This is a genomic window from Kitasatospora kazusensis (genome assembly GCF_039529945.1).
Classification (GTDB): domain Bacteria; phylum Actinomycetota; class Actinomycetes; order Streptomycetales; family Streptomycetaceae; genus Kitasatospora; species Kitasatospora kazusensis.
This window is the reverse complement of sequence record NZ_BAAANT010000037.1, coordinates 1-57,671: the sequence shown is the minus strand read 5'-3', so window position 1 is coordinate 57,671 and position 57,671 is coordinate 1. Positions and strand designations below refer to the sequence as shown.

General features: G+C 74.1%; 42 protein-coding genes and 1 pseudogene (1 of these 43 running past the window's edge). 24 read left to right on the top strand and 19 right to left on the bottom strand.

Annotation, left to right across the window (positions count from 1 at the left end; translation table 11 throughout):
• The 5 genes from ABD330_RS25300 to ABD330_RS25280 form a co-directional block, all read left to right on the top strand.
• Positions 1–275, top strand: partial view of an ABC transporter permease gene (locus tag ABD330_RS25300; RefSeq protein WP_344468290.1) — the final stretch only. Its footprint begins 670 nt before the window's first position; the window shows 275 of its 945 coding nt (coding positions 671–945); its start codon lies off the left edge, out of view; the stop codon is at positions 273–275.
• Between the two features lie 4 nt (positions 276–279).
• Entirely contained in the window at positions 280–1,107 is an 828-nt protein-coding gene (locus ABD330_RS25295) for an ABC transporter permease (protein ID WP_344468289.1), read from the top strand.
• Positions 1,104–2,681, top strand: a complete 1,578-nt coding sequence (locus ABD330_RS25290; protein WP_344468288.1) for an ABC transporter ATP-binding protein — start codon at positions 1,104–1,106, stop codon at positions 2,679–2,681. The genes ABD330_RS25295 and ABD330_RS25290 overlap by 4 nt, the downstream gene beginning before the upstream one ends.
• The gene (locus ABD330_RS25285) at positions 2,678–4,996 is read left to right on the top strand and encodes an arylsulfatase (protein WP_344468287.1); all 2,319 of its coding nucleotides are present in this window, start codon (positions 2,678–2,680) and stop codon (positions 4,994–4,996) included. Before ABD330_RS25290 ends, ABD330_RS25285 begins: the two co-directional genes overlap by 4 nt.
• Positions 4,997–5,257: 261 nt before the next feature.
• A complete protein-coding gene (locus ABD330_RS25280) occupies positions 5,258–6,277 on the top strand; it encodes an LLM class flavin-dependent oxidoreductase (protein WP_344468286.1) in 1,020 nt (339 codons plus the stop codon).
• A 199-nt stretch (positions 6,278–6,476) separates the two neighbouring features.
• Here the strand turns inward: ABD330_RS25280 and ABD330_RS25275 are convergent, their stop codons facing one another.
• Both ABD330_RS25275 and ABD330_RS32545 read right to left on the bottom strand, forming a co-directional pair.
• A complete protein-coding gene (locus ABD330_RS25275; RefSeq protein WP_344468285.1) occupies positions 6,477–7,016 on the bottom strand; it encodes a hypothetical protein in 540 nt (179 codons plus the stop codon).
• 168 nt (positions 7,017–7,184) lie between these two features.
• Positions 7,185–7,618, bottom strand: a pseudogene (locus ABD330_RS32545) (DUF4232 domain-containing protein).
• A gap of 821 nt (positions 7,619–8,439) precedes the next feature.
• On the opposite strand from ABD330_RS32545, the gene ABD330_RS25265 reads away from it, so the two are divergent.
• Complete coding sequence (locus ABD330_RS25265) at positions 8,440–9,189, top strand: SpcZ (protein WP_344468283.1); 750 nt, start codon at positions 8,440–8,442, stop codon at positions 9,187–9,189.
• Between the two features lie 39 nt (positions 9,190–9,228).
• Here ABD330_RS25265 and ABD330_RS25260 read toward each other — a convergent pair whose 3' ends face one another.
• From ABD330_RS25260 to ABD330_RS25230, 7 genes are all read right to left on the bottom strand, one after another.
• Positions 9,229–10,101 (bottom strand): TauD/TfdA dioxygenase family protein, encoded by an 873-nt coding sequence (locus tag ABD330_RS25260; RefSeq protein ID WP_344468282.1) that lies wholly within the window; start codon positions 10,099–10,101, stop codon positions 9,229–9,231.
• A gap of 48 nt (positions 10,102–10,149) precedes the next feature.
• On the bottom strand, positions 10,150–10,842 hold the full coding sequence (locus ABD330_RS25255; protein WP_344468281.1) for a hypothetical protein: 693 nt from the start codon (positions 10,840–10,842) through the stop codon (positions 10,150–10,152).
• Entirely contained in the window at positions 10,805–11,854 is a 1,050-nt protein-coding gene (locus ABD330_RS25250; protein WP_344468280.1) for a GSCFA domain-containing protein, read from the bottom strand. Before ABD330_RS25250 ends, ABD330_RS25255 begins: the two co-directional genes overlap by 38 nt.
• Before the next feature lie 73 nt (positions 11,855–11,927).
• Positions 11,928–21,131: an amino acid adenylation domain-containing protein gene (locus ABD330_RS25245; RefSeq protein ID WP_344468279.1), complete on the bottom strand. Its 9,204-nt coding sequence runs from the start codon at positions 21,129–21,131 to the stop codon at positions 11,928–11,930.
• Complete coding sequence (locus tag ABD330_RS25240) at positions 21,131–25,138, bottom strand: non-ribosomal peptide synthetase (protein WP_344468278.1); 4,008 nt, start codon at positions 25,136–25,138, stop codon at positions 21,131–21,133. The genes ABD330_RS25245 and ABD330_RS25240 overlap by 1 nt, the downstream gene beginning before the upstream one ends.
• An 869-nt stretch (positions 25,139–26,007) precedes the next feature.
• Positions 26,008–26,781, bottom strand: a complete 774-nt coding sequence (locus ABD330_RS25235; protein ID WP_344468277.1) for a hypothetical protein — start codon at positions 26,779–26,781, stop codon at positions 26,008–26,010.
• Positions 26,778–27,668, bottom strand: a complete 891-nt coding sequence (locus tag ABD330_RS25230) for a hypothetical protein (RefSeq protein ID WP_344468276.1) — start codon at positions 27,666–27,668, stop codon at positions 26,778–26,780. The genes ABD330_RS25235 and ABD330_RS25230 overlap by 4 nt, the downstream gene beginning before the upstream one ends.
• A 170-nt stretch (positions 27,669–27,838) precedes the next feature.
• On the opposite strand from ABD330_RS25230, the gene ABD330_RS25225 reads away from it, so the two are divergent.
• From ABD330_RS25225 to ABD330_RS25195, 7 genes are all read left to right on the top strand, one after another.
• Positions 27,839–28,270, top strand: coding sequence for a GNAT family N-acetyltransferase (locus tag ABD330_RS25225; RefSeq protein WP_344468275.1), 432 nt, complete (start codon positions 27,839–27,841; stop codon positions 28,268–28,270).
• Between the two features lie 134 nt (positions 28,271–28,404).
• A complete protein-coding gene (locus ABD330_RS25220; RefSeq protein ID WP_344468274.1) occupies positions 28,405–29,640 on the top strand; it encodes an MFS transporter in 1,236 nt (411 codons plus the stop codon).
• Between the two features lie 76 nt (positions 29,641–29,716).
• Positions 29,717–30,109, top strand: coding sequence for a hypothetical protein (locus ABD330_RS25215; protein ID WP_344468273.1), 393 nt, complete (start codon positions 29,717–29,719; stop codon positions 30,107–30,109).
• 2 nt (positions 30,110–30,111) lie between these two features.
• A complete protein-coding gene (locus ABD330_RS25210; protein WP_344468272.1) occupies positions 30,112–32,574 on the top strand; it encodes a DUF4132 domain-containing protein in 2,463 nt (820 codons plus the stop codon).
• 123 nt (positions 32,575–32,697) lie between these two features.
• Entirely contained in the window at positions 32,698–33,231 is a 534-nt protein-coding gene (locus ABD330_RS25205) for a hypothetical protein (protein WP_344468271.1), read from the top strand.
• A gap of 176 nt (positions 33,232–33,407) precedes the next feature.
• Complete coding sequence (locus ABD330_RS25200; protein WP_344468270.1) at positions 33,408–33,971, top strand: GNAT family N-acetyltransferase; 564 nt, start codon at positions 33,408–33,410, stop codon at positions 33,969–33,971.
• Positions 33,972–34,373: 402 nt separating this feature from the next.
• Complete coding sequence (locus ABD330_RS25195; RefSeq protein WP_344468269.1) at positions 34,374–34,601, top strand: hypothetical protein; 228 nt, start codon at positions 34,374–34,376, stop codon at positions 34,599–34,601.
• 100 nt (positions 34,602–34,701) lie between these two features.
• On the opposite strand, the gene ABD330_RS25190 is transcribed toward ABD330_RS25195, so the two are convergent.
• A complete protein-coding gene (locus ABD330_RS25190; RefSeq protein ID WP_344468268.1) occupies positions 34,702–35,016 on the bottom strand; it encodes a hypothetical protein in 315 nt (104 codons plus the stop codon).
• A 57-nt stretch (positions 35,017–35,073) separates the two neighbouring features.
• A complete protein-coding gene (locus ABD330_RS25185; RefSeq protein WP_344468267.1) occupies positions 35,074–35,439 on the bottom strand; it encodes a hypothetical protein in 366 nt (121 codons plus the stop codon).
• 202 nt (positions 35,440–35,641) lie between these two features.
• Between ABD330_RS25185 and ABD330_RS25180 the strand changes: the two genes are divergently transcribed.
• Positions 35,642–36,565 (top strand): LLM class F420-dependent oxidoreductase, encoded by a 924-nt coding sequence (locus ABD330_RS25180; RefSeq protein ID WP_344468266.1) that lies wholly within the window; start codon positions 35,642–35,644, stop codon positions 36,563–36,565.
• A gap of 87 nt (positions 36,566–36,652) precedes the next feature.
• Here ABD330_RS25180 and ABD330_RS25175 read toward each other — a convergent pair whose 3' ends face one another.
• The 5 genes from ABD330_RS25175 to ABD330_RS25155 all read right to left on the bottom strand — a co-directional run bounded on the left by ABD330_RS25175 (position 36,653) and on the right by ABD330_RS25155 (position 41,801).
• Positions 36,653–37,285, bottom strand: a complete 633-nt coding sequence (locus ABD330_RS25175; protein ID WP_344468265.1) for a DUF6629 family protein — start codon at positions 37,283–37,285, stop codon at positions 36,653–36,655.
• A gap of 106 nt (positions 37,286–37,391) precedes the next feature.
• Entirely contained in the window at positions 37,392–37,949 is a 558-nt protein-coding gene (locus ABD330_RS25170) for a hypothetical protein (RefSeq protein WP_344468264.1), read from the bottom strand.
• The gene (locus tag ABD330_RS25165; protein ID WP_344468263.1) at positions 37,946–39,307 is read right to left on the bottom strand and encodes a DUF58 domain-containing protein; all 1,362 of its coding nucleotides are present in this window, start codon (positions 39,305–39,307) and stop codon (positions 37,946–37,948) included. The genes ABD330_RS25170 and ABD330_RS25165 overlap by 4 nt, the downstream gene beginning before the upstream one ends.
• The gene (locus tag ABD330_RS32540) at positions 39,304–40,293 is read right to left on the bottom strand and encodes an AAA family ATPase (protein WP_425555632.1); all 990 of its coding nucleotides are present in this window, start codon (positions 40,291–40,293) and stop codon (positions 39,304–39,306) included. The genes ABD330_RS25165 and ABD330_RS32540 overlap by 4 nt, the downstream gene beginning before the upstream one ends.
• 575 nt (positions 40,294–40,868) lie before the next feature.
• On the bottom strand, positions 40,869–41,801 hold the full coding sequence (locus ABD330_RS25155; protein ID WP_344468261.1) for a DUF4129 domain-containing protein: 933 nt from the start codon (positions 41,799–41,801) through the stop codon (positions 40,869–40,871).
• Between the two features lie 245 nt (positions 41,802–42,046).
• Between ABD330_RS25155 and ABD330_RS25150 the strand changes: the two genes are divergently transcribed.
• The 6 genes from ABD330_RS25150 (at position 42,047) to ABD330_RS25125 (ending at position 48,938) form a co-directional block, all read left to right on the top strand.
• Entirely contained in the window at positions 42,047–43,267 is a 1,221-nt protein-coding gene (locus ABD330_RS25150; protein WP_344468260.1) for a beta-ketoacyl-[acyl-carrier-protein] synthase family protein, read from the top strand.
• A gap of 227 nt (positions 43,268–43,494) precedes the next feature.
• Positions 43,495–44,772 carry an NAD(P)/FAD-dependent oxidoreductase gene (locus ABD330_RS25145; protein ID WP_344468298.1) on the top strand — a complete coding sequence of 426 codons (1,278 nt, stop codon included), beginning with the start codon at positions 43,495–43,497 and terminating at the stop codon, positions 44,770–44,772.
• The gene (locus ABD330_RS25140) at positions 44,769–45,512 is read left to right on the top strand and encodes a DUF1365 domain-containing protein (protein WP_344468259.1); all 744 of its coding nucleotides are present in this window, start codon (positions 44,769–44,771) and stop codon (positions 45,510–45,512) included. Before ABD330_RS25145 ends, ABD330_RS25140 begins: the two co-directional genes overlap by 4 nt.
• Positions 45,509–46,822 carry a class I SAM-dependent methyltransferase gene (locus ABD330_RS25135; protein ID WP_344468258.1) on the top strand — a complete coding sequence of 438 codons (1,314 nt, stop codon included), beginning with the start codon at positions 45,509–45,511 and terminating at the stop codon, positions 46,820–46,822. The genes ABD330_RS25140 and ABD330_RS25135 overlap by 4 nt, the downstream gene beginning before the upstream one ends.
• Complete coding sequence (locus ABD330_RS25130) at positions 46,822–48,138, top strand: class I SAM-dependent methyltransferase (RefSeq protein WP_344468257.1); 1,317 nt, start codon at positions 46,822–46,824, stop codon at positions 48,136–48,138. The genes ABD330_RS25135 and ABD330_RS25130 overlap by 1 nt, the downstream gene beginning before the upstream one ends.
• Positions 48,135–48,938: a DUF1295 domain-containing protein gene (locus tag ABD330_RS25125; protein ID WP_344468256.1), complete on the top strand. Its 804-nt coding sequence runs from the start codon at positions 48,135–48,137 to the stop codon at positions 48,936–48,938. The genes ABD330_RS25130 and ABD330_RS25125 overlap by 4 nt, the downstream gene beginning before the upstream one ends.
• A gap of 101 nt (positions 48,939–49,039) precedes the next feature.
• Here the strand turns inward: ABD330_RS25125 and ABD330_RS25120 are convergent, their stop codons facing one another.
• The 3 genes from ABD330_RS25120 to ABD330_RS25110 form a co-directional block, all read right to left on the bottom strand.
• Positions 49,040–49,786, bottom strand: coding sequence for an anti-sigma factor (locus ABD330_RS25120; protein ID WP_344468255.1), 747 nt, complete (start codon positions 49,784–49,786; stop codon positions 49,040–49,042).
• Positions 49,786–50,370, bottom strand: a complete 585-nt coding sequence (locus ABD330_RS25115) for a sigma-70 family RNA polymerase sigma factor (RefSeq protein ID WP_344468254.1) — start codon at positions 50,368–50,370, stop codon at positions 49,786–49,788. Before ABD330_RS25115 ends, ABD330_RS25120 begins: the two co-directional genes overlap by 1 nt.
• A gap of 191 nt (positions 50,371–50,561) precedes the next feature.
• On the bottom strand, positions 50,562–51,332 hold the full coding sequence (locus tag ABD330_RS25110) for an alpha/beta hydrolase (RefSeq protein ID WP_344468253.1): 771 nt from the start codon (positions 51,330–51,332) through the stop codon (positions 50,562–50,564).
• A 150-nt stretch (positions 51,333–51,482) separates the two neighbouring features.
• On the opposite strand from ABD330_RS25110, the gene ABD330_RS25105 reads away from it, so the two are divergent.
• The 4 genes from ABD330_RS25105 to ABD330_RS25090 all read left to right on the top strand — a co-directional run.
• Positions 51,483–51,857 (top strand): DoxX family protein, encoded by a 375-nt coding sequence (locus ABD330_RS25105; RefSeq protein ID WP_344468252.1) that lies wholly within the window; start codon positions 51,483–51,485, stop codon positions 51,855–51,857.
• Between the two features lie 410 nt (positions 51,858–52,267).
• Positions 52,268–53,134, top strand: a complete 867-nt coding sequence (locus ABD330_RS25100) for an S-methyl-5'-thioadenosine phosphorylase (protein WP_344468251.1) — start codon at positions 52,268–52,270, stop codon at positions 53,132–53,134.
• Between the two features lie 89 nt (positions 53,135–53,223).
• Positions 53,224–55,443: an NADP-dependent isocitrate dehydrogenase gene (locus tag ABD330_RS25095; protein WP_344468250.1), complete on the top strand. Its 2,220-nt coding sequence runs from the start codon at positions 53,224–53,226 to the stop codon at positions 55,441–55,443.
• Between the two features lie 892 nt (positions 55,444–56,335).
• A partial coding sequence (locus ABD330_RS25090) for a S53 family peptidase (protein ID WP_344468297.1) occupies positions 56,336–57,671 on the top strand: 1,336 nt, incomplete at its 3' end.

The window sequence follows — 57,671 nt, the reverse complement described above, 5'->3', positions numbered from 1 at the left end:
GCCGGATCGTCTGGCTGCACGCCCTCCCCAACGCACTGCCCTCCGCCATCACCGTACTCGGCCTACAGATCGGCCAACTCCTCGGCGGGGCGGTCCTGGTGGAGGCCATCTTCGCCTGGCCCGGCCTCGGCCAGCTCGCCGAACAGGGCGTGCTGCGCCGCGACTACCCGGTGGTGCAGGACCTGCTCCTGCTGCTCGTCGCCGTGTACGTCGCCGTCCAACTGCTCACCGACCTGGCATACGCCTGGTCGGACCCCCGGATCAGGTGGGAGTGACCCGTTGACCACCCTTGCCGTTCGCCTCCCGCTGCCAGCCGGCCTGCGCACTGTGCGCGGCGCCACCGGAATCACGCTGGTGGGTGCCGTGGTCCTGGCCGGGCTGCTCGCCCCCGTCCTGACCGGCACCGACCCCACCGCACAGAGCTCACTCGCGCTCGCCGGCCCGAGCGGGAACCACCTGTTCGGCACCGACGACCTCGGGCGCGACCTGTTCAGCCGGGTCCTGTACGGGATCCGCACCGACCTGCTGATCGGTCTCACCGCGGTGCCGGCCGGCGCGCTGTCCGGCTGCGCGCTGGCCCTGCTGTCCGGCCTCTCCAGGTGGGCCGACCTCGCCGTGCAGCGGGTCTTCGACCTGCTGCTGGCCTTCCCCGGGCTGATCCTGGCGCTCGCCGTCACGGCGGTGCTCGGCCCCGGCCGGTGGCCGGTGATCATCGTGATCGCGCTGGCCGAGATCCCCGGCTTCGGGCGCCAACTGCGCGCCGGGATCCTGGTGCAGCGCGAGCGCGAGTACGCCCTCGCCGCCCGGGTCGGCGGTGCGTCCCGGCTGCGCGTGCTGCTGCGGCACGTGCTGCCGAACGCCGTCGACCCGCTGATCGTGCAGAGCGCCGTCGCGCTCTCGCTGGCCGTCTTCATCGAGGGCGCCATGAGCTTCCTCGGGGTCGGGGTGCGGCCCCCGGAGCCCTCGCTCGGCGGGATCCTCAGCCAGTCGACGGCCTATCTCGCCACCCACCCCGCCTTCGCGGCCGCCCCGCTGATCGCGGTCACCGCCCTGGTCCTCGGCCTCACCCTGATCGCCGAAGCCCTGAACGAGGGGATCCGCCGATGAGTGCCGTACTCGAAGTCCGCGACCTGCACGTCGAGTTCGCCGGCGCCGAGGCCGTCGCCGGGGTCGGCTTCGAACTCGCCGCGGGGGAGACCCTGGGCATCGTCGGCGAGTCCGGATCCGGCAAGTCCACCACCGCGCTCGCGCTGCTGCGCATGCTGCCCGCCGGCGGCCGGATCTCCGTCGGCTCGGTGCTGCTCGACGGGCAGGACCTCGCCACCCTGCCCGAGCCCGCGCTGCGTGCGGTGCGCGGCCGACGGATCGCGATGATCTTCCAGGACCCGATGTCCTCGCTCAACCCGGTCCTCACCGTCGGCCGCCAACTCGACGAAGCGCTGCGCGCCCACGGCTCCGACGGCCGGGCGAAGCGGGCCGCCCGGGCGGTGGAACTGCTCGACCTGGTCGGCATCCCCGACGCCGCGCGGCGCCTGCGCGACCACCCGCACCAGTTCTCCGGCGGCCAGCGCCAACGCGTCATGATCGCGCTCGCCCTGGCAGGCGACCCGGACGTGCTGGTCGCCGACGAGCCCACCACCGCACTCGACCCGACGGTCCAGCAGCAGATCCTCCGCCTGCTGGAGCGGATCAACCGCGAACGCGGCACCGCACTGGTCCTGATCAGCCACGACCTCGGCGTCATCGCGCAGACCTGCCGGCGCGTCCTGGTGATGCACCAGGGCCGGGTGGTCGAGCACGGCCCCACCGAGGAGGTCCTCACCCGCCCCCGGCACACCTACACCGCAAGGCTGCTGGCCGCCGTCCCGCGCCTGGACGAGCCCTCCTCCGCCGCCGCCCACGCCACCCCCGCCGGCGATCCGCTGCTCACCGTCAGCGGCCTGCGGGGGACCTACGGACCGCGCCGCCGGCCGGTCACCGCACTGGACGGCGTGGACCTCGTGCTGCGCCCGGGGGAGACCCTCGGCCTGGTCGGCGAGTCCGGCTCCGGCAAGTCCACCCTGGCCCGCGCCCTGGTCCGGGCACACCCGCCGACGGCGGGCGACATCCGCTACCGGGGCGAGGACCTGGCCGTCTCCCGCGCCGCCCGGCGCGAGATCCAGATGGTCTTCCAGGACCCGTACTCCTCGCTCAACCCCCGGATGACCGTCGGTCAGATCCTCGCCGAACCGCTGATCGCCCACGGTCTCGGCGACCGGGCGGAGCGGTCCCCCCGGGTCGCCGAACTGCTCCGGCAGGTCGGCCTGGACCCGGCGAGCGCCGACCGCCACCCGCGCGCCTTCTCCGGCGGCCAGCGCCAGCGCATCGGCATCGCCCGGGCGCTCGCACCCCGGCCCAGCGTCCTGATCTGCGACGAACCCGTCTCCGCCCTCGACGTCTCGGTGCAGGCCCAGATGCTCGACCTGCTGGCCGGACTGCAGCGCGACCTCGGCCTGGCGATCCTGTTCATCGCCCACGACCTCGCCGTGGTCCGGCAGGTCAGCCACCGGATCGCCGTCATGCACCAGGGCCGGATCGTCGAGACCGGCCCCGCCGACCAGATCGTCACCGACCCTGGGCACCCGTACACGGCCGCCCTGCTGGCCGCCGTACCCCACCTGACCACCCGGAGCACCGTATGAGCACCCGCCGCGACCCCTACGACGACTTCCCCGGCACCGTCGGCCGCACCTTCCGCGAGTCCGTCCCCGCCTGGCCCGCCCGCACCAGCGCCCGCCAGGGCGCGCCCAACATCGTCGTCGTGCTGATCGACGACATGGGCTACAGCGACATCGGACCGTTCGGCTCGGAGATCCCCACCCCGACCCTGGACCGCCTCGCCGCGAACGGCGTCCGGCTCGCCAACTACCACACCATGCCGCTCTGCTCCCCGGCCCGCGCCGCGCTGCTCACCGGCCTCAACCCGCACCGCGTCGGCTACTCCTTCGTCGCCAACGCCGACCCCGGCTTCCCCGGCTACGGCATGGAGGTGGCCCGCGACATCCCGACCCTCGCCGAGACGCTGCACGACTTTGGCTACGCCACCTACGCCGTCGGCAAGTGGCACCTGACCCGTGACTCCGCCTCCAACGCGGCGAACGACCGCTCCAACTGGCCCCTGCAGAAGGGATTCGACCAGTACTACGGGGTCCTGGAGGGTCTGACCAGTCTCTTCCACCCGCACCAACTCGTTCGTGACAACAGCCCGCTGGACATCGACGAGTTCCCCGACGGCTACTACTACACCGACGACATCACCGACCAGGCCGTCGCCATGGTCAAGTCGCTGCGTGCCCACGACGCCGACAAGCCGTTCTTCCTCTACCTCGCGCACAACGCCGTCCACGGCCCCCTCCAGGCCAAGCCGGCGGACCTCGCCCGGCACCAGGGCCGCTACGACGGCGGCTGGGACGAACTGCGCGCCGCCCGCTTCGCCCGCCAGCTCGCCGCCGGCCACTTCCCGGCGGGCACCCGACTGCCCGACCGCAACTCCGAGGCGGGCTACGACGTCGGGCCCTGGGACGAACTCACCGACGTGCAGAAGAAGTTGTACGCCCGCTACATGGAGGTGTACGCGGCGATGGTCGACAATGTCGACCAGAACCTCGGCCGGCTCACCGACACCCTCGCCGCACTCGGCGAACTCGACAACACCGTCATCCTGTTCACCTCCGACAACGGCGGTACCGGTGAAGGCGGCCCCGAGGGCACCCGCAGCTACTTCAGCCGCTTCGTCCACCATCCCGACCTGCCCGCCGACTGGAACCCGGACGTCGAGCGGGAGATCGAGCTGATCGGCGGCCCGCAGAGCCTGGTCCACTACCCGCGCGGCTGGGGCATGGCCTCCAACACCCCCTTCCGCCTCTACAAGGGCCAGACCTACGCGGGCGGGGTGCGCGTCCCGTTCGTCCTCTCCTGGCCCGCCGGCCTGCCGCGCGCCGAAGGCGACACCGGGGTGCGCAGCCAGTACCAGTACGTCACCGACATCCTCCCCACCCTGTTCGAACTGGCCGGCGTGCAGCGGCCGCAGGAGCGCGACGGGCGACCGGTCCAGGAGGTCGACGGCGCGAGCTTCGCCTCCGTCCTGCGCGCGGCGGACGCCGACAGCACCCACGGCGAGCAGTACTGCGAGATGACCGGCAACCGCAGCTACTACCGCGACGGCTGGAAGCTCGTCACCCTGCACCGCCCCGGCACCCCGTACGACGACGGGGAATGGGCCCTGTACGACCTGCGTCACGACCCCACCGAGATCGACGACGTCTCCGCCGAATTCCCTGAGGTGGTCAAGGAGTTGGCCGAGGTCTGGGAGAACGCGGCCTGGCGCAACGGCGTCTTCCCGCTCGCCGACGGCTCCGGCGCGCTCGCCCTGCGCCACCCGGAGGACGCCCGGCTGCGCCGGCCGCTCACCCTGCTCGCCGGCACCCCCGAGCTGGAACGCTACCGCTCCTCCCGGCTGATCTCCTTCCGCTCCTTCGACATCCTCGTCGACCTCGCCGAGCACCGCGCCCACCACCAGGGCGTACTCGTCTCGCACGGCGACCAGGGCGGCGGCTACAGCCTCTACGTCGAGGACGGGCGGCTGCGCTTCGCCTACAACGAGTACGGCGAGCTGTACGAGACGGACGGCGGCGAACTCGCCCCCGGAGCACGCACGGTCACCGTCGTGGCGACGGCGGTGGCGGACCTCAGGTGGGAGTTCCGGCTGCTCGTCGACGGCACGGAGACCGGACACCTGGGCCCGGTGCACCAGCTGATCGGCATGGCGCCCTTCCAGGGGATCAGTGTCGGCGTCGACCGCAAGTCCCCGGTCTCCTGGCCGCTGTACGAGCGCCACCGCAGCTTCCGCTACGGCGGAGACCTCCGCTCGGTGACCTACCTGCCCGGCGAGCCCGCCCCCTACGACCCGGAGACCGTGGCGCAGGCCCTGCGGGAGGCCGCCGCCGCGTTCGAGTGACCGACCGGGACGCCCCCGAGCCGGCCGGCAGGTCCGTCCGCCTGCCGACCGGCGGCGACGCCGGCGCCTCTTCGTGATCCTTGCGCGCTTCCTGCACGGACGTTGCGTGAGTGTTGCCCCTGATTGCATTTCCGATGAGGCACTTGAGCGCCGGGGACCGGTGTGTGACGGTGGGCCGGATGTCCGGTGACCTGAACCCGGGCCGTGGAAGCCGAACCGCGCCGCTCGCTGCCGAGCCGTCGCGGAGGACGGAGGAGAACGGTGCCGTCGCCCTCGCACCCGCTTCGCAAGCTGGGATTTCTGACCATCGGGCTGTTCGACCCAGCCGACCCCGGCCACGGACACGAGTCGACGCTCCGGCTCATCGAACTCGGCGAGCACCTGGGATTCGACAGCGCCTGGGTGCGCCACCGGCACCTGCAGTACGGGATATCCTCTCCCGTCGCCGTGCTGGCGGCGGCCTCGCAGCGCACCAGCCACATCCAGCTGGGTACCGCGGTCATCCCGCTGGGGTGGGAGAACCCGCTGCGGCTGGCCGAGGACCTGGCGACCGTCGATCTGCTGTCCGGCGGCAGGCTCAATCCCGGCATCAGCGTCGGACGCCCCGGACACTACGATCAGGTCGCCCCGGCGCTCCACCCCGACACCGCCGAAGCCGAGGACTTCGGCTACGAGCGGGCGCGGCGGCTGCTGGACTTCGTCCGGGGCGAGCCGGCCACCGACTTCAGCGGGGTCGAGGGCATCGAGGTGTACTCCGACCGGGTCCAGCCTGTCGCGCCCGGCCTGGCAAGCCGCATGTGGTACGGCGGCGGGAGCCTGCGTTCGGCGCGGTGGGCGGGTGAGCAGGGGCTGGGCCTGCTGACCAGCAACGTGGTGCGGGCGGAGGAGTCGCAGGACTTCGCCGAGATCCAACGCTCGCAGATCGCCGCCTTCCGGGCCCACCACCCCGAGGGCGCGCACGGCCGGGTCTCCCAGGGGCTGGTCGTCATCCCCACCGACGGTGCGTCGGCACGGCAGCGTGCCAAGTACCGGGAGTACGTGCTGAACCGGACCCCGCGCACCACGGCCCCGCAGGGGCCGGCGCGGATGATGTTCGCGCCGGACCTGATCGGGACGTCCGCGGAGATCGCCGAACAGCTCTACAGTCATGCCGCGTTCCGGGAGGTCGACGAGGTCGTCTTCGCGCTGCCGTTCACCTTCGACCACGAGGACTACGTGCAGATCCTCACCGACATCGCCACCGGTCTCGCCCCCGCGCTCGGATGGCGGCCGACGCTCTGAGCCTGCGACGCTCCGCGCCGCCGGGGGGCGCCCGCCGGCCCCGGCTCCGGCCGGCTCACGGCCGCACCGTGGGAACCGGCTCCCGCCGAGGCGACGGCCGGGTCGCGCACCACCGTGTTCGAGGAGACGACCGCCCGGGCACTCCCGGGCGGACGGACCGGCATGCCGGCCGGGAGGTCCGTGAGCCCGGGGCGGCGGTTCAGTGTCCCGCGGCCAGCTTGACCAGGACGACGACCGCTCCCACCGCGAGGTCCAGCAGACCCACCACCAGGGCGGCGACCCGGCTGGTGCCCATCCGCAGGCCGGCCGCGCAGCCCCAGCCGAACAGCGCGGCGGCGCCGAGCCAGGCCGCCGTGTACAGCGCGGTGCGCAGGGAGAGTGCCCCCAGTGCGGAGAGCGCGATGAGGAGCAGCGGACCCGCGGCAGCGGTGAGCAGAGGGCTGCTGACGTAGAGCAGCCGGCGCAGTTCCGAGCCGCGCGCGACGCTGCCGAACACGACCATGTGCGCCTGCTGATCGGCGATGACGGTCGCCAGCCACAGCCCGAGTGCCGCGGAGATGACGGTGAGTGCCGCTCCGCCGTGCGAGAGGTGTTCCGCCTGGGCGAGGCCCAGCGCCACCGTCATCAGCGTGAGCGTGGCGTACAACTGCTCCTTCAGGTTCTCCGCGAACACCGCGGGAGGCGGCTCCTGCCCTGGAACCAACCCCGCACCGTCCGCCGACGCTCCGTCATCGCGCATACGCCCACGGTAGGAGCGCGGGCCCTGGTTCACCGTCACTTCCCTGCCGTGGCCAGGGCGTGTCGTTGCGGACACGCCGCGACCGGCAGGGCGGCAGCGCGGACGGCATGGGTGCGGACGGAAGCACTCTCGGGCCCGGCCGCACCCGTGGCCCGCGCGCGGCCGGTGCTATCCGGGTGGCTGTGTGCCGGCGGCGGTTTCGGCGGGGCCCGGTCGGCCCTGGGGCTCGTCCTTCTTCCACGGGCCGACGCCGAGCCGGCCCGTGGTGCCCAGGTCGAGTTCCGGGATCACCATGACGGGGTCGGATCCCGGCTCCGCCCACACCCTCAGGTAGGGGGCGTTCACGGGCGTGCCCGCGGCGGCGTCGACGGTGTTGCGCCAGACCAGTACGGCGTAGGCGCGCTCGCCGGGTTTCAGGGCCAGCGGCTCGGGCGTGCCGTCGGCCCCGTGCCGGTGGCGATGGCCCCGCCGCCCCGCAGGACCTGCACGGTGTCGACGACCTGGTGCCGTTCGTCGAGGAGTTGCAGCCGCGGGTAGCCGTCGAGCCGGCTGGTCTGCGTGCCGCAGTTCTCCAGGTGGAGGCTGACGGCGCGCAGCCCCATGGCGGCGTCACCGGCATCGGTGTACACCCGGATCCCCGACCTCGGGCAGGGCCCGCCGGGGGCGGCTGCCTCCTCGCCGGGGACGCTGCGTACCGTGGCGATGCGTACCTGCGGCCTGCCTCCCGCGTCCGGCAGCCGACCGCTGGTGACGCTGCCGTGCACCGTCCGTCCGGGCGCGACGGAGGCCACCGTCTGCTGTGCGGTCGCCAGCGCCTCGCCGGAGGCCGACCGGAACTCGAAGGTGACCGAGTAGGTGGCGGGCGCGGCCCCGCTGTTGGTGACGTCGAACTCGGCGCAGGCGCCGCTGAGGGCCGTGATCCTGACCCCGTCCTTCTCCAGGTCCGAGGGATCTCCGGCCAGGGCCCGAGCACCCGTGGCCGGCCGGGCAGCGGAGGGCGGAGCTCCGCAGGGCACGTCACCGGGCAGGGCGGCGGTGGTCGGCGCTGGTGCGCCGCTCCGCGGGCCCGCCTGCTGCGGTCCGCACCCGGCGAGCAGCAGGGCGCCGGCCAGGGCGACGGGAAGAGGGAGGAGGAGGCGGCTGCGCATGGACCGAGTCGATCACGACCGGGCCGTCATGGCTGTGATGCGGCTCATCCCGTCGGCAACAGGCCTGTCACAGCGTGGCGGGTGGCACGGACGGACAGCGCCGGTTCGCGTCCGGCCCGTTCGCCGGAAGGCCGTGGACGGGCGGCGGCGGGGGCTCCACAAAACGCGGTGCTGCTCGTAAGGTGATCATCAGTCACCCTCACTCCGCTCCGGACCGGCCAGGGCTCAGCACCCGCCGGGCCGGCCCGCGGATCACCAGCCCAGGAGTCGCGCCCATGACCACACCCGCAGCCGCCGTGGAACCGCTGACGTTCGAGCTCTTCCTCGCCTCCCTCGGCGGCGACGCAGGTGCGGCCGGGCCCGAGTGGCTCAAGGGTGTGGGGGAGGCACTGTTCGAGGTGATGGCGGCGGACGCGGGGCGGGAGTGGGCACGCCGGGTGCACCGTGAGCTGGTCCGGCTGGACGGCGAGGTCCCCTTCACCGTCGTCCACGACTGGCACCACCGCAGCGTGCAGCCCGTCCTGGCTGAGGCGAGCACGCGGCGCGGCGGGGACGCCGCTCGCCACCGGGCCGTGGCAGACCTGCACGAGCGGGCGTCGAACGGCGAGCGGGTCGGCGAGCCCGCCTGGACGGCCGCACTCGGGCCCGCGCTGCGGGAGATGTACGGGTACGCCTACCCCTATGCGGACGCCTACGCCGCGGCCGCCTCGGCGGCGGGCGCGTACGCGTCGGCGAACGGCTACGGCGAGGACGAGGCGGCGGCGTACGGCGCGAGCTACGCCGAGCTGAACACCGAGGCCAACGCGCGGGCGCACGCCGACGCGAACGCCCTCGCGAACGCCCCTGCCGTGGCACGCGCGTTGGCGGCCTCGGACCCGGCGGCCTACGCCGCCACCTACCCGGCCGCCCGGGTCCGGGCCGTCGTCCGGGCCTACGCGGAGCAGGACCGGACGTCGGCCGGGGACGTCGGCGCGCGGCTGGCGGACGGGCTCGCGGACAGCCTGGCCCGGGCCGCGGCGGTCTGACGGCGGCCGCCGGGCGGCGGGCCGGACCCCGGGCCCGTCTCAGGCCTTCAGCGGGCCGCCGTTGATCGCCACGCGCTGGCCGTAGCGGGTGAGCGGGTGGTAGTCGTAGGTGGCGTGGTGCTGAACGCAGCGGTTGTCCCAGAAGACCAGCGTGTTGGGGGTCCAGCGGACCCGGCAGTGCAGCAGCGGGCGCTCGGAGATGACCCTGAAGAGCATGTCGAGCAGCGCCCGGCTCTCCTCGGCCGACAGCTGCGGGATGCGGCCGGTGTAGGCCCGGTTGACGTAGAGGATCCTGCGGTCGGTCTCCGGGTGGCGCACCACCAGCGGGTGCTCGCTCTTGGGGATGACGTAGTCGGCCGGCGGGGTGTAGCCCTGGAGGGCGATGCCGCCGTCGTGCACGGCGGTCAGGCCGTCCAGCAGGCCCCGCATGGTCGGTGACAGCATCTCGTAGGCCAGGTGCATGTTGGCGAACAGGGTGTCGCCGCCGCTGCCGCCCTCCGGGATGCGGGTGATGTGGAGCATCGAGCCGAGGGAGGGTTCGGCGTCGGCCGTGCCGTCGGCGTGCCAGCCGTTGCCGGCCACGTTCTCCGACTCCGGGGCGGTGCTGATCTCCAGGATGTACGGATCGCCGTCGACCGGGGGCGGGTTGACGGGGCGGAGCTCCCCGAAGTGGGCGGCGAGGCGCTTGTGGTCCTCGGGCGTGATGATCTGGTCGCGCAGGACCAGCACGTGGTGGTCGAGGAACGCGGCCTTGAGCTCGGCCAGTTGCTCGTCCGGCAGCTCCCGCGAGAGGTCGATGCCGGTGACCTCGGCGCCGATCACCGGGGTGATCGACTTGACCTCGATGGTCCGGTACTGCCGTGCGGGCCTGGTGGTGAGCTGCTTGACGGCGTCGAGTTCGTACTGCTCCATGAGGTTCTCCTGAGTGGGGCGGGGAAGGTCGGGGCGGGGAAGGGTGAACTACAGTCCGCGTTCCAGCAGTTCGGCCAGGATCAGGCGGCCGAAGGCGAGATTGCCGTGGATCGCGTCGGCTGGTTCGCACAACTGGGGCCGCTGGAAGCCGTGTTCGTCGGTGGTCCGGGCCCGCAGGTCGACGATCTCGACGCCGAGGCCGGTCAGCGCGTCCCGGACGACGTCCTGGGCCGCCATGAAGACCAACGGATCGGCGTGTGCCGGTACGCGCTGCGGCGGCAGCACGGCCAGCACCCGCAGGCCCAGGCTCAGCGCGTGGCCGTAGAAGGCGAGTGCGGCACGGACTGAGGCACGGACGATGTCGGCGAACAGCGCACTGGACAGGAAGCCGGGCGTCAGCCCGCCCGGGCCCCGGTAGAGCTGCCAGTTGTCGGCGGTGGCCACGAAGTGGACACTGAGCCCGAGGGTCGAGACCACCGGGACCCCGGCGGCTCCGAGGCCGGGTGCCTGCAACCCGGACAGGAAGCCGCGGTAGAGCCGCTCCGCCTCGGGCGCGTGGAACACGACGTCCGCGTCGCGCGGTTCGAAGAACTCGTCGGTGAACTCCCGTCCGGCTCCGAGCGGTCCGCCTTCGAAGGGCAGCCCGGCCGCCTGTGCGGCCCGTCCGATCGGGCCGGCGTGCGAGTCGCCGAGCAGCAGGAACCTAGCGGGGGCGGTAGTAGTCGAGGACGGCGTCTTCACAGGGGTCTCCTCCCGGTCCTGCGGTGGGGGTCAGGGACGGCCGCGGCTGGGGGCCGGGCGCGCCGAACGCGCCGAGGAAGTGGCGTAGGACGAAGGCGACGCCTTCGGGGGTGACGGTCCGCAGATTCGGCTCGTACCAGGAGCCCTTGAAGGGGGCGCCGGTGACGAGCTCGTACGACGGGAAGTAGTCCACGTACGCGTGGTCCCGCGCCAACTGCCCGGCGACGGCGCGCAGGACGGACTTGGAGTGGCTGTTGGCACTCAGCACGTGCTCGCCGGTCGCCGTCGCGGTGAGCGGGACGGGCGAGACGGTGAGCAGGATCCGCAGGTCCGGATTGGCCGCGCGGGCGACGGCGAAGGCCGCGAGCAGGTCGCGGTGCACCTCGTCGAAGGAGGCCTGGTGGAAGACGTGCCGCCCGGCGTCGAAGGTGCCGCGTACGGTGCCGGGGCAGACCGGGTACGTGGTGCCGTCGGCGCCGTCCCGCCAGGACTCGGTCAGCCCCAGGGTGAAGACCAGGCAGCTCGCCGTGGTGATGCCACGGCGGATCGCCGCGAGGGTCGACTCCCTGGCCTCCAGCAGCTCTTCCTCGGACGCGTAGCCGTCCGGTTCGACGGCCGGGCGGTAGGGGTCGTGGTACCTGCCCTCCTCCAGCCAGGTGGTGCGGGGCGCGGCGGTGTGGCCGAAGGCCCAGGAGAGCCACTGGTGCAGGACGGCGGGGGTGTAGATGTTGCCGGTGCGGAACGAGAACAGGCCGTAGTGCCGGTCCCTGCGTTGCTCCTTGGTCAGCCCGGGAGGGGCTGGTTCGGTGTCGCACCAGTTCATGCCGCGCTCCAGCAGGGCGCGGCCGATGTGGGCGGCGAAGCAGGAACCGGCGGTCAGGACGGGATCGTCCTGGCCCAGGGTGAACTTCGGGGTCCAGAGGTCTTCGACGGCGAGCGGGTCGGGTTCGGCCACGGCCGGGCGCCAGAAGGCGCGAACCGGCAGCGACTGATAGGGGTTTGCGGGGCTCACGGCAGTTCGTCTCCGAGAGTGGGGCGGCCGGTGACGGCCGGGCGGGGGCGGGGGCGGACGGAGGGCCTTGGTGTCATGCGGGATCGGGTGCCGCGTCCAGGGCCGCGTTGATCGCGTCCGTCACCGCGTGCACGTACGGCGGCCGGACGATGCCGTAGTGGGTGGTGGCGAGCCGGTGCCGGCTCCCCGGAGCCGGGAAGTACGGCTCCCACGACCTCAGTTGCTCGTCCGTCGTGCCCTGGCGGGGCAGGCCCTCCACCGGCTGCTCCGCGAGCCACAACCGGCCCGGCGTGGTGGACGGCCGCGGCAGCTCATGGCCGGCCATGCTCGCCAGGTTGGCCCGGCAGCACTGCGCGAGCCGTTCGGCGTAGGCCTTCGCCTCCTCGGTGAACACCGCGCCGGTGTCGCCGAGTTCATGGGCGAACACGGCTTCGAGCTGTGCTTCGTCGTAGCCCTGGAACAACGCCCCCGAGCCGGGCGCCGGCGGGTCGAGCAGATAGAGCCCCTGCGCCGGCCGGCCGGAGGCCTCCGCCTCGGCAGCCATGCCCATCGCCGTCCAGGCGCCGAACGACCAGCCCGCCAGGTACAGGCGCTGCGTGCCTTCGGCCAGGTGTCCGCGCAGTGCCTCGTAGTAGCGGCGCGCGCGCTCGGCCAGCGGCCACCCGGGCGGGGCGGCCCGGTGCGGGCCGGTCCGGCGCAGGGCGGGGTCGGCTATCAGGCAGACGGTCAGCCGCCGGTCGATCGCGGACACCAGGGACCGGTAGGCCTGGATGTCGCCACCGACCGGGTGCACCAGGCACAGCACGTCGCGCCCGGTGCCCTGCTGCCAGACCTCCACCGTCACCTCGTCCGCCCCGCCCGTGTCGCCCGTGTCGCCTGTCTCGCTCGGGGCGGCCTCGGCGAGCCGGGCCAGGATCTCGTTGACGCAGACCTGGTGGCTCAGCCGGGACAGTTCGAGTTCGACGCCGAAGTGCTGCTTGACCGAGCCGATCAGGTCGAGCATGGTCAGCGAGTCGGCTCCCAGGTCGTACAGGGCCTCGTCCGGATCGATGTGTTCGACGCCCAGCCACTCGCAGAGCCGGTCGGTGAGGAGGGCGGCGGGGGAGAGATCCCGCTCGGAACCGGAACCGGAACCGGAACCGGAACCGGAACCGGAACCGGAACCGGTAGCGGCCGGAGTGGGGAGGGGTGCGGTGTAGAAGACCCGGGACTCCTCGATCTCCGTGGCGGAGACGAGGAGTTGGGGCAGCTGCAGCGCCACGGCCCGGGCGAACACCCGCTTGCCCTCCTCGACCGTCAGGCCGGTCGCCAGATGGGCCTGGTGCCGGGCGTCCGTGGCCGGCACGCGCAGCGCCATACCCGTCTCCCGCCACACGTCCCAGTCGATGCCGATCCGCGCGGTGGCCTGCGGGTCCGTCCCGGCGCCGCCGGGGCGGTGGTGGGCGAAACCGTCGAGCAGGCCGTTGGCGGCGGCGTAGTCGAGCTGGCCGACGCCGCCCAGCAGGGCGGACATGGAGGAGCAGTAGACCGCGAGCGCCGGCGCGTACCGTTCGATCAGCCGCTCGACCAGCAGGGCGCCGCCCAGCTTGGCCGCCTGGCCGGTCGCCGAAGCGTCGCGCCGGGCGATCAGGCCGCCCGATCCGATGCCCGCCGCGTGGACCACGCTGTCGAGCCGCGCCGTCCGGCCGCCCACCCGCCGCAGGATCTCCTCCACTCCGGAGTCCTGGGCGAGGTCCCCCTCGATCAGGTCCACCCGGTCGGCCCAGGGCGCTAGTTGAGCAGGCAGCGCGGGCCGTCTGGCCAGCAGCAGCACCCGGCCCCCGGTCTGCTCCAGCAGCCAGGCCGCGACACTCGCGCCGATGCCGCCGGTGCCGCCCAGTACCAGGTGGACGCCGTCGCCCCGCGGGACCGCCGGGGCAACGGCCTCGTCCACGGCCACCGGTGAGACGACCTGCCGCCACCAGTAGCCCTGCCGCAGGGCCAGCTGTCCGGCGAGTCCGGTGGTCGCGCCGTGCCCCCCGCCGAGCAGGGCGGCCAGTGGTGCCGCCCAGTCGGCCAGGGCGGCGCTGGGCAGATCCACCCAGCGGCCGTCCACGGCGGTCTCCTGCGGAGCGACCTCGGTGATCCCGGCGAGCAGCCCCAACTCCGGTCGTTCCACGGCTCCTTCGACGGACCGCGCCGCGTACGACAGCCACCACACGCGGGGTCGGGTCGCACCGGAGGTCCCGGCCAGTGCCTGGACGAGGGCGGCGGGCGCGTCGACGCACGCCCAGTGGGCCTGCTGCACGGAGCGTCGGCCGACCGGGCCGGCGACCCCCAGGGGCAGTGCGTGCAGCCAGTCGACCTCCTGCCCTGCGGCCTCTGCGGTCACCGTGTCGAGCAGTCGGCGCAGCGCATCGGGGTCGGTCGGGTCGACCTCGAAGACGTCGTCCCCGTGCCGGGCGAAGGCGTCGGCCGCGCTCACCCGCAGGACCCGGGTGTACGCCGCCTCGAACGCCCGGATCGCCGCAGCGGGCGCCGGGCCGTCCGTGACCACCACCAGCACGGCGGATCCGCGGGCGCCGCCCGCGGTGTTCGCGCGGCGCAGCCGCACCCAGTGCGGCTGGCTGAGCCAGTCGCTCTCCGCGAGCCGCTGCGGGCCCTCGGGGGCGGGGCCGTCCGGGGTGGCCGTGGCACGCGCGAAGTCGTACTCCGCCAGTTCGAAGGCCGGCGGGGGGAAGTCCCACGGCGCCTGCGCCGGGCCCTGCGGCCAGTCGACGGCGTACCCGTCCGTCCAGGCCTCGGCCAACTCCGGAGCCGACCGGCCCGCTGCCGCCAGGGGCGTCGCGTCCCGGTCCGTCGGCGCGGCCGGTACGGCCGTGCGCAGCCACGCCACCGCGGCCGACACGTCGGGGCAGACCGCCGCCAGGCGCCACGGCCGGGCCGGGCGGCCGGCCTGCAGGTGCCGCAGCACCTCGCCGTAGGCCTCGGGGCGGGCGGCCAGGTAGTCGGCGATCCGTGCGGCGTCCATCCGCAGGGCGGCCGCACTGCTGCCGGACAGGACGAGGCAGCCGTCCGGGGCTGCCGCCGTCCGGGGGGACACCGGGACGGCCTCCAGCACCACGTGGGCGTTGGTGCCGCCGATGCCGAAACTGCTGACGGCCGCCACCCGGGGCCGGTCGTCGGGCCAGCTGCGGGCGGTTGTCGGGATGTAGAAGGGGGTCGGGTCGGCGGCTATGTGCGGGTTGAGGGCCCGGAAGTCGACGTTGGGCGGAATGAGGCCGTGGTGGACGCTCAGGGCGGCGCGGATCAGGCCGACGACTCCGGCGGCGGCGCCCAGGTGGCCGATCTGGCTCTTGACCGAGGTCAGCGCGCAGCGGCCGGACTCGGCGACGCCGAACGCCTGCCGTAGCGCGTCGACCTCCACCGGGTCGCCCAGGCGGGTGCCGGTGCCGTGGGCCTCGACGTAGCCGAGGTCCGCGCCGGTGTGCCCGCTGCGGCGCAGGGCGGCGCGGATCACCCCGCGTTGGCCGGCGAGCGAGGGTGCGCTGTAACTGAGCTTGTCGGAGCCGTCGTTGTTCAGCGCGGAGCCGGTGACGACCGCGTACACGGTGTCGCCGTCGCGCCGGGCGAGCCGCAGCGGTTTGAGCACCACCACGCCGACGCCGCTGGCGCCGATCGTGCCGCTCGCGTCCTCGCTGAAGGGCCGGCAGTGGCCGTCCACGGAGAAGATGTGCTGGGGCTGGTAGCGGTAGCCACCGGTCAGCGACGGGTCGACGAGCACACCGCCGGCCAGCATCACCTCGGCGTCGCCCTGGCGGAGCAGACTCGCGGCGAGATGGACGGCGACCAGCGAACTCGCGCAGGCCGCCTGGGCGGTGAAGGCCGGACCGGTCAGCCCGAGGTGGTAGGCGGCCTTGGTCGCCAGGAAGTCCTTCTCGTGGTGCAGGGCCATCCGGAAGCCGTCGGGCAGCCACTCGGGGTCCGCCTCACGCAGCATGGCCTGGAAGTACGTGTTCTCGCCCGCCCCGGCGATCAGGCCGACTCGCGGCCCGGACGAAGGATCGCCGATTCCGGCGTGGGCCAGCGCCTGCGTGCAGGCCATCAGCAGATGGCGCTGCTGGGGGTCCATCAGCCGGGCGTCGTAGCGGCTGATGCCGAAGTGACCGGGGTCGAACTCCAGCGGCCCGTCCAGCTGGCTGCGCGCCCCGACCAGGCCGTCCGCCGCGTCGAAGTGTGCGATGCCCCGGCCGCCGGTGGTCACCATCTCCCAGAAGGCGGCCAGGTCCGGGGCGCCGGGCAGGCGCACGGCCATGCCGATCACCGCGATCGGTTCGTCCTGCGCCACGGCCTCGGCCCGGGGGCTCGTGCTGCTGCCGGCCGACCGCCCGGGCCCGTCGAGGAACCGGGCCAGCCTCCGTACGGTGACGTGTTCGAACAGGTCGGCGACGGTGAAGACCAGGCCCAACTCGGTGGTGCAGCGCAGGTGGTAGCGCATCAGCGTGAGGCTGGACGCACCGGCGTCGAAGAACGACCGGTCGGGCGCGATGGCCGCGCCGGTCACCGTCTCGAACGCCTCGGCCAGCCGGGCTTCGAGCTCCGACAGCGCGGGTGCGGCGCCGGAGTGTCCGCGCAGCTCCTCGCCGACGGCGTGCAGTACTCTCGTGCGGTCGAGCTTGCCGCTGGGGGTGCGGGGCAGGGTGTCGAGTCGCCGGAAGCGGTCGATCCGCACGTAGGCGGGCAGCAGCGCGGCCAGGTGAGCGGTGAGTTCCTCGACCGTGGGGGTCCGGTCGCGGGACTGGAAGCAGGCCACCAGCAGCCGGCCGTCGCGGGCCACCACGGCGTTGACGATCTCCGGGTGCCGCAGCAGGGCCACCTCGATCGAGCCCAACTCCAGCCGGTGACCGCTGAGTTTGATCTGCTGGTCGTCGCGGCCCAGGTAGTGCAGCAGGCCCTGCCGGTCGAAGTGGGCCCGGTCGCCGCTGCGGTAGAACAGGCCCAGGCCCGGCAGTTCGACGAAGCGTTCCGCGTTCGGTCCGCCCTCGCCCAGGTAGCAGCGCTCGGCCATCGTGCCACCGATGAGCAGGTCGCCGGGGCAGCCGGCCGGGACGGCCTGGCCGGCCTCGTCCACCACGCGCAGCACGGCGCCGGCCACCGGTCGGCCGATGGCGGGGCGGTCCGGCCAGTGGGCGGGGTCGCCTTCGAGGCACAGGCTGCTCACCACGTGCGTCTCGGTCGGGCCGTAGTGGTTGAACAGCCGGGCTCCCGGAAGACCGGCGAACCAGCGGCGGATGGCCTCGGTGCACACCAACTGCTCGCCTGCGGTGACTACTTCGCGCAACCTGGCGGGGTAGCGGCCGAGGTGGACGGCGTGCTCGGCGAGGAGTTGCAGGGCCACGTAGGGCATGAAGACGCGCTCCACCCCCGCCGACTCCAGCTGCGCCAGCAGGGCCGGCCCGTCCTGCCGCCAGCCGGGCCGCACCAGGTGCAGGCGGCCGCCGCCGCAGAGCGTGCCGAAGATCTCCTGGAAGGAGACGTCGAAGGAGAGCATGGAGAACTGCTGGGTCACGGCAGGTGCGCCGAGGCCTCCCGCCTCCGCCTGCCACTGGAGCAGGTTGCACAGGGTCCGGTCCGACACCTGGACGCCCTTGGGAGTGCCGGTGGAGCCCGAGGTGAAGAGGGTGTAGAGCGGCCGGGTGCCGTCGTGCGGAGGGAGGGCGGGCGCGGGTACGGCGACCGGGGCCAGTGCGACGGGGTGGCGGACCACGCCGCCCGGGTCGACGGCGTCGAACGCGGCTTCCCCGCCCGGCGGTAGCAGGACGCACAGCGGCTCCGCCTGTTCCAGCACCAGCCGCAGCAGGTGCGGCGGGTAGGACGGGTCGAGCGGCACGATCGTCAGGTTGAGCCGGGCCAGTGCCAGCAGCGCCACCACGTGCTCGACACACGGTTCGAAGTACAGCGCGACGCGGCGCGGGCGCTCGTCCCCCGCCTCCACCGGGTACGCCGACCGCAGGTCGGCGGCGAGCGCGGCCGCGTGGGCGTCGAGCTCGGCGTAGCTCAGCGTGCGGAGACCGTCGTCGAGGGCGGTCGCCGCCGGGGTCCGGGCGGCCTGCCGGGCGAAGCCCTCGGCCACGGTCCGGTACGTCAGCTCCGCCGTCGGGCCGTCGCCGTGCCGGGGGAGGGCGGCACGGTAGGGCGCGGCCAACTCGGCCACGGTGACGGACTCGTCGGCGGCGAGCAGATCGAGGCCGCGCCGGAGCAGCCCGGCCATCGCCTCGACCTGTTCGGCCTCGAAGTGGTCGGCGGCGTACTCCCAGACGAGGTCCAGGTCACCGGCGTGCTCGACCACGAACAGGGTCATGGGGCACTTGGCCTCGGCCGGTGCCCACCACAGCGGGCGGGCCGTGCAGGACGGCAGGGCCAGCGCCGCGAAGTCGGTGTTCTCCTGGACGAAGAGGACGTCGAACGGCGGCTGCCCCGCCGCCGGCCCGAGGTCGGCCAGCACGTCGGAGAGCGTGACGTCCTGCCGGTCCAGCACCTCGCGCACCCCGGCGCCCAGGCGCCGCAGTTGGCCGCGCAGTTCCTCGCCGGGCGTGACGGCCAGCGGCAGCAGCACGGTGTTGGCGAACATGCCGACGCCCGCCTCGAACTCCTGCACCGGCCGGTTGGCCACCGGAGTGGCCACCCGCAGGCCGGTCCGGCCGGTCACGGCGTACAGACTCCAGGCGAACACGCCCAGCAGCAACTGGAAGCGGGTCAGCCCGAGTTCGGAGCAGAGCCGGTCGACGTGGGCCCGGCGCACGACGTCCAGGGCGGTGTGCAGCAACCGTCCCTCGGAGTACGGGCGGGCGTGGCCCGGCTGCAGCGGCTCGGCGGTCCGCTCCGATCCGGCGTAGTGGTCGCGCAGTTCGGCGCGCTGGGCGAGGTAGCCCGGGTGGGCGGACCATTCGGCCTGCCAGTGGGCGAAGTCCAGCGGAGTGAGCGCGGGCCGCTCCTGGTGCGGCTGGTGCTGCTGGTACCCGGCGGACAGGTCGCGGAAGAGCACGTTGAGCGACCAGCCGTCGACGGCGATGTGGTGCAGATGGAGCAGCAGGACGCCGCCCCCGTCCTGCGGCAGCCAGCAGGCGCGGAGCATCCGGGGCCGGGACAGGTCGAAGGGGTGGGCGAAGAACTCCTCGGCGAAGGCCCGTTGGCCGCTCTCATCTTCGGGCGTGGCGGTACCGGGGTCGGTCCAGGGGTCGTACGGCTCGCCCACCACCTGGCGCAGCCCCTCGGGCGTCGCCTCGAACCCGGTACGCAGCGCCGGGTGCCGCTCCACGAGCCGGTGCAGTGACCGCCGCAGGAACGCCGGGTCGACCGGGCCGTCGATCCGTACGGCGGTGGTCACGTCGTAGGCGCGGGAGCGCGGTGAGCGCTGCTGGAAGAGCCACAGCCGCTGCTGCTCGCTGGTGGCCGGGGCGGTCCGGGCCCCGGTCGGTCCGGACGGCACGGGGTAGTGCGCGCTTCCGGCGGCGCGGGCGGCGGAGACGGCCTCGGCGAGCGCGGCGAAGTCCCCGCGCAGGACGGCGGACTGCGGCAGGTCGCAGCCCCAGCGGCGCCTGACCTCGAAGCGCAGCCGCAGCGCCTTCAGCGAGTCGCCGCCGACGGTGGTCCAGCTGTCGTCGAGCCTGGGGCCGGGTGTCCCCAGCACCTCGGCCACCAGCTCCAGCACCTCGCGCTGCCAGGCGGTGGCGACGGGGCCGGAGCCGTTCGTCCGTCGCCAGGGCTGTCCGTCGCGGGCCAGCAGGGCGGCCTGGTCGACCTTGCCGTTGGCGTTCAGCGGCAGCGCGTCGAGGAGGTAGAGGTGGTGAGGCCGCATGTAGGCGGGCAGGCCGGCCGCCAGGTGCCGGTCGAACTCCTCGAAGGTCAGCTCGCCGTCGGGCACCAGGTAGGCGAGCAGCTCGTTCGGGCCGTACCCGCCGTCGCGGCGGGTACAGACGTATGCCTGCCGCACGGCCGGGTGCTTGACGATCTGCCGTTCCAGCTCGCCCGGTTCGATCCGGAAGCCGCGCACCTTCACCTGGCGGTCGGCGCGTCCGACGTACTCCACCACGCCGTCGGCGTCGGCGCGCACCAGGTCGCCCGTCCGGTAGTGGAGGTCGCGGCCGTCGTCGTACCAGGGCAGCCGGACGAAGCGCCGTCCGGTCTCCTCGGGCAGGTTGCGGTAGCCGGCCGCCAAGCCGGGCCCGGCCAGGTGGAGTTCGGCGACCTCGCCGGGCGCGGCCTCCCGGGCGGTACCCGGGACGACCAGGACCGCCCGGGTGCCGGGCAGCGGGCGCCCGATCGGGACGACGTCCGCGTCGAAGTCCCGGGGGACGGGGTGGCAGAGCGCGAAGGTGGCGGTCTCGGTCGGGCCGTAGACGTTGTGCAGCCGGGTGCCGCTGTCCGCGTTGTGGCGGTACCAGCGCCGGATCAGCCGGGCGTTGAGCTGCTCGCCGCCCACCAGCACCTGCCCCACACCGGCGAAGCAGTCGGGGACGGCGTCCACCACGGCGTTGAAGAGCGCCACGGTGACGAAGAGGGTGTCGATCCGCATCCGCAGCACCGCCGCCGCCAGCCGCTCCGGGGTCTGGACGTCCGCGTCGGCCAGGATCACGCAGCAGCCGCCGGTCAGCAGCGGCGCCCACATCTCGAAGTTCAGCGCGTCGAAGGCGGGATTGGACATGCAGGAGTAGCGCGCACCCTGCGGCAGCTCGATGTACCCCGGACGGGCCAGCCGCAGCACGCCGCGCTCCGTCACCTCGACTCCCTTGGGGAGACCGGTGGTTCCGGAGGTGTAGAAGAGGAAGGAGACCGGCGACCCGGCGAACGGGGCCTCGGGAGCGGCCCGGTGCGCGAGGAGGCCGGCCACCGGGAGCGCGCGTACGCCGTCGGGCAGGTCCCCGGGCACGGTATCCCCGTGGACCAGCGCCACGGCGGCGGAGTCGGCCAGGATGTGACGGCGGCGCTCCGGCGGGCTCTGCGCGTCGAGCGGCACCACCTTGGCGCCGAGCCGGAGGATGCCGAGCACGGCGCAGACCAGCTGCCAGGAGCGGGACAGGTGGACGGCCACCGCCTGGCCGGGCCGGACTCCGCCGCTGCGCAGCGCTTCGGCCACTGCCGCGCCCGCCGCGTCCAGGGCGGCGTAGTCGAGCCGCTTGTCGCCGTCGGTCAGCGCGAGCGCGTGAGGGGTCCGCACGGCCCAGGCCTGTACGCCCTGGGCGAGGCCGGTGACAGGTGCGGGACCGGATTCGGGGCCGGGGTTGACGTCGGTACGCATCACGCCTCCCGCACGGTGGTGCGGGCGGACGGGCCGGAGAAGCCCGGTGCAGGGTCCGGCACCAGCTCCGCCGCGATCAGCTCCGCGATCCGCGGCACCGCGTCGCTCTCCAGCATGTCCCAGTGGCCGCAGCCCACCGGCTCCACCGACAGGCCGTCGCCGCACCGCCGTTGCCAGAACGCGCGGGCCTCCCGCTCCACGTCCTCGTCCTCCCCGGAGGCCTGGACGAACACCAGCCGGGCCGGTGACGGCGGTACGAGGTAGTCGCGGGCGGACATCCGGTTGTGGTTGTAGATCCGGAAGTACCGGTCGATCTGCTCGTCCTCGATGCCCGGGTACATGCCGTTGAACCTGACCAGCTTCTCGCGGAACTCCGCCGCCTCGACGGGTGTGATCGCGGCCCGCTCCTGCGGGTCGTCGGTGCCTCGGGTGTCGAGCAGGACCACGCTGAACCGTGGGTGCCCGACCTCGGCCAGCAGCCGCCCCATCTCGTGGGCGACCAGCCCGCCGTAGGACAGCCCGCACAGGACCAGCGACTCGTCCTCCAGCGGCTCGACCAGCTTCAGGTACGCGTCCGCCATCGCCTCGACGGTGGGCAGTGGCGTCTCGCCCGGGTCCAGGCCGGGCGACTGGATGCCGTACACGCCGATCTCCTCCGGCAGCGCGGCGGCGAGCGACAGGTAGCAGAAGGCGGTGCCGCCGGCCGGGTGGACGCAGATCACCCGGCTCCGTCCGTCGCCCTTCCTGAACTCGATCAGGCTGCCGCCGCGCTGCCGGGCCGCGCCGGTGCGCAGGCGCTCGGCCAGGGCCTCGATCGTCGGGTGCGCGATGACGTCACGGATGGGCAGGCTGTCGCCGAACTCCTCGCGGACGGCCGCCGCCACCTTGATGGCGGAGATCGAAGTGCCGCCGAGCTCGAAGAAGTTGTCGCTGATGCCGATCGCGGGGTGCAGCAGTACGCGCTGCCAGATCCGGTGGAGGGCCATCTCCACGTGGTCGCGCGGGGTGGCCGTGTTGACCTGCTGCGGAGCGGCCGTCCGGACCTGCCGCAGCACCTCGGCGCGGTCCAGCTTGCCGCTGCGGCTCAGCGGGAGCGCGGGCAGTTCGAGGAAGAGCGCGGGGATCATGTAGTCCGGCAGCCGCCCGGCCAGCGCCGCGCGCCACTCGTGCGGCCGTCGAGGCGTGGCGTCGCCCCGGCCGACGGCGGCCACCAGGCGCAGTTCGCCGGCCTCGTCGCGGTCGGCGAGCACGGCCGCCTCGCGCACACCGGGTACGGCGAGCAGCGCCGCCTCCACCTCACGGGGTTCGATCCGGAAGCCGCGCAGCTTGACCTGGTCGTCCCGGCGGCCGATGAACTCGGCGTTGCCGTCGGGCAGTCGGCGGGCGAGGTCGCCGGTGCGGTAGATCCGCCCGCCCGGGACGAAGGGGTCGGGGAGGAACCGCATCTCCGTCAGGTCTGGCCTGTTCAGGTAGCCCGCGGCGAGTCCGGCGCCGCCGGTCCAGAGCTCGCCGGTGACCCCGGCGGGGACGGGCCGGAGATGTTCGTCGAGCAGGTAGAGGCGGGTGTTGCCGAGAGGCCGGCCGATCGGGCAGGGCCGGTCGAGAGGCTGCGGGTCGGTGTAGAAGGTGCAGTAGAGCGTGCTCTCGGTGGGCCCGTAGCCGTAGCAGATCCGCAGGCCGGGCAGCACCTGCGTCATGCGGTGCAGCGCGGTCTCCGGGAGGGACTCCACGCCGGTCAGCAACTGGCGCAGGGCGAGCCCGGCCAGGCGCTCCTCGGGCGCCTCGTCGATCCACCGGACGTACGCCGGGGGCAGGAACGCCTGCACGATGCGGTGCCGGCGCATCCACTCCATCAGCGCCTCGGGGTCGGCGCGCAGCTCGTCGGGGACGACGTGCAGCACGGCGCCCGTGGTGAGCGGCAGCAGGAGTTCGTGGATCGTCGCGTCGAAGCCGATGCTGGACCAGGCGGAGGTCGCCTCACCGGGGGTCGCGCCGAACCGGTCGAGCCAGGTGTCGAAGAGGTTGAGCACACTGCCGTGCGTCACCGCGACGCCCTTGGGGCGGCCGGTGGAGCCCGAGGTGTAGAGCACGTAGGCCAGGTCGGACGGGCCGGCCGCGACTGCGGGGGCGTCGTCACGCGCGCCCTCCGCCTGGACCGTGCGCAGGTCCTGCCAACCCTCGCCGGCGGGACCGCCGGCGGCGTCGGTGGTGGTCAGTACCAGGGCCGGTACGGCGTCCGCCACCATGGCGGCCAGCCGTTCGACGGGCTGGCCGGGATCGAGCGGGAGGAAGGCGGCACCCGCCTTGAGGATGCCGAGGACACCGACCACCAGGTCCGTGGACCGCCCGGCGTGCAGGCCGACCACCTGGCCGGGGCCGATGCCGCGCGCGATCAGCGCGTGCGCCAACCGGTTGGCGCGGCGCGCCAGTGCGGCGTAGCCGGTCCGCCCGTCGGCGCAGACGAGTGCCGGTCCGTCCGGGCGGGTCCGTACCTGTGCCTCGAAGCGTTCGACCAGGCCGCCGAGTCCCGACGGCGGTACGGCTGCGGCGCCCTGGGTGGCGTCCCAGTCGGTGAGCAGCCGGTGGCGCTCGTCCCGGTCCATCAGCGCGAGCCCGGCCACCTGCGCGTCGGGCTCGGCCACCATCAGGGCCAGCACCCGTCGCAGGTAGCCCGCGTAGCGTTCGGCGGTCCCATGGTCGAACAGGGCGGTGGCGTAGTCGAGATGGCCGACCAGGCGGCCGCCCTCCTCGGCCAGTGACAGCGCGAGGTCGAACTTGGCCGCGGCGAAGGGTATGTCGAGCGGCTCCGCCTCGACGCCGGGCAGGTCCAACAGGCCGCTGCGCGACGGCTGCCAGGCGAACATGGTCTGGAACAGCGGCGGATGGGCGTTGCTGCGCGGCGGGTTGACGAGCTCCACCACCCGCTCGAACGGCAGGTCCTGGTGGTCCAACGCCCCACGGACGGCGGCGCGGGTGCGGCCCAGCGCGGTGGAGACCGTTGGCGCGCCGCTCAGGTCGACGCGCACGGCCAGGGAGTTGACGAAGAAGCCGATCAGCCCGGCGAGATCGCGGCTGCGCCGGTTCGCCGTCGGCACCCCGACCACGATGTCGGTCTCCCCGGCCAGCCGCGACAGCACCAGGGACCAGCCGGTCAGCGCGGCGACGAAGAGGGTGCCGCCGTGCCGCCGGGCGAGTGCCCGCAGGCCGGCCGTCAGCTCCTCGTCCAGGCTGACCACCACCCGGCCGCCGCGGTGGTCCTGCTCGGGCGGGCGCGGCCGGTCGGTCGGCAGTTCGAGCAGGGGCGGGACGCCGGCCAGCTGCTGCTGCCAGTACTCCGCCTGCGTGGTCTGCTCCGCGCCCTCCATCCACCCGCGCTGGCGGCGGGCGTAGTCGGCGTACTGGAGCGGCGGCGGCGGGAGGGGGTCGTCGTCACCACGGAGGAACGCCGAGTAGAGCGCGGTCAGTTCGCGCATCATGACGTCCATGGACGATCCGTCGAAGACGGTGTGGTGCATCGTGAGCAGCAGGGCGTGGTGGTCCGGGGCCAGGGTGACCAGGCGGCCTCGGGCCAGCGGGCCGGTGCCCAGGTCGAAGGGCGCGGTGGCCTCCGCGCGTTGCAGCGCGGCCAGCCGCGCCTCGGGGTCGGGTACGCCGGTCAGATCGTCCGTCAGGAGCGGGTAGCCGATGTCCGGCCGGTCGATCCACTGGTGCACCTCGCCGCCGGTGGCGACCAGCCTGGTCCGCAGCACCTCGTGCCGGGCGACGATCGCATCGAGCGCCCGGGCCAGCACCCCGCCGTCCAGCGGCCCGCGCAGCCGGTGGACGACCGACTCGTTGTAGGCATCGCCGGCACCGGTCAACTGCGCCAGTGTCCACAGCCGTTGCTGCGCGAAGGAGAGCGGCTGCGGTTCGTCCCGGCGGGCCGGGGCCGACTCGTCGGCGGCCTGGCCCGGCCCGTCGCGGTGGCTGCTGGTCGTCGTTGCGGGAGAGGTGCGTATGGTCGGCAAAGCCAGCTCTTTCCTCTGATCGGAGGACAGTTGGGGAGGCGTGGGGAAACGACTCGCCGGCCCGGCGGCGGGCGCGAGGGATGACGACGGCTCGACGGGTGCGCCGCTCGGACGGCGGGCACCGGGTGTGTCTCGGCGGTGCTCCCGCAAGGGGGGCACCGGGGCTGTTCCCCGTTCAGGCGGACTCGGCGTCCGGCGGTGAGCGATGACCGCGTACGGCCGACGCGGGCACTACGGCCGCCCTCTTCCGTGCGCCCCCTTGTGGAGCGGACTTCCGGCAGGGCCTGTCTTCACCATCTCACCCACCGCGTGCTCGTTTCCCGGCAGGCCGGGCAGTCGTCGGTCGACCGCCCGAACAGGGAGAAGACTTGACTGCCGTTCCGATCCAGCGTCTGGCTTGATGATTGATCATGTCGCCGGAGGTGTCAATGCCCGATCTCCTCCGTATGAGGAACACGGGTTTCAGGGCCTGGAGCAGGCAAGCAGTCCGGAGACCGGCCGTTCGTGGGCCGTCGCACCGACCGCGGGGAGGCGTCGCGGCGGGGGTCCGGCCGAGGACGAGCCATCGGGGCCGAGGGGCGGATCGGGCCCTGCCACGGGCACACGACCGGTGCCGTCGGGGTGGGACACGTGGATCACGGCCGACGGGCGGTTCCGGGCGGGGAGAAGTCCCGTGCCGACGGTGAGGAGGTGCTACCGGGCGGAGTTCAGGGCGGTCGCGGACACCTGGGCGGTCGAACTCCGGGGTTCGCTGCCGGGGCCGACGGTCAAGCCGGTCGCCGACGACCCGGGCATCGGCCCGGCACCCGGAACCGGCCCGAAGGCGCCCCGGCCCGGAGCACCTCGTCCCCGGGCGGTGAGCCGTCCGGTCACCGAGGGTCTTCGCCCCGGGCCGCCGGCGGCCGGCCGAGGAGTGCGGCGACGGTGTCGCGCGGGCTTCTGGCGCGTCCGGGCCTCGCCACGAGGCGGGTGGGGTCGGCCGGGTCGCGGACGAAGGCGTGCAGTCTGCCGTTCCGGTCGGCGAGTACGAGATCGGTGCTCTCACCGGCGATCTCCGCCGAGCCGACCGCCGTGTAGTGGATGGCGGTCAGCAGCGCGGAGCGTTCCGCCGCGGCGAGTACCGCGTCGACGTCGACCGCCGGGTCGGGCGGGGCCCAGGGCCCGTCCGGCAGCCATTCGGTGACGATCCGCAGGGTCTCGTCGAGGGTGCGCAGCGACAGCTCGTGCACCCCGAGCGCGTCGATGCGCACCAGCAGGCAGATCTGCTCCGGTTGGGGCAGGACGAGGGTCCGCCAGGGCTCACCGGACTGCGCGCCGGTGATCCGGGCGTCCAGCACCATCCGGGCCCGCCGCTGGAAGGCCACGGCGATGCCGAGGTCGCCCCGGACCTGGATCCGGTCCTCGCCGGCGCCGGGTACCAGGAGTTGCCGCGCGGCGAGCGAGCGCACCGCCTCGGCCAGCACCTCCTCCGGGGGGCTGGCCTCCAGGAAGTCCACCACCGCGTCCACGACGGTCAGTTCGGCGGTCGTGTAGGCGCCGAGCGGTACCGCTCCGGTCTGGACCAGGCCCACCACCGCGGCCACCAGTCCGTCCGGGACGGAGACGGATCCCGCCTCCGGGCGCTGGTCGTCGGCTTCGCTCACCGGTCCTCCTCGATCCAGCGGGTCCCCGGCGGCGGCTGCTCGCCCGGGGCGGACAGGACCTTGGCGGCGGGAGGCAGCGGCGCCTCGCTGATCCAGACCTGTGAGTTGCCGAAGAGCCCGCGCCCGGCCCGGCCGGACAGGGTCCCGCCCAGTTCGTCCGACGGGTCGGCCCGTTCGGGCGGGGGGAACCGCGCGGCCAGGTCCGCGGAGGCCGAAGTGGTGTCGTCGTCGGTCTCGATCCGCCGGAGTGCCGCGACCAGGGACCGGGACACCGGCGACGTCAGCGCGGTGGGGACGGTGATCGCGGGCGAGAGGTACATCGGACGCCGTTCGGTGACCCGGGACAGACCCCACGGGCCGACGTTGCTGCGGGTGATCCGGTACACCACGTAGTCCATCAGGTGCCGTAGGTCGTCCAGGCTCGGCAGCTTGCGCTTCCCGAACGCGGCCGGGGTCTTCTCCAACTGCAGCCAGGTGCCGTTGGCGGTGCGGCCGTGCAGCTTCTCGCGCACCACCGGGCCGCGCATACCGATGTCCGGGTAGCGCGACTTGTCGATGTCGCGGTGGTGGCTGGACAGCCGCTGGTGGCTCACCTCGGGGAACCGCCACGACTCGTACAGCTGCTGGTCGTCGACCAGGACGTGGCCGCCGCACAGCACGTCGTGCAGCTGCGGGACCTGCAGGCCGTGGCGCTCCAGGTCGGCCATGATCGCCGCTTCCTGCGGGCTGAGCCCCGAGGCCGCGGCGACCAGCCCCTTGCGGTACGTGTCGTTGTGCGCGGTCAGCTCGATCAGCCCCCGTACCCGGGTGCGGGTCTCCTGTGCCCGGCGCTCCTGCTCAGCCCGCTCGGCGTGCCGTCCGAGGCGGCGCCCGTGTCCACTGGCCATACGAGTCAGTACAGCACCGGACGGGACGCCCCGCGCTTCCAGGGACCCGCCGCCGCGCGACCCGCCTCCGCCGCCGCTGCGGCGGCAGGGCCGGATCCGGCGCCGGACCGGTCGGCCCCCGGTGGATATCCGCTGGTCCGCCGACCGGTCGGACTGCTTGGATCCCGGGCATGAACAGTGACCTCCCGCAGGGCTACGAGATCTCCACCGACCCGGCGCGCCTCGATGCCGGACTGGTCCACCGATGGCTGTCGCAGGACGCCTACTGGGCGCTCGGCCGGGCCCGCGAGAAGCAGGACCTGGCCATCGCCGGTTCGCTCAACTTCGGTGTCTACGAGAGCGCCTCCGGCGCCCAGGCCGGCTACGCCCGGGTGGTCACCGACGGGGCCACCTTCGCCTGGCTCTGCGACGTCTACATCGACCCCGCCGCGCGCGGCAGGGGTCTGGGCACGGCGCTGGCCGCCGCCGTCCGCGACCACCTCGCGCCCTACGGCCTGCGGTTCATCCTGCTGGCGACCGCGGACGCCCACGAGGTCTACGCCAAAGCGGGGTTCACGCCCCTGGCGAAGCCGGACAAGTGGATGGCGCTGGGCGAGGGCTGAGCCGCGCGGGCCGGCCGTATCCGCCCGCCCGCGTATTCCGTCCGCTGCCGCGCCGAGGCTGGCGGTAGCTCCGGCCCGGCCCTACACTCGGCCGGACATGAGGATGGCTCATGTTCGGCCGAAGGGGACGGGCCATGGACCGCGCCGCCCTGGACGAGCCCGCCACCCGCGTCACCGCGCGCTGGACGGCCTCGCTCAGTCTCGCCTCGCTCGCCGTCTTCATGGGCTTCTTCACGCCCATCCAGATCCTGCTGCCACTCCAGCTGGAACGCCTCGACGCCGCGCACAAGGCCGGCCTGCTCTCCTGGGTGACGGGCGTGGGAGCCCTCGTCGCCATGCTGGTCAACCCGCTGGCCGGCGCCCTCTCGGACCGGACGACCTCGCGCTTCGGGCGGCGGCGCCCCTGGATCCTGGCCGGAGCGCTGCTCGGGGCCGCCGGCCTGCTGCTCACCGCCGGACAGCACGGCCTCGCCGGCCTGATCGCCGGGTGGGCGGTGGCCCAGGCAGGGCTGAACATCATGCTCGCCGGGGTCACCGCGCCGGTCGCCGACCAGGTGCCCGTCGGCCAGCGCGCGGTGGTCTCCGGCTGGACCGGGATCAGCCAGTCGCTCGGACTGGTGGTCGGCGCCCTGCTGGTGACCGTGGCGGTCAGCGGCATCCTGCCCGGCTACGCGCTGACCGCCGCGCTGGTGGTCGGCTTCGCGCTGCCGTACGTCCTCTGCTTCCGCGAGCCCGTGCTGCCGCGCGAGCTGCGGGCCCCGCTCGACCTCCGCGCGCTGGTGGCCGGCTACTGGGTCAGCCCGCGCCGCCACCCCGACTTCGGCTGGGCCTGGCTGACCCGCTTCCTGATCAACGTCGGCAACTCGATCGGCACCCTCTACCTGCTGTACTACCTCACCGACGCCGTGCACTACCCGTCGCCCGACAGCGGCGTGCTGATCCTCACCGCCGTCTACACCGGGGCGGCGCTGCTCACCGCGATCCCGGCCGGGGCGGTCTCCGACCGGACCGGGCGCCGCCGCGCCCTGGTCGTCGTCTCGTGCGTGGTGATGGCGGCCGCCGCACTCGTGCTGGCCCTGTTCCACACCTGGCCGGCCACCGTCCTGGCGGCGGCGGTGCTCGGCGCGGGCTTCGGCGTCTACCTCGCCGTCGACCAGGCCCTGGTCACCCAGGTCCTGCCCGCCGCCGGCGACCGCGCCAAGGACCTCGGCGTCATCAACATCGCCAACTCCGCCCCCCAGGTGCTCGCCCCCGCCGTCGCCGCCCCGATCGTCGCCGACTGCGGCGGGTACTTCGGCCTCTACCTCGCCACGGCCCTGGTCACCCTCCTCGCGGGCCTCCTGGTCCACCGCATCCGCGGCGTCCGCTGACCGGCTCCCGGCCCCGGAGGGGCGACCGTGCCACCCCCGGCCCGGACTGTCACTGGCGGCCCGTACTGTCCACGGCATGGCAATAGTGACGTTCGTCGACGAGACGACTTCGGGGGACCGGAGCGACGGGTGGGGCCTGGAGATCGCCGAGGAGCGGCTCACCGTGCGTGAGCTGATCCGGCGCCGGGTGTTCCAGGAGGTCGCCGAGTACAACGCGCGCACACCGCAGGTGTTCCAGGGGCTCGTACAGCCGCAGGACGCCGAGCGTGTGCTGAACGGGTACGCGCTGCGCACCCCCCGCCGGATCGACCCCGAGGTGCAGACCGAGCTGGCGATGGGGGCCTTCGCGGGCAACGGCTTCCTCGTCCTGGTGGGGGACCGCCAGGTCACCGACCCGGCCGAGGAGGTCGAGCTCGCGCTCGGCACCGAGGTCACGTTCCTGAAGCTCGTGCCGCTGGTGGGGGGATGATCATGGGGGACGTCCAGAGGATCAGGTCGGTGATCCGCCGGCGCGCCGCCGCAGGGGAGGCGGATGAACTCGCCGTCGAACTGCTGAAGCTGGCGGCCGGCAACAGGGGCCACTGGGTCAGGCCGTGGGACGGCGTGCTCGACGAGGTGCGGTCGCTGCCGTCGGAGAGCCGCGCCGCGCTCGCCGAAGCCCTGGTGACGCAGTACCACGCGGACGAGGCGGGCCCGGCCGCCCGCGGCAACGCCCTGACCCTGATCGGTGTCATCGCGCGCGGCCTGCCCGGTGACCGGCTCTCGGCCGAGCGCCTGAAGAGGCTCGACGAGCTCGGCCGACGGCACACCCTGTGGTACGGCGAGCGGCACGAGCTCCTCGCCGAGGCCGAACTCGCGGCCGGCCGTTCCCTCGCGCCCGCGGTCGTGGCCGCCTTCCGGCGCTCGGCCCTCCCGGCCTACCCCGACAAGGCGCTCGCCGTGTTCGCCGCGAAGCTCACCGAGCCCGTTCTCAACGTCGGCGAGGAATGGGCCGAGCGAGCCATGCGGGACACCCGGGACATCCCCGACCAACAGGCCCTGCTCCGGCACGCGACGACCGCCACCGCCGCCAAGCCCACCCGCCAGTGGGAGCAGCAGGCCCGCACCCTGATCGAACCCATCGGCGCCGACCGCGTCCGGGCCGTCCTGCTGCCCTGGCTCACGCTCGTCGGCCGCCGCACCTTCGAACTGGACCGCCGGGAGTACGAGTCCGACGTCAACAGCAGTTACGACCCCTACAACGCCAACGCGCTGCGCGGCGTGACCTGGGTGCTCGCCCTGCTGCCCGCCCACCCGGACACCGCCCGCGCCCTCGGCACGCTGGTCGAGACGTCACTCAGGAAGGTCGCCGGGATCGGCCCGCGGAGCCCCAAGGTCGCCAACGCCGCCGTCACCGCGCTCTCCCGCATCGACGGCGGACCCGCCCTCGCGGAACTCGCCCGGCTGGCCACCCGGGTGACCTACAAGGGCACGCTCAAGCTGCTCGACACCGCGCTGCGGACCCGGGCCGAGGCGCTGGGCATGTCCCGCGCGGAGATCGAGGAACTCGCCGTCCCCGCCTACGGGCTGACCGAGGTCGGCCGCGCGGAGCAGCAACTGGGCGATGTCACCGCAGTGCTGGAGGTCCAGGGCGCCAAGGTGGTGCTCGGTTGGCGCAACTCCGCCGGTAAAGCGGTCAAGAGCGTGCCCGCCGCCGTCAAGCGCGACCACGCCGAGGAGCTCAAGGAGCTGAAGGCGGCGGTCAAGGACATCGACAAGATGCTCTCCGCCCAGAGCGAGCGCCTGGACCGGCAGTTCCTCGCCGACCGCACCTGGCCGTACGCCGTCTGGCGCGAGCGGTACCTCGACCACCCCCTCGTCGGCACCCTGGCCCGCCGTCTGCTGTGGACGGTCGACGGCACGACCGTCGGATTCGCCGACGGCGAACTGCGCACGCTCGCCGGCGACCCGGTGCCCGAAGGGGCCGAGGTCCGGCTCTGGCACCCGGTGGGCCACGAGCCCGCCGAGATCGTGGCCTGCCGCGACTGGCTGGAGCGGCACGGGATCACCCAGCCGTTCAAGCAGGCCCACCGGGAGCTGTACCTGCTGACCGACGCCGAGCGCGCGACGGGAACGTACTCCAACCGCTACGCCGCACACGTCCTGCGCCAACACCAGTTCAACTCCCTTGCCGCGATCAGGGGCTGGCGCAACAAGCTGCGGCTGATGGTCGACGACACGGCCCCGCCGGCCACCCGCGAGCTGCCGCAGTGGGGGCTGCGCGCCGAGTACTGGATCCACGGGGAGGGCGACGGCTACGGCGAGGACACCACCGAATCCGGCAGCTACCTGCGCCTGACCACCGACCAGGTCCGTTTCTACCCGATCGACGCCGCGGAGAACTCGGCGCACTGCAGCGGTGGCGAGTACGACATGTGGCTGCGCGACGGTGCCGCCCCGGTGGAGTCCGTCCCGCTCGCCGATGTTCCGCCCCTCGTGCTGTCCGAAGTCCTGCGCGACGTCGACCTGTTCGTGGGCGTGGCCAGCATCGGCAACGACCCGACCTGGCAGGACGGCGGGCCCGAGGGCCGCTTCCGGGAGTACTGGACGTCGTACGGCTTCGGGGAGCTCAACCAGAGCGCCGAGACCCGCCGTGCGACGCTGGAACGGCTCGTACCCCGGCTGGCGATCGCCGACCGCTGCACCATCGAGGGCCGCTTCCTGCACGTGAAGGGCGAGCGTCACACGTACAAGATCCACCTCGGCTCGGGCAACATCCTGATGACGCCCAACGACCAGTACCTGTGCATCGTCCCGAAGGCCGGCCCGGCCGCCCCGCAGACCGGTTACCTCCCGTTCGAGGGGGACCGCCTGCTGGCCGTGATCCTCAGCAAGGCCATGATGCTGGCCGACGACACGAAGATCACGGACCCGACGATCCTGAGCCAGCTGTAGGGGCCGCAGCCGGCCACCGAAGCTCCGGAGGCCCTGCCGCGCGTCGGCGAACACGGCGCGGCAGGGGGTGGCGGGATGCGGGCGTAGGCTCTCGGCTGATCACCACGGCGAGATGAGGGAGACATGGGCCAGAAGATCATCCGGTTCTCGGATCTGACCGGGAAGCACGCGGACGACGAGGGCGACCTGGTGCGCATCGTGGTCCGGCAGCACCCTGACCTGGAGGACGGTCCGGTCGAGATCGAGGCGCTCGCAGGCGAGCTGACCGGGGTGCAGGACGTGGCGCTGGACCTGGTGACGATCGAGCTGCACCACCCGGGCGCGGCCGAGCCGCAGACGGTCGTGATGGAAGCCGCCGCGTTCGACGGACTCGCCTCGGCGGCCCCGATGGCCGATCTGCTGCGCGGTGCCCGCAGGGTCGCCCGGACCGCCCCGAGCCAGGCCGCGGCCGCGGCCGGTACCAGGGAGCGGGTCAACTACTCCGACCTTGAGCACGCCGGCAAGCCCCACAAGGGCCGCATCACCGATGCCGAGAAGAAGCTCGTCCAGCAGCACCTGGAGGAGATCAACGAGCGGCTGGCCGCCGAGGGCATCCGGACCATCGACCTGGGCAACCCGGAGCACGTCGCCCGCTACGGCCTGGAACCCCAGGCCTGAGCCCGGGGGCGGGGGCCTGAGCCCGGGGTAGGGACGGGTGGCGGCGGGCCCGTCCGGACGCGCGCAACCGGGAACTCGTAGGAGTGCGTCCCGATGTGTGGTGACGTCAGGAGTCGTCGCCCGCGACGGCCGTACGAGGCCGGACCGTGTGGCCGAGAGAGACCAGGAGCCGTTCCATGCCGGACGAGGTCACAGCGCAGCCTTTCGCCTGGCCGCCTGCCCCGATCAGGACCGAGCGGCTCGTCCTGCGCGAGCCCGAGGCCCGGGACCGTGCGGCGGTCATCGAGCTGTTCGCATCGCCGGAGGTGAACACCTACCTCGGTGGTGCCCGACCGCGTGACGAGCTCGAACACGCGGTGCCCGACGTACCCGGGCGGCGCCCCGGCCTCTTCGTGGTCGAGCTCGACGGGACGATGATCGGCACCATCGAGCTCAACCGGCGGGACCCGGCGCGTCGGGGGAGCGGGACCGTCCGTCCGTATGCCGGGGAGGCCGAGCTCGGCTACCTGTTCCTGCCGCACGCCTGGGGGTACGGGTACGCCGCCGAGGCGTGCGCGGCGGCCCTCGGCTGGTTCGCCGACGAGTACCCCGGCGGGCCGGTGGTGCTCTGCACCCAGACCGCCAACGACCGTTCGATGCGCCTCGCGGCGAAGCTGGGGTTCACCGAGGTGCAACTTTTCGTGGCGTGGGAGGCCGAACAGTGGATGGGCGTGTGGCTCTCGGACGCACCGTCCGGTTGAGCCCGGGCGCGGCGGTGCGGCGGCGCGGATCGACGGAGGCCGACGGTCGGTCGTCGGCCCCGGGCCCCGCACGGGTCCGTAGCCGGTGCGGCGGCCTGCCGGGCTGACGGCCCGTACCCGTGCCTGTCGTGGCGACCGGTCATATATGGCCGGTGCCCTGGCCTGTCCCCCGAGCAGCGCGGACAGCAGCATCGGTGGTGCCCGGCCGGTACGCCGACGCAGGGCGGTGTACCCCGCAGCCGGCCGAGCCCCGGTGGCGCTGCGGCCGATCGGCAACGAGAACGGCGGGACCGCCCGGCCGAGTACGGCGGGCCCGCAGAGCCGCACCAGCTCATCCGTGCAGGAGCGCGCCGAGGCCGAACGTCCCCCGGAAACCCTTCTGACGAGGTGTGAGGAGTCGCCATGGCATTCCGCTACTGGTGCGGTGAGTGCGGTTTCAAGACGCCGTGGCTCACTCAGTCCCAGGGCGAGCGGCATCAGATCGAGCACTATGCCAAGCACCACCCCGGAATTCCCGCCGGCGGCCACGTGGAGGCCAACCGGAAGAACCCGAACGGCGGCCACGGATGCGCGGAGGCGCTGGGGCTCGTCGTCCTGCTGCTGATCGTCGCGGCCTCCTGCCACCGCTAGGGGATCCGCCTGCCGGCCCTGGCAGACGGACGCCCGCAGCGCGTTCACCCGTACGAACCGCCCGGTCCTCGCCCGCGCGGACGGCCGGTCGACGGCCGGGTCACATCGACTGCGGGGCCTGGACGAGGCCGAGCGCCGCCCGCAGCCGGCTGCGGGTGACGGCGGCGGCCTCCCGGGTGACCGGGTCGTGGCTGGCGAGGGCGTCGTCCAGCAGTGCGTCGGCGGCCGCGATCACGGCGGCCGGCAGGGCGATCTCGCGCAGTCCGAGCAGCTGCGCGGCGGCCCGGTGCCCCGGGGAGGGTTCCTGGCCGCTCTGGCGGATCGGGGTGGCGAGGCTGCGAGGGGCCTGCCGCCCGTTGAGGTCCGGTGTCCGGTCGTTCACCAGCGGGCGGCGGGGTTCATTGATGACGGTCATGCCGGGTGAACCCCGGGCGGGCCGTGTCGGTTACGCACGGAATGCGCCACTGGGCCGTCAGGAGGCCTGCCGGCCCCGCTCGGTGGGGCCGGCGGCAAGAGCCGGAGCGGTCGGCCTGGGCCCGATCTGGCGCAGGTGCCGGTGCTCGGGGGCGGCGGTGACCGGCCCGGGAGGGGCCGGGGCGGGAGCGACCGTGCCGGGTGCCGCCGCCGGCACCGGTCCGCCCGTGGCGTGTGCGGCGTGGATCCAGCGGGCGACGGCGTGCACGAACTCCGGGCCGAGGGCGGCGGCCTGCTGGAGCTGGTCGAGGTCGCCGGCCCGCATGGGCACCCCGGCCTCGGACAGCGCCGCGAGCAGGGGGTGGACCAGCGCCCAGTGGGTGCGGGTGGCGGGCAGCCGACTGGGATTCGCAGGGTCGATCACTTCTTGCTCAACCGTGCCCGGGCGGTCCCGGACACGGGTCGTCGGGGCGGAATCCGCCGACCGGGGGCATCGTCCGACCGGTCGGCGCACCCGCGCAGTTCGCGTGCCGGGCGCCCCGGCGCGCGGGTTCGGCGGCCCGGCGCCGTGAACTCAGCGCCCCCGGCGTGCGGGAGGCGGGCGCCCGCCGGTCATGATGGTTCGTATGGACTTCCGTATCTTCACCGAGCCCCAGCAGGGTGCCTCCTACGACACGTTGCTGCGCGTCGCCCAGGCCGCCGAGGAACTCGACTACGACGGCTTCTTCCGCTCCGACCACTACCTGAGGATGGGCGACGGCGACGGGCTGCCCGGCCCCACCGACGCCTGGATCACGCTCGCGGGCCTGGCCCGGGAGACCCGGCGGATCCGGCTCGGCACGCTGATGACGGCCGGTACCTTCCGCCTCCCGGGGGTGCTCGCCATCCAGGTCGCGCAGGTCGACGCGATGAGCGGCGGCCGGGTCGAACTCGGCCTCGGCGCCGGGTGGTTCGAGAAGGAGCACACGGCCTACGGCATCCCCTTCCCGGACCGGCGGATCGACCGGCTGGAGGAGCAGCTCGCGATCGTCACCGGGCTGTGGGAGACCGCGCCCGGTGAGACGTTCTCCTTCGAGGGCGCGCACTACCGGCTGACGGACTCTCCGGCGCTGCCGAAGCCCGTGCAGAGCCGGATCCCGCTGCTGATCGGCGGCATGGGGCCCAAGCGCACCCCGGCGCTGGCGGCGCGCTACGCCGACGAGTTCAACCTGCCGTTCGTCTCGGTCGAGCAGACCGTCGAGCAGATCGGCCGGGTCCGGGCCGCCGCCGAGGAGCGCGGCCGCGCTGCGGACGACCTGGTCTACTCCAACGCGCTGGTCGCCTGTGTCGGCCGGGACGACGCCGAGGTCGCGCGCCGGGCCGCCGCCATCGGCCGCGAGGTCGACGAGCTCAAGGCGAACGGCCTGGCCGGCACCCCGGCCGAGGTGGTCGAGCGGATCGCCCGTTACCGGGAGGCGGGCAGCAGCCGGATCTACTTCCAGATCCTGGACCTCGACGACCTGGACCACCTGGAGCTGATCGCCACTCAGGTACGGCCCCAGCTCGGCTGAGCGCCGAGACCCTCCTTGGCCGGGGGCCGGTGAGCGGGGGCGGCGTGACCGGCGCCCGCCTCCCGGCAGGCGGCCTCCGGCAGACGCTCAGGCCCGGTCCGCCGGACCGGGCCCGGGCGTCCGGCCGGTGGGCTCGGGCCGTCCCGTCCAGCGCAGCAGCACCAGGCTGGCCAGCGCGGCGAGGGCGCACCAGGTGGAGGCGAAGGCCAGCTGGTAGAGCAGGCCGCAGACCACGGCCCCCACCCCGACCAGAACGCCCAGCAGCCGCAGCAGCCGGTCGCCGCTGACCAGCAGGGAGCCCACCGTGGCCACCAGGTAGCCGGCCAGCAGCAGCGGCGCGTACGGGATCCCGACCCCGTAGCGCAGCGTGTGGCCGTGCGTCTCGGCGGTGACGGGACGGGCGGCCACCGCGACCGCGAGCGGTACCGCGACGGCGAGGCCCAGCACGGCGAACCCGGCGCCCCGGCCGAGCGCGCACCACACCCCCAGCGGCACCAGCACGGGCAGCAGCGGCAGTGCGATCACGGCCCAGGCGGTCAGCGCCCAGGAGGCCGGCCCGCCCGACCAGACGGCGGCCTCGGCCAACTGGTGCGCGCCGAGCACCAGCGGCAGGGCGGCCAGCGGCAGATCCCGGGGCCGGCGGACCCGCGCCAGGCACCACACCCCGAGCCCGGCGACCACCGCCCCCGCCACGAGATCGGCCTCGGCACTCCAGCACACCTGGTTCTCCCGCCGCAGCTACGTGAGAGCCACGATATTTCCCCGGCGGCGTACGCACCCGCCGAGCGGTCCGCCCCGGCGGGGAAGGCGGGAGCGACGGCTGCGCCTACTCTTCCCCGGCGCCGGGCCCGGGGGAGTCGATCCCGCGCGACCAGAGCGCCAGCCCCGCCACCGCCGCCGAGCCCGCCACCGCGAGCGCCGCGACGATCCGGCCCCAGCCGACCCCGCCCACCGGCGCGTACGCGGCCAGCAGCACCAGCGCGCTCGCGGCGTACGCGGCGGCGGGCACCCGGCGTGAGCGCCACTGGCGGACGCCCGCCGGGCCGGCCGCGACCGCGTCCGCCAGCAGCAGGTAGCCGAGCAGCAGCGCCGTCACGCAGGCCGCCAGCCAGAGCGGCGGCGAGCCGGCGGCGGCCAGCGCGACACAGCCCGCCGCGAAGGCGGTGTTGCGGTGCCGGGCCAGCTGCGCGTACCAGAGCCAGGAGTCCCGCACCGGGCGGCCCGTCACCACCGGGCCCGCCCACCAGGCCGCCGCCGCGGCGGCGGCCGGGAGCAGCAGGGCGGGTCCGGGCGGGTGGGCGAGGGCCACGCAGGCGCCGGCCGCGAGCGCGAGTGCGACGGCGAGGCTGCGGGCGGCCCCGGTCGCGGGGATCGGACGGGTCATCGGACGTTCCCCCGGACTCGGTTGCGCAGCAGGGGCGCGAGGGCCAGGTCCAGGCCCTCGCCCGGCTCCAGCAGGACGACCGGGATGCCCCGGCTGCGCAGTGCGAAGCGCATCGCCTCGCGGTCCGCGTGCCACAGCCGCAGGGCCAGCTCACCGGCCTCGCCGGGCCGCAGGGGCTGCGGGTCGCCGGTCGGGACCTCGACCACCACCAGCGGGTTGCCGCGTGCCGCCAGCTCGCGCAGCAGGTCCAGCACGCGCTGGTCGGTCAGCGGGGTGAGCACGTACAGCAGGGCGTGCGGCGGGAGCGCCGGGCGGGGCAGGCGATCGATGTCGGGGACCTGGTAGCCGAGGTCCCGGCGGACCTCCAGGACGCTCTCCACCAGGCGGTAGAAGTACCCGGCGCCGGTGCCGGGCCGCAGCCAGCGGGTGGTGCCGCCGATCGACACCACCCCGACCCGGTCGTGGCTGCGCAGGTACGCCCGGGCGATCCCGGCGGCGGCGCGCAGGGTCTCGTCGAGGCTGGAGGTGCCGGCCACCGGGTCCGCGAAGTCGCAGAGCGCGTCGATCACCACGACGGTGTCGGCGGCGCGCTCCGCCGCGAACTCGTTGATCTGGACGGTTCCGCGCCGGGTGGTGGACGGCCAGTGGATCCGCCGCTGCCGCTCGCCCCAGACGTGCGGACGCACGCCGGTCACCTCGGCGCCCTCGCCGCGCTGGCGGGCGGTGTGCTCGCCGAGCCGCTCCGGCAGCCGGACCGGGATCGGCGTGAGCGTGGACCGGGCGGGGGAGGGGAAGACCTGGGCGTCGCCCAGCTCGACCCGCACCGTGCGCCGGGTCAGCCCGCCGAGGTCGTACAGGTCGACGTCGACGGTGCCGAGCGGCCAGTGGCCCCAGCGGTGCGGGGTGAGCCGCAGCTCCACCACCGGCCCGGTCACGGTCGCGGAGTCGAGGGTCATGCCGGGTCCGAGCCGGACCGCCGGGTCGATCCAGCCGGCCGTGCCGTCGAAGGCCAGCTCGATCCGGACGTCGACGGTGTCACCCTCGAAGCAGCGGCGCGTGCCGACCTCGGCCTCGGCGGCCGGCCGGGTCGGCCGGCTACGCCCGGCGGCCGCCAGCACCAGCAGTACGACCGGGCCGGCCGCGCAGGCCAGCAGCCAGGCGTGGCCGGTCAGCAGCGCGGCCGCGGCGGCGACGGCCGCGACCGTCAGCAGCCGCAGGGCGCGCTCGGTGGCCCGCCGGCCGGTGGGCGGGGCAGTGGTCGGCCGGGTCAGGACGAGGGTGGGGACCGGAGCGGCGCCGGTGTCCGGGGGCCGGGCGGCGCCCCGCCCGGCGGCCCGGTGCGGGCGGGCGGCCGTCACGGGCGGGCGGGGGCCGTCTGCGGCGCCCCGACCGATTCGATGAGCTCCGCGATCACGTCGTCGGCGTTGATCTGGCGTACCCACAGCTCGGGCCGGAGCGTGACGCGGTGGGCCAGTGCCGGGACGGCCAGCGTCTTGACGTCCTCGGGGACGACGTAGTCGCGGCCGTCCGTCATCGCGCGGGCCCGGGCCAGCTGGATCAGTGCCAGCCCGCCGCGCGGGGAGGCGCCGACCTGGATCTGCGGGTGCGAGCGGGTCGCGTCCACCAGCGCGACCACGTAGTCGACCAGGTCGTCGTCCACCTCGACCAGTTCCAGCGCGGCGCGCATCGCGAGCACCTCGGCGGGGTCGGTGAGCCGGTCCAGCACGGCCTCGGGGGCGGCCCGGTCCAGCCGGGCCCGCAGCATCGCGGACTCCTGCGCCACCGGGAGGTAGCCCATCCGGACCCGCAGCATGAACCGGTCGAGCTGGGCCTCGGGCAGGCTGTAGGTGCCCTCGTACTCGATCGGGTTGGCCGTCGCGATCACCACGAACGGGTCCGGCAGCCGCCGGGTGACGCCGTCCACCGAGACCTGGGCCTCGGCCATCGCCTCCAGCAGCGCGGCCTGGGTCTTGGGCGGCGTCCGGTTCACCTCGTCGGCCAGCAGCAGGTGGGTGAAGAGCGGCCCGGGACGGAAGACCATCTCACCGCTGCGCTGGTCGTAGAACGGCGCACCGGAGACGTCGGAGGGCAGCAGGTCGGGGGTGAACTGGATGCGCCGGAAGTCCAGGCCCAGCGCGGTGGCGAAGGACCGGGCCAGCAGGGTCTTGCCGAGGCCGGGCAGGTCCTCGATCAGGACGTGGCCCCCGGCCAGCACGCCGAGCAGCACCAGTTCGAGCGCCTCGGGCTTGCCGACCACCGCGCGCCCGACCTCGTCGAGGACCTGCCGGGCGCGCTCGCCGGCCTGGCGCGGGGTCAGCGCGCTGACGACGGGCCGGCTGCCCACGACGGACAGGCCGGACTCGGCGGCTTGGATGCTGGTCACGGTGACTCCTCGGTGCCTGGTGTGGTTGTGGTGCGCGGAGCGGGTTTCGCGGGCGGAACTCAGAGCTCGCCCAGGCGGTGGACGGCGGCGCGGAGCGCGTCCAGCGGGACGGCCTGCGGCGCGGCGGGGGTCGATCAGCGGCCAGACCTCGGGGCCGACCAGCGCGGCCGCGGCCTCCGGCCGGTCGTACAGCGACACCGCGTGGCGTTCCGTCAGCCGGGCCGCGTACAGGCGCTGCAGGCGCGGGCAGAGCAGCTGCGCGCGGTCGCCGTCGCCCGCGAGGGTGTCCCCGACCACCCGCTCCCAGTCGCCGAGGCCGGCCCGGCGCTCCTCGATCAGCCGGGAGGCGACCCGGTGCGCGCTGTCCTGGGACTCGAAGCCGGTCACGTAGCGGGCGGCGAGCACCGCGAGGGCGCCGAGCACGGCGGCACCCTCGGCGGCGGCGGCGAGCCCGCCGACCAGGGCGAGCCCGGTCTCGGCGGCGGCCGCGGCGGCGGCCAGCGCGGCCACCGAACGCAGGCCGTAGCGGGGCCCGTTCACCGGGCGGCCCGCTCGGACAGACCGGTGCGCCCCGCCAGTTGCGACGCGATCGCGTCGAGCGCGGCGCGGGCCCGGCCCAGCTGCTCCGCGCCCATCGGGTGGCTGGAGTAGCGGGCCTCGCGGAACAGTGCGGCCAGCACCTGCGGGTGCGGGCCGGCCAGCACCCCGTCGGCGTCCGCCCGGCGCAGCAGGTCGGCCGGGCTGTCCGAAGCCTGGCGGGCCACGCCGGACTCCGCGAGCGAGGACTCCATCGCCGCGTAGCAGGCGATCACCGCCGCGCGGACGTCCTCCCCGTGCAGCGCCCGGCGCGCCGAGTCGACGGCCTCGGCCAGCGCCCGGCCGGTGACCGGCCGCGTCCCGGCCGCAGCCGGCCGGCGCCGCCGTGGGAGGCGGAGCCCGTACCGGTGCAGCGACACCACGAGCAGGACGACCGCCGCGATCACCAGGGCGCTGCCGAACACGGCCAGCAGCAGCTGCGCGTCGAGGGGGATCGGGTCCGAGGACGCGCCCGGCGGGAAGGGCGGGGGTGGCGGGGGTGGCGGCGGTCCTTCGGACGGCGTGGACGGCGGAGCCACGCGGGCCGGGGCGGGCAGCAGGAACAGGATCAGCGGTGCCAGGAGCGCCGCCGCCGGCAGTGCGAACGAGGCGACCTCGGCGAGGCGTTCGGCGGCCGGCGTCGGGGCGCTGTTCTCCAGGACGTCCCGCCGGTGCCGGGCCGCGAGCGCGCCGCAGCCCAGCACGCCGCCGAGAGCCAGCAGCCAGATGGCGCCGCTGTCGTGCGCGAGCGGGCCCCGCGCGAGCCAGGGCGAGCCCCCGGGCGCCGGCCGCAGCGCGAGCGCGGCGAGCGCCAGGGCCGCTGCGGCGAGCAGCGCGAGGACGGGCCGTACCGCTGTGGACCGACCCGGTATCCGGTCCGTACGTCTCCCCATGGCTGCTCCCCCCGAGCTGCCGGCGGTGGAGGGTGTCCCGCCGCCGGGTGGTCAGGGGAGCAGCCTCGCACAGTGATCGACTGTCTGTCAGCAGTTGTCCGGACCCTACAGATTCGTACGCGCAGATTTCGTCGGCCGTCGTTCCTGATGGAGCGTAAGTCAGCTGGCAGAGTGGCCGGGAGCTTGATCGCCTTCCGCCGGGTGTCCGTGCGGGGGGTGTGCGACTACGACATGGGGGTTCTTCGATGACGGTGCGTGCGGCAGACGTGGTGGTGACCGGACTCGGCGCCACGACACCGCTGGGCGGGGATGTGGCTTCGACCTGGGCGGGGCTGCTGGCCGGGGAGTCCGGGATCGGCGTGATCGACGAGGAGTGGGCGGGCGGCCTCCCGGTGCGGATCGCGGCCCGGCTGCGGGTCGAACCGACCGAGGTGCTCGACCGGGTGCAGGCCCGCCGGCTGGACCGGTGCGAGCAGATCGCGATCGTCGCCGCCCGCGAGGCCTGGGCCGACGCGGGGCGGCCCGAGGTCCAGCCCGAGCGGCTGGCGGTGGTGATCGGCACTGCCACCGGCGGCGCGCTGAGCATGCTCGGACAGGACGACATCCTGGAGGCCTCCGGTGTGCGGCGGGTCTCCCCGCACACCATCCCGATGCTGATGGCCAACGGGCCCGCCGCCTGGGTCAGCATCGAGCTGGGTGCCCGGGGCGGGGCGCACACCCCGGTCAGTGCCTGCGCCTCCGGCGCCGAGGCGATCGCGATGGGGCTGGACCTGATCCGGCTCGGCCGGGCCGACGTGGTCGTCGCGGGCGGCACCGAGGCCTGCATCCACCCGCTGCCGCTGGCCGGGTTCGCCCAGGCCAGGGCGCACTCCACCCGCAACGACGAACCGCTGCGGGCCTCCCGGCCCTTCGACACCGACCGGGAGGGCTTCGTCATCGGCGAGGGGGCCGCCCTGGTGGTCCTGGAGCGGGCCGGCTTCGCCGCCGCCCGCGGCGCCCGGGTGCACGCCGTGCTGGCCGGGGCGGGCGTCAGCTCCGACGCGCACCACATCACCGCCGCCCAGCAGGAGGGGCAGGTCCGGGCGATCCGGCTGGCGCTCGCCTCGGCCGGCCTGGACCCGCACGAGATCGGGCACGTGCACGCCCACGCCACCTCCACCCAGCTGGGGGACCTCACCGAGGCTGGCTCGATCGCCGAGGCCGTCGGCACCCACCCGGTGGTCACCGCGACCAAGTCGATGACCGGCCACCTGTTCGGCGCGGCCGGGGCGATCGGCGCCGTCGCCGCGATCCTCGCGCTGCGCGACCAGGTCGTCCCGGCCACCGTGAACCTCGACCGCCTCGACCCGGAGGTGAAGCTCGACGTCGTCGCGGGCCGGTCCCGGCCGGTGGCGCTGTCGGCGGCGCTGACCAACTCCTTCGGCTTCGGCGGCCACAACGCCTCGCTGGTGTTCACCACCGGGTGAGACCCCGGCCCGATGCCGCCCGCCCGCCGCCCACGTCCGGACCGGTCCGCGCCCACGTTCGGACCAATCCGCGCCCCGAGCCGCTCCGAATCCCGGACGTCCAGGGGAAACGGAGCCCTCCCGGGAACGGGCGGGCCGGTGGGAGCGGAGTGGCGTGGATGAGTGTGCCCGACAGTGCCCGGGTGGTCCTGCCCGCAGGCCGTGACGGCCGCGCCGGACGGCCCCCGGTGCGGCGGGTGGCCGTGGTCGGCAGCGGCGTCGCGGGTCTCACCGCGGCGTACCGGCTGCAGCGGGACGCAGTGGCGGTCACCCTCTACGAGGCCGACACGCGCCTCGGCGGCCACGCCCACACCCAGGAGGCGACCGGTGCGGACGGCCGCCCCGTCCCCCTGGACACCGCCTTCCTGGTGCACAACCGCCGCACCTACCCGCACCTGGTCGAGCTGTTCGGCGAACTCGGCATCGCCACCCGGGAGAGCGAGATGAGCATGTCCGTCCGCTGCCTGGGCTGCGGGCTGGAGTACGCGGGCTCGCGCGGCCCGGCCGGGCTGCTCGCCCAGCCGTCCGCCGCGCTGCGCGGCAGGTACCTGCGGATGCTCGCCGAGGTGCCGCTGTTCCACCGCCGGGCCCGGCAGTTGCTGGCCCGCACCGACCCGGCGGCGGACGAGATCCCGCTCGCCCGGTTCCTGGCGGACGGCGGCTTCTCCCGGTACTTCGTCGCGCACTTCATGACCCCGGTGGTCTCCGCCGTCTGGTCCTGCGCGCCGGACCTGGCGGGGGAGTACCCCGCCCGGTACCTGTTCGCCTTCCTCGACAACCACGGCCTGCTCAGCGTCACCGGCTCGCCGGCCTGGCGCACGGTGGTCGGCGGCTCCCGCACCTACGTCGAGCGGATCGCCGAACGGCTGACCGCCGTCCACCGCGGCGCCCCCGTCCGCACCGTGCTGCGCCGGCCGGACGAGGTCGAGGTGGTCACCGAGGACGGGCGGCGCGCGACCTACGACGGCGTGGTGGTCGCCACCCACCCCGACCAGGCGCTGCGGCTGCTCGCCGAGCCGACCGCCGCCGAACGCGAGGTGCTCGGCGCGATCCGGTACTCGCGCAACCCCACCGTGCTGCACCGGGACGCCTCGCTGCTGCCGCGCTCGGCCTGGGCCAAGGCCTCCTGGAACTACCTGATGCCCTCGTGCGAGGGCGGCTCCGAGCACGTCCGGGTCAGCTACCACCTCAACCGGCTGCTCCGGCTGGACACCGCCGAGGACTACCTGGTCACCCTGAACGAGGACCCGGCGCACCCCGTCCCCGCCGACCGGGTGGTGGCCCGGATGGTCTACGAACACCCCGTCTACACCCGGGAGATGCTCGCCGCCCAGCGCCGCCTGCCGGAACTCACCACCGGCCGGACGGCCTTCGCCGGCGCCTACCACGGCTGGGGCTTCCACGAGGACGGCTGCCGCTCCGGCGTCGAGGCGGCCCGCGCGCTGGCGGGGGTGGTCGCGCGGTGAACCGGACCCTGCCCGGCCGCTGGGGCGCGGTGCTGTACGACTGCCGGATCGGCCACGTCCGCACCGCACCGCTGCGCCACGCGTTCCGGCACCGCACCCACCTCTGGCTGGTGGACCTGGACCGGCTGCCCCGGCTGCCCGCCCCGCTCCGCCCGCTGGCCCGCTTCCAGGCCCGCGACCACCCCGGCGACCCGGCCCGCACCCTGCGGCAGAACCTGGACGCCTACCTGGCCGGCCAGGGGGTGGACCTGGGCGGCGGGCAGGTGCTGATGCTGGCCCAGGCCCGGTCCTTCGGGCACGTGTTCAACCCGCTCACCCTGTACTGGTGCCACGCCCCGGACGGGTCGCCGGTCTGCACCGTCGCCGAGGTGCACAGCACCTACGGCGAGCACCACCGCTACCTGCTCCCGCCCGGCACCTGCGAGGTGCCCAAGGAGTTCTACGTCTCCCCGTTCTTCCCCGTCGACGGCAGCTACCGGATGTCCCTCGACGAACCGGGCCGCACCCTCGCCCTGACCGTCGAACTGACCCGCGAGGGCGGCCGGGTGTTCACCGCCACCGTGCGCGGCACCGGCACCCCGGCGGGCCCGGCGGCCCTGCTGCGAGCGGTGCTGCGCCACCCGTTCGCCACCGCCGCCGTGAGCCTGCACATCCGGGTGCAGGGCGTCCGGCTCCTGCTGCGCGGCCTGCCCGTGCAGCCCCGCCCCCGCAACCTCCAGGAAAAGGCCCACCTCCCGTGACCGACACCGTCCGACCGCCCCGCACCGAGGCCGAGACACCCGCCGACCGGCCCGGCGCCGAGGCCGAACCCTCCGTCGACCCCGTCCGCTGGCCCGACGTCGCCCGGGTGCCGGGCGGCACCGTGCGCGCCGCGATCGCCGCGCGGCTGGTCCGCCGGGTCGCCCGCCGGCTCGGCCTGCACGTCGAACTGCCCGGCGGCCGGGCCCTGGTGGCCGCCGCCGAGGGCGCGCCCGTGCTGCGGCTGAACCGGCCCGGGGACTTCTTCCGCCGGGTCGGCGCGGGCGGCCTGATCGGCTTCGGCGAGTCCTACCAGGCGGGCGACTGGGACTCGCCCGACCTGACCGCGCTGCTCACCCTGCTCGCCACCTCCCCGCAGACCCTCGTCCCCGAGCGGCTCCAGTGGCTGCGCCGCTGGCACGCACAGCACCCGCCGAAGACCGAGCACGGCACCCCCGAGAACGCCCGGCGCAACATCCAGCGGCACTACGACCTGTCGAACGACCTCTTCGAGCTCTTCCTCGACCCGACCATGACCTACTCCTCGGCGGTCTTCCCGACCGACGCGGACGGCCGCCCGGTGGCCGGCTGGGACGGCCTGCGGGACGCCCAGCACCGCAAGATCGACCGGCTGCTCGACCTGGCCGGCGTCGGCCCCGGCAGCAGGGTGCTGGAAATCGGCACCGGCTGGGGCGAGTTGGCACTGCGTGCCGCCACCCGGGGCGCCCGGGTGGTCAGCCTCACGCTCTCCGAGGAGCAGCTGACGCTGGCCCGCCGCCGGGTCGCCGCCGCCGGGTACGCCGACCGGGTGGACATCCGGCTCTGCGACTACCGCGCCGCCGACGGCGAGTACGACGCCGTGGTCAGCGTCGAGATGGTCGAGGCCGTCGGGCAGCCGTACTGGCCGGTCTACTTCCAGACCCTGGACCGGGTACTGGCCCCCGGCGGCAGGGTCGCCCTGCAGGCGATCACGATGCCGCACGACCGGCTGGTGGCCTCGGCCCGCACCTACACCTGGATCCTGAAGTACATCTTCCCCGGCGGCCTGCTGCTCTCCACCGAGGCGATCGAGCAGACCGCCGCCGCCCACACCGCCCTGCGGGTGCGTGAACGGCACTGCTACGGCGCGCACTACGCGGAGACCCTGCGGCTCTGGCGCGAGCGCTTCACCGCCCGGCTCGGCGAGGTGGCCGGGCTCGGCTTCGACCAGGTCTTCCACCGGATGTGGGAGCTGTATCTCGCGTACTCCGAGGCGGGCTTCCGCACGGGTTACCTGAACGTGCAGCAGGTGCTGCTGACGAGGGAGTCCTGATGACCGCCACCCGGCCCGCCCCGCGCACCGACGTCGCCGCCGCGCTGTACCCGTTGCTGGAACAGCTGCTCGGACGCCCGCTGCCGATCCGCCTGAAGGCCTGGGACGGCAGCACGGTGGGCCCCGAGGGCGCCCCCACCGTGCTGCTGCGCAGCAGCCGGGCGCTGCGCCGGCTGCTCTGGTACCCGGGCGAACTCGGCCTCGCCGAGGCCTACATCGCGGGTGAGCTGGACATCGAGGGCGACCTCGGTGCCGGGCTCGCCCGGATCGAACGGCCCGAGCGCGAGCGGACGGCCCGCCGCCCGCTCGGCCCCGCCGACCGCGCCAGGGCGGTGGCGACCGCCGTCCGCCTGGGCGCGGCCGCCCGCCGCCCGCCGTCCCCGGCGGGCCGGGCCGCGCTGACCGGAAGCCCGCACAGCCGGGCCCGCGACCGCGCCGCGATCAGCCACCACTACGACCTCTCCAACGAGTTCTACGCCCTGCTGCTCGACCCGTCGATGGCCTACTCCTGTGCGTACTGGACCCCGGGCGCGAGCACCCTGGCCCACGCCCAGGCCGCCAAACTCGACCTGATCTGCCGGAAGTTGGGCCTCGAACCCGGCATGCGCCTGCTGGACGTCGGCTGCGGCTGGGGCTCGCTCGCCCTGCACGCCGCCCGGTACCACGGTGTCCGCGTCACGGGCGTGACCCTCTCCGCCCGCCAGCACGCGTACGTCACCGCGCGGGCCGCCGGAGCCGGGCTCGCCGACCGGGTGGACATCCGGCTGCTGGACTACCGCGAGGTCGCGGACGGCCCCTACGACGCGATCAGCTGCGTCGAGATGGGCGAGCACGTCGGCGACGAGCTCTACCCGGCGTTCGTGCGGCGGCTCTTCCGGCTGCTGCGCCCGCAGGGGCGGCTGCTCGTCCAGCAGATGTCGCGCGGCGAACGGGCGCCGGGCGGCGGGGCGTTCATCGAGACGTACATCGCGCCGGACATGCACATGCGGCCGGTCGGCGAGACGGCGGCGCTGCTGGAGCGGGCCGGCCTGGAGGTCCGCCAGGTCGAGGCGCTGCGCGAGCACTACGTGCGCACGGTCGACGCCTGGCGCCGGACCCTGGAGCGGCGCGCGCCGGACTTCACCGAACTGGTCGGCGAACAGACCGTGCGGGTCTGGCGGCTCTACCTGGCCGGCGCCTCGCTCGCCTTCGCCGAACGCCGGATGGGGGTGGACCAGTTGCTCTGCGTCCGCCCGTCGGCGGAGGGCACGGCCGGCGCCCCGGCCACCCCGCACGCCTGGTACCCGGCCTTCGGCCCGGCGGGGGACGGCCGATGAGCGGCATCGACACCGGCGCGCTGCTGACCGGCCTGGCGGCGGGCGCCGGCGCCGCGCTGCTGGTGATGCTCGCGGCGTTCGCGGTCGGGGTGCGGGCCGGGCGGCACCGGGGAGTGGACGTCGCCTGGGGGCTCGGCTTCACGGCCGTCGCGCTCACCGGCCTGGCCTGCTCCGCCGGGCACGGCGACCCGGGCCGGCGGGCGCTGGTGACGGCCCTGGTCCTGCTCTGGGGCCTGCGGCTGTCGGCGCACATCTGGTGGCGCTCGCGCGGCGCGCCGGAGGACCCGCGCTACGACCGGATGCTCTCCCGCGCGCCCGCCGGCCGGCGCGACGCCTACGCGCTGCGCACGGTCTACCTGCTGCAGGCGGCGATCCTCTGGTTCGTCTCGCTGCCCGTCCAGGTCGCCCAGCAACTGCCCTCCCCGCCCGGCCCGCTCGCCTGGGCGGGCACGGCGCTCTGGGCGGTAGGCCTGTTCTTCGAGGGCGTCGGGGACCGGCAGCTCGGCCGTTTCAAGGCCGACCCGGCCAACCACGGCAAGGTGATGGACCGCGGCCTCTGGCGCTACACCCGCCACCCCAACTACTTCGGCGACGCCTGCGTCTGGTGGGGCCTGTTCCTGCTCGCCGCCGACTCGCCGATCGGCTGGGCGACGGTGCTCAGCCCGCTGCTGATGAGCTACCTGCTGGTCAACGGGAGCGGCAAACCGCTGCTGGAACGCCAACTGTCCGCCACCAAACCGGGCTGGGCCGAGTACCGGGCCCGCACCAGCGGCTTCTTCCCGTGGCCACCCCGCGGTTAGACCGCCGGGCCGGGTCCGAGGGACCTACACGCGACCGCGGGAGGCGGAAGGTACGGCACCGTACCTTCCGCCTCCCGCAGTTGCCCGTCTGTCCCGCTCCGTCAGGCGAACGACAGGAGCATCATCGGTGCCGCGCTCGGCGTACGGGAGCCGCCGGCCGGTTCGACCGTGACCCCGATCCCCGCCGCCCCGTCGATCCGGCCGGTGAGCAGCAGCGAGCCGTTGGAGGCGGGCAGCAGACCGGCCGGGCGCATGGTGCCGTGGTCGTTGTACCAGAGCTGGTAGGTCCGGTCGGAGGGCAGCGTGGGCAGGTTGCTGGCCAGGAACCCCGCCTCGCCACGGCTCTGCGAGTAGACCACGGTGCCGACCCCGGAGCCGGCCGAGCCGGTGGTGGTGCGGGCGTCCGGTGCGGTCAGCAGGCTGCTGAACGCGGCCTGCTGCGAGGCGAGCCGGGAGGCGGTGGCGCGGGCCCGGTCGGCCTGGCCGTGCTGCTGGACGGCGACGCCGCCGAGCAGGGCGGCGACCGCGACGGAGGCGGCCAGCGCCAACCGGGGCAGGTACCGGCGCAGCCTCCCACGGCCGGGAGCGGTAGTAGTGGCCTCCTCGGCCACACCGGGCGCCAGCTGCCGGACGGAGGAGATCCCCGCCATCACCCGGGACTTGAGCTCGGCCGGCACCACCAGCGCCTCGGCGGAGCCGAGCCGGGCCAGCGCGGCGCTGAACTCCTGCACCTCCAGGGTGCAGGCCGGGCACGCGGCGAGGTGCCGCTCGAAGTCCTGCCGTTCCTGTTCGGACAACGAGTGTGTGGCGTACGCGCCCGTGAGCGTGTGCAGATCGGCGACGGTCATCACGTTCCCACCCCCAGACAGTCCCGAAGCCGGATCAGGCCGTCCCGCATCCGGGTCTTGATGGTGCCCAGCGGCACCCCCAACAGCTCGGCGACCTCCCGGTAGGAGTATCCCCGGTAGTACGCCAGAGTGACCGACTCGCGCTGGATCTCGGTCAGACCGCTCAGGCAGCGGCGGACCTGCTCCCGCTCCAGACGGTTCTCGACCTGCTCCGCCACTTCGTCGTAGGCGGGCAGGTGCGACTCGGCGGCGGCCCGCTGCTCGCGGTCGGAGGCGGCCTGGGCGCTGCGCACCCGGTCGACCGCGCGGCGGTGCGCCAGGGTCATCACCCAGGCCATCACCGCGCCCCGCTCGGGGCGGTAGCGCGCGGCGGTCCGCCAGACCTCCAGCATCACCTCCTGCGCCACCTCCTCCGACTGCGCCGGATCACGCAGCACCCGGCGGATCAGGCCGAGCACCGGCCCGGCCACCACGTCGTAGAGGTGCCCGAAGGCGTCCTGGTCGCCGAACGCGACCTTGGCGACCAGCTCCTCCAGGTCCGGTCCGCGCCGCCCGGGGGTGGCGAGGTGGACGACGGCGCTCACCGTGCCACCCCCGGACAGCGGGCTCCGGCGGTAGCCGTAGGCGCTGGTGGTGGCAGGACCGGTGACCGGCCCTGCTCTCGGGTGACGGGCATCCGGGGCCTCCTGCCAGGGGGAACATGACGACACAGCCGCCCGGCACGCGGGAATGACCGTGATACAGGATGTTCGGACCGGAAGGCCGAGCGGATTGGTCAGTCCCTGGCCGAAAGCACGGGGGCGGCCCGGTCGGCCTCCCGCCGCCCGGGCAGCCGCAGGTCCAGACCGCCGCTCTCAGCCTCGCCGAGTGCCAGGGCGGCCGCCACCTCGGCGGGCAGCGGGCGCAGCCCGAGCAGGCCGCCGGTCAGCCGGGCCGTCGCCCGGTGCCAGTCCGCGGAGCGCCGGAGCAGCGCGTGGCCGTCCCCGGACACGGTGTACCCGGCGACCCGGGCGCCCGCCGTCCGGGCCTGCGCGGCGAACCGGCGGGTGGCCTCGGGGTCGGTCACCCGGTCGCGGTCGCCGTGCAGGGTGAGCAGCGTGGAGCCCTTCAGCTGGGCGTACGGCTCGCCGTCGGGGCACCAGGGGGCCAGCGCGATGACGCCGGTGACACTGGGGTGCCCGGCCGTCCGCAGTGCGGCCCGGCCGCCCATCGAGTGCCCGACCAGCACGGTCGGGACGTGGCCGAGCTCCTCGGCGAGATCGCTCAGGGCGGCGCCGGTGTCCCGGGCCGCGTCCGCCCGGCTGCCGTTCCAGCCCCGGTAGCGGTAGCGCACCGTGCCGACCGCGACCCGGGCGCCGGCCGTCTCCCGGGCGATCGCCCGGACGAACCCGAGCATCCGCAGACCGGGCAGGTTCACCGGCCCCGGGCTGCGCTCGCTCGTGACCTGTCCGCCGTGCAGCACCAGGACGGCCGCGACCGGGGCCTCGGGCCTGACCCGCCACTCCAGGACCTGATGGCCGGTCGTTCTCGTCCTGCTCCGGTGCATGAATCCACCCTCCGGCCACGCCTGCCGTCCCCGCTGCGGACGGCCACTGTACGCCGCCGGGCCGGGCCGGGGCGCCGAAGCGGCCTGTACCCGTCGGCTACCGGCGAGTAAGGTCGCTCGCGTCACTGACCGGACCAGGACGGAGCGACCGTGTCCCGCCACCGCGCACCCCTCGTACTCGCCGCACTGCTCGGCGCCGCGGGCGTCATGCACTTCCGCAAGCCGGAGTTCTTCGACGCGATCGTCCCCGAACAGCTCCCCGGCGGCCCCCGGCTCTGGACGGAACTGAGCGGCGCCGCCGAACTCGCCGTCGCGGCGGCCGTCGCCGTCCCCGCCACCCGCCGCGTGGGCGGTCTCGCGGCCGCCACCCTGTTCGCCGCCGTCTTCCCCGCCAACGTCAAGATGGCCCTCGACTGGAAGGGCCGCAGCGCCCCCGAACGGGCCCTGGCCTACGGACGCCTGCCCCTCCAGATCCCCCTCGTCCTCTGGGCCCTCAAGGTCCGCCGCGACACGCCTCCCCGCTGAGGCGCTGCGCGAAGCCGGAAGCTGTGCAGTTCGCCGTCAGTTGCACTACCCAGGGGGCGCGAGGAACTGCGCGAGGGCGGAAGGCGCAGGACCGTTACTCCCGTTTCGCGCAGTTCCCCGCGCCCCCTGGGGTTGGCCGTGAGCACCTGGTGAACCCTGCGGAAGGTACTGGACCGTTACTCCCGTTTCGCGCAGTTCCCCGCGCCCCCTGGGGGTTGGCCGTGAGCACCTGGTGAACCCTGCGGAAGGCGCAGGACCGTTGCTCCCGTTTCGCGCAGTTTCCCGCGCCCCCTGGGGTTGGCCGTGAGCACCTGGTGAACCCTGCGGCGCCGTTGCTCCGGGCTTCGTGTCCGGGAATCGTAAGGCGGAGTTCGCGGACGGATCCCACCACGGCTCCTAGGGTGGTGGGCATGACTCGATCGCAGCTGGCTGCCTCCTCGACCGGAACCGCCCCCCGAGCCGAGCTCGGGGTGATCGGCGGCTCCGGCCTCTACGCGTTGCTGGACGACGTGACCGAGGTCGCCGTCCGGACCCCGTACGGCCCGCCCAGTGACTCGCTCTTCGTCGGCGAGGTGGCCGGCCGCAGTGTCGCCTTCCTGCCCCGGCACGGCCGTGGGCACGGCCTGCCCCCGCACCGGATCAACTACCGCGCCAACCTCTGGGCGCTGCGTTCGCTCGGGGTGCGGCAGGTGCTCGGCCCGTGCGCGGTGGGCGGTCTGCGGGCGGAGTACGGGCCCGGCACGCTGGTCGTCCCGGACCAGTTCGTCGACCGGACCTCGGGCCGGGTGCAGACCTACTACGACGGCCTGCCGCTGCCCGACGGCGCCGTCCCGCAGGTGGTGCACGTCTCGATGGCGGACCCGTACTGCCCGGACGGCCGCGGCGCCGCCCTCGCCGCCGCCCGGGACTGTGCCTGGGAGCCGGTCGACGGTGGCACCCTGGTGGTGATCGAGGGTCCGCGCTTCTCGACCCGGGCCGAGTCCCGCTGGTTCACCGCCAACGGCTGGTCGGTGGTCGGGATGACCGGGCATCCGGAGGCCGTGCTCGCGCGTGAACTGGGGCTTTGCTACACGTCGTTGGCGTTGGTCACCGACCTCGACGCGGGTGTCGAGGCCGGCGAGGGGGTCACCCACGCCGAGGTGCTGGAGGTCTTCGCCCGCAACGTCGACCGGCTGCGTACCGTCCTGTTCAAGGCGTTGGAGGGTCTGCCGGCCACCCGGGACTGCGTCTGCTCGCACGCGCTGGACGGTCTGGAGACCGGGCTCGCCGGGGTGTGACACGGCCGGAGGCCGGGGCTGGTGTCGCGGAGGGTCGATCACGAGATATCTTGATATCAAGACGTTGTAGACGTGAAGCGGAGTATGCGGTGACTGACTCGACCATCATCTATACGCACACCGACGAAGCCCCGGCCCTGGCGACGTATTCGTTCCTGCCGGTGGTCCAGGCGTACGCCTCGACGGCCGGTGTCGGCGTCCAGACGCGCGACATCTCGCTGGCCGGGCGCATCATCGCGAGCTTCCCGGAGCGTCTGGAGGAGGGCCAGCGCATCGCCGACGCCCTCGCCGAGCTCGGCGAGCTGGCCAAGACGCCCGGGGCCAACATCATCAAGCTGCCGAACATCTCGGCCTCCGTGCCGCAGCTCAAGGCCGCGATCACCGAGCTTCAGGCGCAGGGCTACGCGCTGCCGGACTTCCCGGACGACCCGCAGACCGACGAGGACCGGGACGTCCGCGCCCGGTACGACAAGGTCAAGGGCAGCGCCGTGAACCCGGTGCTGCGCGAGGGCAACTCCGACCGCCGCGCCCCCGCCTCGGTCAAGAACTACGCCAAGAAGCACCCGCACCGGATGGGCGTGTGGACGGCGGACTCGAAGACCAATGTCGCGCACATGGACGCGAACGACTTCCGCTCCACCGAGCGTTCGGCGGTCATCGCCGAGGCCACCTCGCTGCGGATCGAGCTGGTCGCGGCCGACGGCACCACCACGGTGCTGCGCCCGTCCGTCCCGGTGATCGCCGGTGAGGTCGTCGACGCCTCGGTGATGCACGTGGCGGCGCTGCGCGAGTTCTTCGCGGCCCAGATCGCCCGGGCCAAGGCCGAGGGCGTGCTGTTCTCGGTGCACCTCAAGGCCACCATGATGAAGGTCTCCGACCCGATCATCTTCGGCCACGTGGTGCGGGCCTTCTTCCCGAAGACCTTCGCCCAGTACGGCGAGGTGCTCGCGGCGGCCGGCCTGAACCCGAACAACGGCCTCGGCGGCATCCTGGGCGGCCTGGACGCGCTGGCCGACGGCGCGGCGATCAAGGCCTCCTTCGAGGCCGAGCTCGCCGAGGGCCCGGCCCTGGCGATGGTCGACTCGGACCGCGGCATCACCAACCTGCACGTGCCGAGCGACGTCATCGTCGACGCCTCGATGCCGGCCATGATCCGCACCTCCGGCCACATGTGGGGCCCGGACGGCAACGAGGGCGACACCCTCGCGGTCATCCCGGACAGCAGCTACGCCGGTGTGTACCAGGTCGTCATCGACGACTGCCGCGCGCACGGCGCCTTCGACCCGGCGACCATGGGCTCCGTCCCGAACGTCGGCCTGATGGCGCAGGCGGCCGAGGAGTACGGCAGCCACGACAAGACCTTCGAGATCGCCGCCGACGGCACCGTCCGGGTCGTCGACCCGGCCGGCAACGTGGTGCTGGAGCAGCCGGTCGGCGCCGGCGACATCTTCCGGATGTGCCAGACCAAGGACGTGCCGATCCGCGACTGGGTCAAGCTGGCCGTCAACCGGGCCCGCGCCACCGGCAGCCCGACCGTGTTCTGGCTCGACGAGAGCCGCGCGCACGACGCCAACCTGATCGCCAAGGTCAAGGCGTACCTGCCCGAGCACGACACCGAGGGCCTGCAGATCGAGATCATGACGCCGGAGCAGGCGACGGCGTTCTCGCTGGAGCGGATCCGCCGTGGCGAGGACACCATCTCGGTCACCGGCAACGTGCTGCGCGACTACCTGACGGACCTGTTCCCGATCCTGGAGCTCGGCACCAGCGCCAAGATGCTGTCCGTCGTTCCGCTGATCAACGGCGGCGGCCTGTTCGAGACGGGCGCCGGCGGCTCCGCGCCCAAGCACGTCCAGCAGCTGGTCAAGGAGAACTACCTGCGCTGGGACAGCCTGGGCGAGTTCTTCGCCCTGGCCGCCAGCTTCGAGCACCTGGCGCAGAGCACGGGCAACGCCCGCGCCCAGGTCCTGGCCGACACGCTGGACCGGGCGACCGGCACCTTCCTCGACCAGGACAAGTCGCCGAGCCGCCGCCTCGGCGGTATCGACAACCGCGGCAGCCACTTCTACCTGGCGATGTACTGGGCCCAGGAGCTGGCCGAGCAGACCGCCGACGCGGAGCTCGCGACGGCGTTCGCGGAGCTCGCCAAGACGCTGACCGAGCAGGAGCAGACGATCGTCGCCGAGCTGATCGCCGTCCAGGGCTCGCCGGTCGACATCGGCGGCTACTACCAGCCGGTGGTGGAGAAGGCGGCGGCCGTCATGCGCCCGTCGCAGACCCTCAACGAGGCGCTCGCGCTCCTCGGTTGAGCTGACCTGAGCTGGCCTGGCCTGACCGGCCCCGCCGAGCGGTGAACCGCCCCGGGCCCGACGGAGATCCCTCCGCCGGGCCCGGGGCGGCGGCGTTCCCGGCGGCGTTCGCGCCGAGCGGCGGCGGTGCCGGGTCGGCGCTGACGGGCCGGTGGTGACAGGGTGGCGGCCGGGGCGGACTTCCGGGGCTCGTAGCCTGGTGCATCGGCTCCTAACTCACCTGCGGTCGAGATGAGTTGCCCCGCAACCGGGCCGACGGGAAGTCAATCGGCCTTCCCCGGAGGGGCGGTGGGACCGGCGGGTTCCGGCGTGCGCGCCGCGGCGCGCGGCGGGCCGCCCGGGGCGCTCGACGGTCCGGCCGGGGCTTTACGAAAGCCTTACCCGCACTTCGTCCTCCGCCCTTCCGTACCAGGACAGTTGGCTGATCTGCGCAAACGCGGCGCCGCGCGCCGTGCGGAGGCCCGGCCGGTGCCGGGCGTGAAAACGCGTGTTCACATCACCCTTGTGGGCTGTGCTTAGCCTTCGCTAACTTCGTCGCACCGGACACCACGCCCCACCGGGGGTGGCCGGTGCTCACCCCATGTCATGCCTATGACATCCGTGTTTCCGCTCCACCCGAACCCCCGCCTCGCCCCGGAACCCCGGGCCCCGGGTGCCCGAGCCGCGCCGCGGACGGGACGCCGGATCCAGTGGGGCTCAGCAAGCGCGCGACCACCCTGTTCCCGGTACGGCGCGATCCCAGGACACCCCCCACCGGGACCTGTCCCCGTGCCGTCCTCATCCCCCATGGGAGGGCTGTTCGTTGTTCACTTCTTCCACCGCGCTCCGGCGCGGACTCGGCAGAGCCGTCACCGCGACCGTGTCCGTCACCGCCCTGGTGTCCGCCGGACTGATGGCGGCGGTTCCCGCAGGCGCCACCACCACCGCGACCACGCACGCCCAGGCGAAGCGGGTCTGCTCGGCCCCGCCGGCACCGCACATGATGGCCTGCAACGCACTCGTGCGCACCGACGTCCAGCAGCCGCACGCGTTCAGCATCAGCGCGGTGTCGCCGAACGCCACGCCGTCCGGCTTCGGGCCCTCCGACCTGCAGAGCGCCTACGCGCTGTCGAGCAGCGGCGGCTCCGGCGCCACGGTCGCCATCGTGGACGCCCAGGACGACCCCAACGCGGAGTCGGACCTCGCCACCTACCGCAGCCAGTACGGCCTGCCGGCCTGCACCACGGCCAACGGGTGCTTCAAGAAGATCGACCAGAACGGCGGCACCAGCTACCCCACCTCCGACACCGGCTGGGCGGGTGAGATCTCGCTCGACCTCGACATGGTCAGCGCCGTCGCCCCCAACGCGCACATCCTGCTGGTCGAGGCCACCTCGGCGAACATGAGCGACCTGGGCACCGCGGTCAACCAGGCCGTCTCCCAGGGCGCCAAGTACGTCTCCAACAGCTACGGCGGCTCCGAGGACAGCACCGACACCTCCTCGGACACCAGCTACTTCAACCACCCGGGCGTGGCGATCACCGTCTCCGCCGGTGACTCCGCCTACGGCGCCGAGTACCCGGCCGCGTCCAAGTACGTCACCTCGGTCGGCGGCACCGCACTGACCCGCAACTCCAGCTCCCGTGGCTGGGGCGAGACGGTCTGGAGCACCTCCAGCACGGAGGGCACCGGCTCGGGCTGCTCGGCGTACGACGCCAAGCCGACCTGGCAGAAGGACACCGGCTGCGCCAAGCGCACCATCTCCGACGTCTCCGCCGTCGCCGACCCGGCCACCGGCGTGGCGGTCTACCAGACCTACGGCGGCTCCGGCTGGGCGGTCTACGGCGGCACCAGCGCCTCGTCCCCGATCATCGCCTCGGTCTACGCCGACGCCGGCACCCCCGGCGCCTCGGACTACCCGGCCTCCTACCCCTACGCGCACACCTCCGCGCTGAACGACGTGACCAGCGGCAACAACGGCAGCTGCTCGCCGTCCTACCTCTGCACCGCGGGCGCCGGCTACGACGGCCCGACCGGCCTGGGCACCCCGAACGGCACCACCGCCTTCAAGAGCGGCGGCAGCACCGGCAACACCGTCACGGTGAACAGCCCCGGCAACCAGAGCACCACCACCGGCGGTGCGGTCAGCCTGCAGGTCAGCGGCAGTGACTCGGCCTCCGGCCAGACCCTGACCTACTCGGCCACCGGCCTGCCCACCGGCCTGTCGATCAGCTCCAGCGGCCTGATCA

Coding starts and splice junctions, on each gene's coding strand:
- ABD330_RS25260 (WP_344468282.1), bottom strand. CDS start 10,101: ATGGAGCAGTACGAACTCGACGCCGTCAAGCAGCTCACCACCAGGCCC.
- ABD330_RS25285 (WP_344468287.1), top strand. CDS start 2,678: ATGAGCACCCGCCGCGACCCCTACGACGACTTCCCCGGCACCGTCGGC.
- ABD330_RS25155 (WP_344468261.1), bottom strand. CDS start 41,801: ATGGGGAGACGTACGGACCGGATACCGGGTCGGTCCACAGCGGTACGG.
- ABD330_RS25110 (WP_344468253.1), bottom strand. CDS start 51,332: ATGCACCGGAGCAGGACGAGAACGACCGGCCATCAGGTCCTGGAGTGG.
- ABD330_RS25125 (WP_344468256.1), top strand. CDS start 48,135: ATGAGCGGCATCGACACCGGCGCGCTGCTGACCGGCCTGGCGGCGGGC.
- ABD330_RS25195 (WP_344468269.1), top strand. CDS start 34,374: ATGGCATTCCGCTACTGGTGCGGTGAGTGCGGTTTCAAGACGCCGTGG.
- ABD330_RS25150 (WP_344468260.1), top strand. CDS start 42,047: ATGACGGTGCGTGCGGCAGACGTGGTGGTGACCGGACTCGGCGCCACG.
- ABD330_RS25265 (WP_344468283.1), top strand. CDS start 8,440: ATGACCACACCCGCAGCCGCCGTGGAACCGCTGACGTTCGAGCTCTTC.
- ABD330_RS25100 (WP_344468251.1), top strand. CDS start 52,268: ATGACTCGATCGCAGCTGGCTGCCTCCTCGACCGGAACCGCCCCCCGA.
- ABD330_RS25225 (WP_344468275.1), top strand. CDS start 27,839: ATGAACAGTGACCTCCCGCAGGGCTACGAGATCTCCACCGACCCGGCG.
- ABD330_RS25215 (WP_344468273.1), top strand. CDS start 29,717: ATGGCAATAGTGACGTTCGTCGACGAGACGACTTCGGGGGACCGGAGC.
- ABD330_RS25220 (WP_344468274.1), top strand. CDS start 28,405: ATGGACCGCGCCGCCCTGGACGAGCCCGCCACCCGCGTCACCGCGCGC.
- ABD330_RS25120 (WP_344468255.1), bottom strand. CDS start 49,786: ATGACCGTCGCCGATCTGCACACGCTCACGGGCGCGTACGCCACACAC.
- ABD330_RS25170 (WP_344468264.1), bottom strand. CDS start 37,949: ATGACCCGTCCGATCCCCGCGACCGGGGCCGCCCGCAGCCTCGCCGTC.
- ABD330_RS25130 (WP_344468257.1), top strand. CDS start 46,822: ATGACCGCCACCCGGCCCGCCCCGCGCACCGACGTCGCCGCCGCGCTG.
- ABD330_RS25290 (WP_344468288.1), top strand. CDS start 1,104: ATGAGTGCCGTACTCGAAGTCCGCGACCTGCACGTCGAGTTCGCCGGC.
- ABD330_RS25205 (WP_344468271.1), top strand. CDS start 32,698: ATGGGCCAGAAGATCATCCGGTTCTCGGATCTGACCGGGAAGCACGCG.
- ABD330_RS25210 (WP_344468272.1), top strand. CDS start 30,112: ATGGGGGACGTCCAGAGGATCAGGTCGGTGATCCGCCGGCGCGCCGCC.
- ABD330_RS25180 (WP_344468266.1), top strand. CDS start 35,642: ATGGACTTCCGTATCTTCACCGAGCCCCAGCAGGGTGCCTCCTACGAC.
- ABD330_RS25275 (WP_344468285.1), bottom strand. CDS start 7,016: ATGCGCGATGACGGAGCGTCGGCGGACGGTGCGGGGTTGGTTCCAGGG.
- ABD330_RS25245 (WP_344468279.1), bottom strand. CDS start 21,131: ATGCGTACCGACGTCAACCCCGGCCCCGAATCCGGTCCCGCACCTGTC.
- ABD330_RS25190 (WP_344468268.1), bottom strand. CDS start 35,016: ATGACCGTCATCAATGAACCCCGCCGCCCGCTGGTGAACGACCGGACA.
- ABD330_RS25230 (WP_344468276.1), bottom strand. CDS start 27,668: ATGGCCAGTGGACACGGGCGCCGCCTCGGACGGCACGCCGAGCGGGCT.
- ABD330_RS25200 (WP_344468270.1), top strand. CDS start 33,408: ATGCCGGACGAGGTCACAGCGCAGCCTTTCGCCTGGCCGCCTGCCCCG.